Origin of the sequence: Micromonospora sp. NPDC047527, from assembly GCF_040643015.1 — a bacterium.
In the GTDB taxonomy this organism is placed as follows: domain Bacteria; phylum Actinomycetota; class Actinomycetes; order Mycobacteriales; family Micromonosporaceae; genus Micromonospora.
The window spans coordinates 1-56656 of the sequence record NZ_JBEYTK010000012.1; the positions used below are offsets into that span (position 1 = coordinate 1).

Sequence of the window (56656 nt, forward strand, 5' to 3'; positions counted from 1 at the left end):
CCGGTTACATTCCGAACCCGGAAGCTAAGCCCTCCAGCGCCGATGGTACTGCACTCGTGAGGGTGTGGGAGAGTAGGACACCGCCGGACAATCTTTCCGTCAGGGCCACCCCTAGCAATGGGGGTGGCCCTGACGCGTATCCACATATAGAAGCGGGCCACCCCTCACCGGGTGGCCCGTTTCTGCGTTACCTCACCCCCACCCGGGGGTTGATCGACTCGATATCGCCGATGTGGGGGTGTCAGGTAGGCGGGTAACCGCCAGATCAGCGACACGGGGATCCACCGCATCAGGACCGCCGGCGCGCAGCTGGTCAGTCGCGGGTCTGCATATCGGCGCGGAGATCCCGCAGCAGGGCGCCAGCGTCGTTGACCGACCGCCCGGGGAACATGGCCATCACGACGCTGCCGTGGTCGGCCCAACCGCACACCGCGAAGTCGCCCCCCTCGCCGGTGGTGCTGCCGCACTTCATCACACCGCCGAGGTCGCCCGCGGGCACCTCGCGCAGGCCGGTCACCGCACCGGTCTCGTCGGACATTAGGCCGAAGAGGCTGTCCAGGTCGCGCTCCGGCTGCCACAGCAGGGTGGTGCCGCCGAAGATCAGCACGGACCGCTTGTCGTCGGCCGGATCGCGGTAGACCGTGCCGAAGCTGCGGTCCAGCTCGATGTCGGCGGCCAGGCCGCTGCGCAGGTAGTCAGCTGTGCTTTTCGCCCGCTCGCTGTCGTCCCGCGTCAACCCCGCCACCTGGTCGGGTGAGGTCAGCCGGGTGTCCTTCTGCTGCGCCACCCGCCACCCACCAACGGCCAGCGTGCCCGCACCCGCGAGGCCGACTGCCAGCGCGATCGCCCAACCGATCCGGCGACGCCGGGACCAGCCGCCCGAACGCTCGTCGGGCCCACCCCCGGTGTCCCGGGTGCTCAGCTGGATCGGCTCCTCGGTCAGCTCGACCGGCTCGCGACCGTCGTCGAGCGGGCGCTCAGTGAGATGTGCGTCGGACATAGCCGACACCGTACGCGAATGGCAGGTGGCGCACGTCGGGTCTGCGGAAGCCCTCCGTAGACTTGTCAGGTGACCGAGAGACTGGATGCCCGACGCCCCGACGCCCCGACCCTTGCCGGCCAGTACCTGCCCGGCGAGGTAGAGCAGCGACGGTACGAGCAGTGGGTAGCCGCCGGGCACTTCCGGGCCTCGGCGGACAGCGACAAGCCGCCCTTCACGATCGTCATCCCGCCGCCGAACGTCACCGGCTCGCTGCACATGGGTCACGCGTTCGAGCACACGCTCATGGACGCGTTGACCCGGCGTAAGCGGATGCAGGGCTTCGAGGCGCTGTGGCTGCCCGGTATGGACCACGCCGGCATCGCCACCCAGAACCTGGTCGAGCGTCAGCTCGCCGCCGAGGGTCTGTCTCGGCACGACCTGGGCCGGGAGAAGTTCGTCGAGCGGGTCTGGCAGTGGAAGGCCGAGTCCGGTGGGGCCATCCTGGGCCAGATGCGTCGCCTCGGCGACTCCGTCGACTGGGACCGCGAGCGCTTCACCATGGACGCGGGGCTGACCCGCGCCGTTCAGACGATCTTCAAGAAGCTCTTCGACGACGGTCTCATCTACCGGGCCAACCGGATCATCAACTGGTGTCCGCGCTGCCTCACCGCGCTCTCCGACATCGAGGTCGAGCACACCGACGACGACGGTGAGCTGATCTCCATCCGCTACAGCGACGAGGTCGTGGTGGCCACCACCCGGGCCGAGACGATGCTGGGCGACACCGCGGTGGCGGTGCACCCGGACGACGAGCGCTACCAGCACCTGATCGGCACCGAGGTCGAGTTGCCGCTCACCGGCCGCCGGATCCCGATCGTGGCCGACGCGCACGTCGACCCCTCCTTCGGCACCGGCATGGTCAAGGTGACGCCCGCCCACGACCCGAACGACTTCGAGATCGGCCAGCGCCACGACCTGCCCGCACTGACCGTGATGGACGAGCGCGGTGTGATCACTGTGCCCGGCCCGTTCGAGGGGCTGGACCGGTTCGAGGCGCGGCCCGCGATCGTGGCGGCGTTGCGCGAGCAGGGCCGGATCGTCGCCGAGAAGCGCCCGTACGTGCACGCGGTCGGGCACTGCTCGCGGTGCAAGACGACCGTCGAGCCGCGGCTGTCGTTGCAGTGGTTCGTCAACACTGCGCCGCTGGCCCAGGCGGCCGGTGACGCGGTCCGCGACGGCCGGGTTCGCATCGAGCCCGCCGAACTGGCTAAGCGCTACTTCGCCTGGGTCGACAACATGCACGACTGGTGCATCTCCCGCCAGCTCTGGTGGGGGCATCGCATCCCGGTCTGGTACGGCCCGCAGGGTGAGATCGTCTGCGTCGGCCCGGACGAGCAGCCGCCGACCGACGAGGGCTGGCACCAGGACGAGGATGTCCTCGACACCTGGTTCTCCAGCGGCCTGTGGCCGTTCTCCACCCTCGGCTGGCCGGAGCAGACTCCGGACCTGGCGAAGTTCTACCCGACCAGCGTGCTGGTCACCGGGTACGACATCCTGTTCTTCTGGGTCGCCCGGATGATGATGTTCGGCCTCTACGCGATGGACGGCCGGCCGCCCTTCGACGTGGTCGCGTTGCACGGCATGGTGCGTGACCAGTTCGGCAAGAAGATGTCGAAGTCGTTCGGCAACGTGGTCGACCCGCTGGACTGGATCGACCGGTACGGTGCCGACGCCACCCGGTTCACCCTGGCTCGGGGCGCGAACCCCGGTCAGGACGTTCCGGTCAGCGAGGAGTGGTGCCAGGGCTCGCGTAACTTCTGCAACAAGCTCTGGAACGCCACGCGGTTCGCGCTGATGAACGGCGCGCACACCACCGGTGACCTGCCCGCCGCCGAGCAGCTCTCCACCGTCGATCGGTGGATCCTGTCCCGGCTGGCGCACGTGACCGCCGAGGTCGACGAGCAGTTCGAGGCGTACGAGTTCGCGAAGGTGTGCGACCTGCTCTACCACTTCGCCTGGGACGACGTCTGCGACTGGTACGTCGAGTTGAGCAAGCCGGTGCTCGCCGAGGGCGGCGAGCGGGCCGAAGCCAGCCGACGGGTGCTCGGGCACGTGCTGGACCAGCTGCTGCGGCTGCTGCATCCGGTCATCCCGTTCGTCACCGAGGAGCTGTGGCTCGCGCTGACCGGCGGCGAGACGGTGCAGACCGCCGCCTGGCCGGTGGCCGACAGGTCGCTGGTCGACGACGCCGCCGAGGCCGAGCTGGTGAGTGTGCAGCGGGTGGTCACCGAGATCCGCCGGTTCCGTTCCGACCAGGGGTTGCGCCCGACGCAGCGGGTGGCCGCCCGCCTCGACGGGCTGACCGGTGCTGGCATCGCGGCTCACGAGCCGCTGATCCGGTCGCTGGTCCGGCTCGACCCGGCCGGCGACGACTTCCAGGCCAGCGCCACGCTGGCCATGCCCGGCGCGGTCGGTGTCGCGTTGGACACCCGGGGGTCGATCGATGTGGCCGCCGAGCGGGCTCGGCTGACCAAGGACCGCGCCGCAGCCGAGAAGGAGGTCGCGCAGGCTCGGGCGAAGCTCGACAACCCGGCCTTCATCGGCAAGGCCCCCGAGCCGGTGGTTGCCAAGATCCGCGACCGGCTCGCCACCGCCGAGGCCGATCTGGTCCGGATCGATGCTGCTCTGGAGACGCTTTCCTCGTGACCGACCGTACCGAATTCGCCGCCGCCGAGGCCGAGCTGGCCGCCCGCGGTTTCACCCGCATGGTCTTCGAGCTGGACCGCATCGAGTCACTGCTCGACCTGCTCGGCAGCCCGCAGCGGGCGTACCCGGCGATCCACCTGACCGGCACCAACGGCAAGACTTCCACCGCGCGCATGATCGACTCGCTGCTCCGGGCGTTCGGGCTGCACACCGGCAGGTACACCAGCCCGCACCTGGAGACCGTCCGGGAGCGGATCAGCCTGGACGGCGAGCCGGTCAGCGAGGAGCGGTTCGCCGCCGTGTACGGGGAGGTCAAGCCGCTGGCCGAGCTGGTCGACGCGCGCTCGGACGAACCGCTGACGTACTTCGACATGACCACGGCGCTGGCGTTCGCGACGTTCGCCGACGCGCCGGTCGACATCGCGGTGGTCGAGGTGGGGCTCGGCGGTGCCGAGGACGCCACCAACGTCATCCAGGCCGGGGTCTGCGTGATCACCCCGATCGGCCTGGACCACACCGAGTGGCTCGGCGACACGCTTCAGGACATCGCGCTCGCCAAGGCCGGCATCATCCACCCCGGCGCCACCGTGATCGCGGCGGCGCAGGAGGACGAGGCCGCGCGTCCCCTCCTCGAACGCTGCTCCGAGGTGGGCGCCACCATCGCCCGGGAGGGTGCCGAGTTCGGCGTGCTGAGCCGCGCGGTCGCGGTCGGCGGGCAGGTGCTCACCCTGCAGGGTCTCGGCGGCGTCTACGACGATGTGTTCATCCCGCTGCACGGCGCGCACCAGGCGCAGAACGCGGCGGTGGCGCTCGCCGCCGTGGAGGCGTTCCTGGGTGCCGGAACCCGACGGCAGCTCGACATCGAGGTGGTCCGGGAGGGCTTCGCGTCGACCAGCTCCCCGGGCCGGCTGGAGCGGGTGCGCAACGCCCCGACCATTCTGTTGGACGGCGCGCACAACCCGCACGGCATGAAGGCCACCGTCACCGCGCTGCAGGAGGAGTTCGCGTTCAGCAAGTTGGTGGCGGTTGTCGGCGTACTCGCCGACAAGGACGCCGAAGGTCTGCTGGAGCTGCTGGAACCGGTGGTCGACCAGGTCGTGGTCACCCGCAACAGTTCGCCACGGGCGATGCCGACGGCGGAACTCGCCGCGCTGGCCGCCGAGATCTTCGGCGAGGAACGGGTCGACGTCGCCGAGGAGATGCCGGACGCGATCGAGCTGGCGGTGGCGATGGCCGAGGAGGACGTCCCGGGTGAGCTCAGCGGGGTCGGAGTGCTGATCACGGGTTCGGTGGTCACGGTGGCGGACGCCCGACGGCTGCTGAAGCGATGACCGGCCCGGAGCGGGACCCCCGGACCGCGGAGCACCCATCGGCGGACCAGCACACCACCGCGCAGCCTGGGGCCGCGCAGCCCTCGGTGGAGCAGCCTGGGGCCGAGCAGCCTGGGGCCGAGCAGCTCGCGGCCGGACCGTCCGGGGAGCAGCCGACGGCCGGGCAGCCGCGCCGTTCCGGGTTGCGCAACCCGGAACGTGCGGTCCGTGGCCTGGGTGCCGGGACGCTCAGCCTGGAAGCGCTCGTGCTGCTGCTGGCCATCCAGCCGATCCGGGTGGTCGGCAGTGACTTCGGCGGTGCGGCGATCGGCGCGGTGGTGGCCCTTGCGGTGGCCGCCGTGCTGCTCGCCGGCATGATGCGCCGCCCCTGGGCCTGGCACGCCGGCACCGTGCTCCAGGGCCTGCTGCTGCTGGCCGGTCTGCTGCACTGGTCGCTGCTCGGGCTGGGCGTCATCTTCGCCCTGGTCTGGGCGTACGCGTTGCACGTCCGCCGGGTCATCCTCGGCTGACGCCCCACCCACCCCGCTCACGGAGACCCGCTGAGGGGGAGTGGGCCGGGTCAGGCGTCGGCGCGTTCCCGCCACTGGGTGAGGGCGATGCCGTGGCCGTCCGGGTCCCGGAAGGCCGCCGCCCACACCTCCAGCTTGCTGCCCCGGCTGATCACCCGGGGCGCGTACGTGAAGCGGACGCCGGAGTCGCGCATCCGCTCGTACGCCCCCTCGATGTTGTCCACCTCGAGGTTGACGTGCACCAGCCGGCGGCTGATCGGCGCCGCCTCGGTCAGCTCGCGCAGCACCAGCCGGGTCGTGCCGGAGGCGAGCACGGCGTTGCCGGTGCCCTGGTCGACCTCGGTGAAGCCGAGCCGGTCGCGGTAGAAGGTGAGCGACCGGGCCAGGTCGGTGACCAGCAGGGTGAGGCCGACCCCGCTGATCGGGCCGGCCGGGTCGGCGACGGCCGCGCCGTCGTACCCGAAGATCGCCTCGTCCAGTTCCTCGGCGGTGACGGTATCGCGGGCCGTTCCGCCGGTGGCCGGATCGTCCAGCGGCAGGTCCAGCGGGTCCAGTGGGTCTGTGGCGACCGGGCTGGTGCGCTGCGTGGGCGGCGGGTCGAAGCGCTGCGCGGTGGGCGGGTCGAGGTGTTCCTCCGCCGGTGCGGGCCGGTCGTCCTCCGGTGGGCGCGGCGCGGGGGTGGTGGCCCGTCGGGGCAGCCCGCCTCCGGCCTGCTGCTCGACCACGACGCCCTCCAGCACCACCCGACCGCTCGGGCTGTGGCTCATCACCACCGGCTCGTGCTCCTCCGCCGCGACGATGGCGTCGTCACGCAGCGGATCGGGGCCGTGCGGGTCCCGGAACGGGTCGCCGTGCGGGTCCCGGAACGGATCGCCACCGCGTGGGTCGCGGAACGGGTCGCCGTGGGGGTCGCGGTAGTCGTCGTCCCCGGGGTGGTCGGCCCATGGCGGGGCGTCCTGCTGGATCAGCACCTCGTCCACGGCGTCGACGTCGCCGAACTCCGGTGGGAGGTCGGCGACGGCCGCCGCCGTCTCGGCGTGGGTCAGCACCTCGTCCCACAGGACCTTGACGTGCCGCTGGTCGTCCAGCGCGACCCGGATCGGCAGGGTCTGACCCAACGACGGCCACTTGGAGACCGGCACCCGTGGCTCGATGATCTTCTTGGACCGGGGCGGCAGGCCCGGCGCGTCCAGCACCAGTTGCAGCTCGCAGCGGCCGAACGCGTACTGGGTGGGTGGTTCGGAGGCGCTGTGCACGTGGCCGACACCGACCACCCAGGTGCGCCCACCGCCGCGCACGGTGGCCAGCGCGATCGCCAGCACCAGCAGGGCGACCCCGAGCGCCACGATGGCCCAACTGGTCATGCCCAGCCCGAAGAGGACGACGAACGTGGCCACGGTGCCGAGCACCGTGCCAATCAACTTGCGTACCGGCGCGATGGGTCGGTTCCCGCCATTCGCCACAGTGGACCTCCCGGGGGTCAGGGCCAGGCTAGGCCGGATCGGCCGCCGGGGGAAAGACCGGCCGCCGCGCCGGCGCCGGGACCGGGTCGCTAGGCTGACCGTACCGAGCCCGAGCGTTCTGCGCGTACAGGAGGAACCCAGCGTGTCCAGCAACAGCCCGGAAGAGCGCAGCCTCGTTCTGATCAAGCCGGACGCGGTTCGCCGCGGTCTGGTCGGCGAGGTCCTCTCCCGCTTCGAGCGCAAGGGGCTGCGGATCGACGCGATGACGCACCGGACGATGGACGCGGCGCTCGCCGACGAGCACTACGCCGAGCACGTCGACAGGCCGTTCTACCCGCCGCTGAAGGACTTCATGACCAGCGGCCCGCTGATCGCCCTGGTGCTCTCCGGCGACCAGGTCATCGACGTGGTCCGTGGGCTGGTCGGCGCGACCGACGGCCGTAAGGCAGCCGCCGGCACCATCCGGGGCGACCTGTCGCTGTCCAACCGGGAGAACCTGGTGCACGCCTCCGACTCACCGGACAGCGCCAAGCGCGAGATCGCGCTCTGGTTCCCCGAGCTGGGCTGACCCGAGCTGTCGACCCCGAGCCCGTCGACCACGAGCCCGTCGACGCGGGCTCGCGGCGGCGGGCTCAGTCGACCGGCGGCAGCTTCGCCGGGTTGCCCACCACGTAGATCCCGGTGATCCGGCCGTCCGCCGCAGCGACGGTCATCGTGTAGCGGTCGCCGTTCGGGCGGGTGAGCAGGGCGGCGGGTTCGCCGTTCAACTCCAGCCGCCGCACCGCCCATTCGCGGTCCGGGCCGTAGATCCCGGCGAAGAACCGGGCGACCCGGTCGGCGCCGCTGACCGGGTTGCGGGCGGCCTGCACCCGACCGCCGCCGTCGTTCCACGCCGTGGCGTCTGCGGCGACCAGGCCGGTCAGCGTCGCCAGGTCCCCGTTCCGAGCGGCGGCCAGGAACGCCTCCAACAGTCGTTCCCGCTCCGGCCTGCTGGCGGTGAACCGACGCCGCTCCTGGCGTACCCGGGTGACCGCCCGGTGGTGCAGTTGCCGACAGTCCTCGGGCGTCCGGTCCAGGATCTCGGCGATCTCCGCGTACGGCAGTTCGAACGCGGTGTGCAGGACGTACACCGCGCGTTCCGGCGGGGTGAGCCGCTCCAACACGTGCAGCAGGGCGGTGGACAGCGAGTCGCGCAGCTCCGCGCGCTCCAGCGGCCCGAACGGCGAGGGCTCGGTCGGCACGGGCTCGGGCAGCCACGGCCCGACGTACGTCTCGCGGGTCGCCTGCCGCGCCCGCAGCCGGTCCAGGGCCAGCCGGGTCACGACCCGGGACAGGTAGCGGCGCGGCTCGGCCACCGTCGAGCGGTCCACGCCCAACCAACGCAGGTACGCCTCCTGGAGCACGTCCTCGGCGTCGTACCGGCTGCCGAGCAGGCGGTACGCCAGCCCGAGCAGCATCGGCCGGTGCGCCTGAAGCGCACCGGCCGCCTGCGTCGCCTCGGTCGTCACACCTGCGCCGGGAGCTCCGTGCGCGTGGTGATCGCCACTCGGTTCCATACGTTGATTGTGGCAATCGCGAGGACCAGGTCCGCCAGCTCCTTCTCCGACCACACCTTCGCGGCGGCGTCCCAGACATCGTCCGGTACCCCGTGGTCGCCGAGGCGGGTCACCGCGTCGGTGAGCGCCAGCGCAGCGCGCTCCCGCTCGTCGAAGAAGGGCGCCTCGCGCCAGGCGGCCACCGCGAACAGCCGCCGGCTCGACTCGCCGGCAGCGAGCGCGTCCCGGCTGTGCATGTCCACGCAGAAGGCGCAGCCGTTCAAGATCGACGCCCGCATCTTGACCAGCTCGAGGACGGTGTGGTCGACGTTCGTCTGGACGTACTTCTCCAGGCCCAGCACGGCCCGGTATCCCTGCGGCGCTACCTCGGCCGCGTTCATCCGCTGCATGACTACCTCCTGGTCGGTTTTGACACCGACACGACGGACCGACCGGGGTACGCCGTGACAGTTCCGGCTGTGATCCCGGTCATGTGGGTCGGGTGGGCTCAGCCGCGATCCGCTGACCGTCCACTCGAAACTGTCGGGGGCGTGCCGTCCGGACAACCGGCGTTCCGACCCACGTCACCCGTGCCGCCGGTCGCGGCCACCTCCCCCCACCCCTCCCCGGGTGATCATGAAGTTGTTGCCACGACTCGCCGTCACGGCGGGCAATAACTTCATGATCAACGGGGCGAGGTGGGGTGGGGTGGGGATAGTCGGGGGCGGGGAGGGCGGGAGGTCTTGTATCGTTGACGGTCGTAAGGCGATGACCCGGCTATCACCGGTGAGCCTCCGGAAGAACAGCCGGGTCACCGGCCCAGTAGAACCGGACGGGTCCGGCCCGTCACAGCCGGCCAATGAGCGGGCGGTCGCACGTTGACCGCCAAGCGGGGTGGTACCGCGGACCACCGGGAGCGCTGTTTCAGGCGTACCCCGGAAGGTTCGTCCTCGCAGACCCACGTTGAGTGAGCTGCGCGAGGAGAGCGACCCCCGATGGCCTATCCGTTGCACGACCCGACCGCCGCCGGTGTCCCGGCGAGCCCGGACCTGCCCGCGGTCGAGCGCCGGGTGCTGGAGCACTGGACGGCCGACAAGACCTTCGAGGCGTCCGTCGAGGCTCGCCCGGCCGGTGACGACGGCAAGAACGAGTACGTCTTCTACGACGGTCCGCCGTTCGCCAACGGCCTGCCGCACTACGGCCACCTCTTCACCGGGTACGTCAAGGACGTGGTGCCGCGCTACCAGACCATGCGCGGTCGGCACGTCGAGCGGCGCTTCGGCTGGGACTGTCACGGCCTGCCCGCCGAGGTGGTGGCCGAGAAGCAGCTCGGCATCACCAGCAAGGCGGAGATCATCGACCTGGGCGTGGCCCGGTTCAACGACGCCTGTCGCGCCTCGGTGCTGGAGTTCACCCAGGACTGGGAGCGGTACATCAACCGGCAGGCCCGGTGGGTCGACTTCGCCAACGACTACAAGACCCTCGACCTGGACTACATGGAAAGCGTCATGTGGGCCTTCAAGACCCTGCACGACAAGGGTCTGATCTACGAGGGCTTCCGGGTGCTGGCGTACTGCTGGCGCTGCGAGACGCCGCTGTCGAACACCGAGACGCGGATGGACGACGTCTACCGGGACCGGCACGACCCGACGCTTACCGTGTGGTTCGAGCTGACCGCCGACGAGTCCGCCCCGGAGCTGGTCCGCGGGCCGGTCAAGCTCGGCGTCTGGACGACCACGCCGTGGACCCTGCCGTCGAACCTGGCGCTCGCCGTCGGCCCCGACATCGAGTACGCGGTGCTGGAGCGCGACGGCGAACGTTACGTCGTGGGCGCGGCGCGGGTGGCCGCGTACGCCAAGGAGCTGGAGGGCTACGAGCAGGTCGGCACTGTGTACGGCCGGGACCTGGTCGGACGCCGCTACACGCCGCTGTTCGACTTCCTCGTCGAGCAGGCGGGCGAGAACGCCTACCAGGTGCTCGGCGCGGAGTTCGTCACCACCGAGGACGGCACCGGGATCGTGCACCTCGCGCCGGCCTTCGGCGAGGACGACCAGAACGTCTGCAACGCCGCCGGCATCCCCACCATCGTCACTGTCGACGACCACACGCGGTTCACCGCGCTGGTCCCGCCGTACCAGGGTGAGCAGGTCTTCGACGTCAACAAGCCGGTGATCCGGGAGCTCAAGGAGCGGGGGGTGGTGCTCAAGCAGGACACCTACACCCACTCGTACCCGCACTGCTGGCGCTGCGACACCCCGCTCGTCTACAAGGCGGTGTCGTCGTGGTTCGTCGCCGTGACGCAGTTCCGGGACCGGATGGTCGAGCTGAACCAGGAGATCAACTGGACGCCCGGCCACATCAAGGACGGCTCGTTCGGCAAGTGGCTGGCGAACGCCCGCGACTGGTCGATCAGCCGCAACCGGTTTTGGGGCTCGCCGATCCCCGCGTGGAAGTCCGACGACCCGAACTACCCGCGCCTGGACGTCTACGGCTCGCTCGCCGACATCGAACGGGACTTCGGCGTACGCCTGACCGACCTGCACCGGCCGGCGGTGGACGACCTGGTCCGCCCCAACCCGGACGACCCGACCGGCAAGTCGATGATGCGCCGGGTGCCGGAGGTGCTGGACTGCTGGTTCGAGTCCGGGTCGATGCCGTTCGCCCAGGTGCACTACCCGTTCGAGAACGCGGACTGGTTCGAGCACCACTACCCGGGTGACTTCATCGTCGAGTACATCGGGCAGACCCGCGGCTGGTTCTACACCATGCACGTGCTGGCCACCGCGCTGTTCGACCGGCCGGCGTTCCGTAACTGCCTCAGCCACGGCATCCTGCTCGGCTCGGACGGGCGCAAGATGTCCAAGAGCCTGCGCAACTATCCGGACGTCTACCACGTCTTCGACGCGTACGGCTCGGACGCGATGCGCTGGATGCTGATGTCCTCGCCGGTGCTGCGCGGCGGGGACATGGCGGTCACCGAGGCGGGCATCCGCGACGCCGTCCGGCAGGTGCTGCTGCCGCTGTGGAACGTCTGGTACTTCTTCTCGCTCTACGCCAACGCCGACGGGCACACCGCTCGTCGCCGTTCCGACTCGACGCACCTGCTCGACCGGTACGTGCTGGCGAAGACGAACGAGTTGGTGTCGACGGTCGGCGCGCAGATGGACGCGTACGACATCTCCGGCGCGTGCGCCACCGTCCGGTCCTACCTGGACGCGCTGACCAACTGGTACGTGCGCCGGTCCAGGGACCGCTTCTGGGCCGGCGACGCCGACGCGTTCGACACGCTCTGGACCGTGCTGGAGACGCTCTGCCGGGTGGTGGCGCCGCTGGCGCCGCTGACCGCGGAGGAGATCTGGCGGGGGTTGACCGGGGAGCGCTCGGTGCACCTGACCGACTTCCCGTCGGCGGAGGAGTTTCCCGCTGACCACGAGTTGGTCGCCGCGATGGACGCCACCCGGGCGGTCGCCTCGGCGGCGCTGTCGCTGCGCAAGGCCAAGGGGCTGCGGGTGCGTCTGCCGCTGTCCAGGCTGGTCGTGGCCTCGCCGGCGGCGGAGCAGTTGCGCCCGTTCGCCGACCTGGTCACCGACGAGGTCAACGTGAAGGCCGTCGAGTTCAGCGCGGACCTGGCCGAGTACTGCCAGCAGGTGCTGACCGTGGTGCCCCGGGTGCTCGGCCCACGCGTCGGCAAGCAGGTCCAGCAGGTGATCAAGGCGGTCAAGGCGGGCGACTGGGAGCTGGTCGACGGCGCCCCGGTGGCCGCTGGCGTCACCCTGGCCGAGGGCGAGTACGAGCTGCGTCTCGTCGCCGCAGACGCCGAGCACTCGGCGCCGCTGCCCGGCGCTGAGGGCGTGGTCGTGCTGGACACCGAGGTCACCCCGGAGTTGGCCGCCGAAGGGCTGGCCCGCGACGTGGTGCGGGTGGTGCAGCAGGCCCGCCGCGACGCCGACCTGAACGTCTCGGACCGGATCGTGGTGTCGGTGTCGGCGTCGGAGGAGGTGCGCGCGGCGGTGGCCGCGTACGGCGACTTCGTGGCCGGTGAGGTGCTGGCCGACTCGGTCGACTTCGCCGAGGGCCTCGACGGCTTCGCCGGTGAGGTCGGCGAGGGCGACCGGGTGACGGTGGTCGTCCGCCGGGTGTAACGACCGTCGTCAGGGTGCGGACGCCTCACCACCTCCGTCCGGGGGGTGTGGAGGCGTCCGCTACCGTGACACCGCCTGTTCGTACCTGATCCCGCCGGAGGACCAGTGCCCCTGCTCTACACCATCGGCAAGCTCACCGTGGCGCCCACGCTGCGGTTGGCGTTCCGCCCGACCGTGGAAGGGCTGGAGCACGTGCCGGAGAGCGGCGGCGCGGTCTTCGCCGGCAACCATCTCTCGGTCGCCGACGAGCTGTTCCTCGGCACGGTGGTGCCCCGCCACCTGGCGTTCTGGGCGAAGTCGGAATATTTCAAGGGCACCGGTGTGAAGGGCGCGATCTCCAAGTTCGTCCTCACCGGCCTGGGTGCCATCCCGGTCGAGCGGGCCGGCGGGCGGGCGGCACTGTCCGCGTTCGACGCCGCGATCCCGGCGCTCAAGGGCGGTGACCTGGTGGCCGTCTACCCGGAGGGCACCCGCTCACCGGACGGCAGGCTCTACCGGGGGCGGACCGGCGCGGCCCGCCTGGCGATCTCCGCCGGTGTGCCGATCATCCCGGTCGGCATGATCGGCACGGACAAGGCGCAGCCGATCGGCGCCCGGGTGCCGCGCCCCGGCACCGCCAAGATCACGATCCGGTTCGGCAAGCCGCTGGACTTCACCGGCCGCCCGGACGACCGGGCCTCGCTGCGGCAGATGACCGACGAGCTGATGAGCGAGATCCAGAAGCTCACCGGCCAGGAGTACGTGCCGCGCTACGCCCCGCCGCGCGCCCACCCCGACCCGACCCACGACGCCTGACCCGCCACCCCCGCCCCCCCCGCCCCGCAACGGGTGATCAAGAGGTTTGCGTCATCGCGGAGGCGGGTTCTGACCGATACCTCTTGATCACCGTCGGCGCAGGGCTCACGCCTTGGGTTGGACGATCTCGTTGCGCAGGGTGGACAGCAGGTCGGCGCTGTCGGCGACGGAGAGCCGGGTGAACACGCCGGTCGCGATGCTGCCGTGGTCGACCGAGGTGCAGACCACCACGTCGGCACCGGCGGACCGGCCGACCGCGCAGCGCTCGTGCCGGCCCCGTACGCCGGTCTTCACCGTCTCGGGGGCGTCCAGCGCGTAGCGGTCACTGAGCCGGGTGATCTCCGCTTCCGCGTCCGCCTCTGGGGTCAGTCGGAAGCCGGTGCCGCCGAACACCGTCACCCGCTTGCCGTCCTTCGTGCCGTAGACGCCGGCGAACGTGTCCTCGGCCAGCCAGTACTCCTGGCGTACCTCGCCCTCCAGTTCGCGGGCGGTCTGGGCGCTGCCGTCGTCCTGACGCAGGCTCAGGTCGGCCACCCGCTCGGGTAGCGCCGCGCGGGCCGGGTACTGGGCCGAGATCGGGAACCCGTAGTAGGCGGGGCAGCCGCAGCAGCAAGCCAGGGTGAGCAGCAGCAGCCACGGCCAGCGGCGACGTCGCCGTACCGGCACCGGCACGTACCCCTTCGGGGCCTGCCAGCCCGGCGGCGGCACCGGTGGTGGTGCCATCGGCGGCGCGGCCGACCGCCGGCCCCGGCGCTGCTTGGGCGGTCGGGGCGGTGCCGGGGCCGGTGCGGGCGGCGACATGGGTCGGCTCGGCATCATGGGCCCGGCGGCCTGCGGTGGTCGGGGTGCGGCCTGCGGTGGCATCGGAGGGGCCGGCGGCGACACCGGATGCGACCCGACCGAGGGAGCGGGCGGACCGGACCACTGCCGGGTCGCCGGCGGCATCGGGTAGTCCAACGTCGGCGGCATCGGGGGCAACTCGGCGGACGGCAGGTCCCAGCCGCCGGTGTCCACACCGGCCCACGGGTCGACCGGCGTCTGGTGCTCCGGCGATGCGACGGGCACGGGCGGCGGCGGAGTCGGCTCGGCCGACTCGCCCCAGGCGCGCCGACGCGGCAACGGCGGCGGCACCGGCGCCGAGCCGCTCCACCGGGGCGCGGGGACCTCGGCGGCGGCCTCGGGCTGCTGCGACGGCTCCAGGGCTGTGGGCTGCGCCGATGGTTCCGGCTGGTCCGATGGTTCCGGCTGGTTTGGGGGTTCCGGCTGGTTCGGCGGTACGGGTGGGGAGGTCGGCTCGTCGGCGACCGCCGGACCCTGGTCCGGCTCCGCGCCCGGGGTGTTCCCGTCGGCCGGCCGTGCTCCCGGCTGGGGCTCCGGCATCGCGGCAATCTCCTCTCGCGCCGGTCCGAGGTTAGTACCGCGTCGCCACCGCCGCCGCGCGGGCGTCGAGGCACGCGCGGGCGTCGAGGCACGCGCGGGCGTCGAGGCAGCGGTGCGGTGAGGCAGGGGTGCGGCGGGCGTGCTCGGTGCATCGGTGCGTCGTGGCGGCGTCCGCGCGGTCGCCGCCGGGCGGGCGCGTACCCTTGGGCATCATGAGTGCCCCGTCCACGACGCCGCGCGCGGCCGCGACCAATTCCGTCTGGCCCCGGCTGGAGCCGCTGCTCCCTCAGGTCTCCAAGCCCATCCAGTACGTCGGCGGTGAGCTGGGCGCGGTGGTCAAGGACTGGGATGCGGCGACGGTGCGCTGGGCGCTGATGTATCCCGACGCGTACGAGGTGGGCCTGCCCAACCAGGGCGTGCAGATCCTCTACGAGGTGCTCAACGAGCTGCCCGACACCCTCGCCGAGCGGACGTACGCGGTCTGGCCGGACCTGGAGACCCTGATGCGCACGCACAGCGTGCCGCAGTTCACGGTCGACGCGCACCGGCCGGTGCGGGACTTCGACGTGTTCGGCATCTCGTTCTCCACCGAGCTGGGCTACACCAACCTGCTCACCGCGATCGACCTGGCCGGCATTCCGATGCTGGCCGCCGACCGCACCGACGCGGACCCGGTGATCGTGGCCGGTGGGCACGCGGCGTTCAACCCGGAGCCGATCGCCGACTTCATCGACGCCGCCGTGCTCGGTGACGGCGAGGAGGCCGTCCTGGAGATCACCGCGATCGTCCGGGAGTGGAAGGCCGAGGGCTCCCCGGGTGGCCGCGACGAGCTGCTGCTGCGGCTGGCCCGCACCGAGAGCGTGTACGTGCCGCGCTTCTACGACGTCGACTACCTCCCCGACGGGCGCATTCAGCGGGTCGTGCCGAACCGGGCGGATGTGCCGTTCCGGGTGCACAAGCGCACGACGATGGACCTGGACGCGTGGCCGTACCCGAAGAAGCCCCTCGTGCCGCTGGCCGAGACGGTGCACGAGCGGTACGCGGTGGAGATCTTCCGGGGTTGCACCCGGGGCTGCCGCTTCTGCCAGGCCGGCATGATCACCCGCCCGGTGCGGGAACGCTCGATCACCACCGTGGGGCAGATGGTCCAGCAGGGGCTGGAGTTCTCCGGCTTCTCCGAGGTGGGCCTGCTGTCGCTGTCGTCGGCCGACCACTCCGAGATCGGCGACATGTGCTCCGGCCTGGCCGAGCAGTACGCGGGCACCAACGTGTCGCTGTCGCTGCCGTCGACGCGGGTGGACGCCTTCAATATCGACCTCGCCCAGGAGTTGTCCCGCAACGGGCGGCGGACGGGTCTGACCTTCGCTCCGGAGGGCGGGTCGGAGCGGATCCGCAAGGTCATCAACAAGATGGTGTCGAAGGAAGACCTGATCCGCACCGTCGTCACCGCGTACAGCAACGGCTGGCGGCAGGTGAAGCTCTACTTCATGTGCGGCCTGCCCACCGAGACCGACGAGGACGTCCTCGAGATCGCCGACATGGCCCACGAGGTGATCAAGGCCGGTCGGGCCGCCACCGGCTCCAAGGACATCCGCTGCACGGTCTCCATCGGCGGGTTCGTGCCGAAGCCGCACACCCCGTTCCAGTGGGCTGCCATGGAGCGCCCGGAGGTCATCGACCACCGGCTCAAGATCCTCAAGCAGGCGATCAACTCGGACCGATCGCTGGGCCGGGCCATCGGCTACCGCTACCACGACGGCGAGCCGTCACTGATCGAGGGCCTGCTCTCCCGGGGTGACCGCCGGGTCGGCTCGGTGATCCGCAAGGTGTGGGAGAACGGCGGCCGGTTCGACGGGTGGAGCGAGCACTTCTCCTACCAGCGCTGGGTGGACGCCGCGGCCGAGACGCTGCCCGCGTTCGGGGTGGACCTCGACTGGTACACGACCCGTCAGCGTGAGGAGCTGGAGGTCCTGCCCTGGGACCACCTGGACTCGGGCCTGGACAAGGACTGGCTCTGGCAGGACTGGCAGGACTCGGTGAGCGGCTTCGAGCAGGACGACTGCCGCTGGACCCCGTGCTTCGACTGCGGCGTCTGCCCGTCGATGGACACCGAGATCCAGATCGGCCCCACCGGCAAGAAGCTCCTCCCCCTAACCCCCCTGAAGAGCCTGAAAACCCCCACCGCGTAGCCCCGGCCGGCCCGCCCGCCCCAGCCCGCGTTGATCATGAAGTTGTTGCCTGCGGCACCGCGTGTCGCCGACAATAACTTCATGATCAACGGTTTCTGAGTTCCGAGGAGCGAGACGATCAGTAAGAAACCACAGCCGGAGGGTGGGCAGGCGCCGATCGTCCAGCGCGTCCGCATCCGGTACGCCAAGCGCGGGCCGCTGCGGTTCACCTCACACCGGGACTTCGCCCGCGCCTTCGAACGCGCCCTGCGTCGGGCCGCCGTACCGATCGCCTTCTCCCAGGGCTTCACCCCGCACCCGAAGATCTCCTACGCCAGCGCGGCGCCCACCGGCGTGGCCAGCGAGGCGGAGTACCTGGAGATCGGCCTCCAGGCGCCGGTCGACCCGGAGGCGCTGCGCGCCGCGCTGGACGCCGCGCTCTCGCCCGGGTTGGACGTGCTGGAGGCGGTGATCGCCGACGGTGGCAACCTGCCGGACCGGATCGAGGCATCGCACTGGCACATCGTGCTGCCCGAGGTCGACCCCGCTGTGCTGCGCGCCGCCGTGGACGCCTTCAGCGCCGCCGACGAGGTGCTGGTCGAGCGGATGACCAAGCAGGGCCGACGGACCTTCGACGCTCGCGCGGCCGTTATATCAATCGATGTCATGGCGTCGACGGAGACGCCTTCCGGGGCGCCGGCCGTACCGTGTGCGATACTCGAACTGGTCGTGCGGCAGGTCACCCCGTCCGTACGGCCCGATGACGTCCTTTCCGGCCTCCGCGTGGTGGCCGACCTGGAGCCGCCGGTCTCGCCGAGGGTGACCCGGCTGGCTCAGGGCACGTTGACCGCGCAGGGTGCGATCGTGGATCCGTTGGATGCGGACCGCGGCGGGGCAGCCATCGTTGGGCATTGACCGACGGTCAGTGCTCTGGCAGGCAGACTTCGGCGGTCGCGCACCACGCGCGCCCGGCGGAAACACTTTTGCGGCAACCCTGCGTGGCAGCGCTCACCCGCGCCCGGGGCAGCCAGAACTGGAGAACGTCCATGCTCGAGAACGAGCCCGAGGGCGGCGAACGGACCGGCTCACAGCCGGCCGGTGACACCGCTGACCAGAGCACCACCGACGGCCTTTCCGCCACGGCCGCCGGCTCGGCACCGCTGGAGCCGACGGGTGCGCAGAGCACTGAGCCAGCCGGTGCGCAGAGCACTGAGCCAGCCGGTGCGCAGAGCACTGAGCCAGCCGGTGCGCAGAGCACTGAGCCAGCCGGTGCGCAGAGCGCCGAGCCCGCAGCCCCGGTGCGGCGTGCCCGGACGACCCGTCGTCGGGCCGCGCCGCTCAGCCAGCCGGAGCAGACCGACGCGCCGGTCGAGGCGTCCACCGGCGGGACGGGCAGCGCCGAGTCGCCGCAGGCGGAGGTCCTCGCCCCGATCTCCGGCGACCAGGACGTAGCCCCGAAGACCCCCCGGCGCCGCCGCAAGGCCACCGCGGTCGAGACGACCGCCGCGGAACCGCTGGTCGCGGCCACCGCCGAGGAGGCGTCCGCCGAGGTGGTGCCCCCGGTCAAGGTGACGCGTACGCGGCGGAAGAAGGCCACGCCGGCAGCCGTCGAGGAACCCGCAGCCGTCGAGGAGCCGCCCGCCGTCGAGGAGCCGCCCGCCGAGGCGGAGCCTGTCGAGGAGCCGGCCGTCGAGACGCTGGCGGAGTCGGACCTGCGCGAGGCGGAAGCCGAGCTGAACGAGGCGGAGATCGACGCCACCGCCGAGCCGACCCGGACCAGTGGTGCCCAGGCGGGTTCCGGCGACGTACCGCCCGGGGTTTCTGTTGCCAACGTGGCGGAAGAGCCGATCGAGCCGGCCGAGGTCATCGAGCCGGAGCAGCCGCGGACCCGGCGTCGGCGTGCGGCGCTCTCCGCGCCCACCGTGCTGTTCATGGCGCCGCAGCCGGACGCCGTGCCGGTGACCCGGCCGGTGGAGCCCGCCCCGGTCGCCGAGGAACTGGCCGTCGAGGCCGAGCCGTCCCGTCGTCGGCGGCGCGGTCGCCGCGACGTCGAGCCGGTGGAGCCGGTCGAGGCCGTCGAGGCCGAGGAGGAGCCCGTCGAGGAGGCCGACGAGGTCGCCGAGGCGGATGAGGACGACGAGGACAGCGCCGCCGCGCGTCGCCGCCGCCGGCGTGGTCGCCGTGGCCGTGGCCGGGGCAAGGGCGGGGCCGACGACGCCGAGGACGAGGACTCCGAGGAGGCGCAGGCCGAGGAGGAGGAGACCGCCGAGGCCGAGGGTGACGAGGACGAGGAGTCCGAGGGCGGGGACGGGCTGACCCGCCGCCGTCGGCGTCGTCGTCGCCGGGGCGCCGGTGACACCGAGGGTGCCGCCGACGACGGCGTGCCCACCGTGGTCAAGATCCGTGAGCCGCGCCGTACTGTCGACGAGGTCCAGGGTGTGTCCGGCTCGACCCGGCTGGAGGCCAAGCGCCAACGTCGCCGGGACGGCCGGGAGCAGCGGCGTACCCGGCCGCCGATCCTCAGTGAGTCGGAGTTCCTGGCTCGCCGGGAGGCGGTCGACCGGGTGATGGCGGTCCGGCAGCGCGGTGACCGCACCCAGATCGCCGTCCTGGAGGACGGGGTGCTGGTCGAGCACTACGTCACCCGCAACTCCTCCGGCACGATGGCCGGCAGCGTCTACCTGGGCAAGGTGCAGAACGTGCTGCCCAGCATGGAGGCGGCGTTCGTCGACGTCGGCCGGGGCCGCAACGCGGTGCTGTACGCCGGCGAGGTCAACTGGGACACCTCCGGGCTGGAGGGCCGCGCCCGCTCGATCGAGCAGGCGCTGCGCTCCGGCGACTCGGTGCTGGTGCAGGTCACCAAGGACCCGATCGGCCACAAGGGCGCCCGGCTGACCAGCCACATCGCGCTCTCCGGCCGGCACCTGGTCTACGTGCCCAACGGCAACGCCTCCGGGATCAGCCGGAAGCTGCCGGACAACGAGCGCAAGCGGCTGCGCGACGTACTCAAGAAGTTGGTCCCGGACGGCGCCGGCGTGATCGTCCGTACGGCGGCCGAGGGCGCCAGCGAGGACGAGCTGGCGCGCGACGTCAAGCGGCTCCAGGCGCAGTGGGAGGACATCCAGGCCAAGGCCGCCGAGGGTGGCGCCCCGGTGCTGCTCTACGAGGAGCCCGACCTGGTCATCCGGGTGGTCAGGGACCTGTTCAACGAGGACTTCCGCGAGCTGGTGATCGAGGGCGAGCAGTCGTACGGCATGGTCGAGTCGTACCTGTCGCACGTCTCTCCGGACCTGGTCGACCGGGTACGCCGGCACGTCGGCACGAGTGACATCTTCGCCGAGTACCGGATCGACGAGCAGATCATCAAGGGCCTGGACCGCAAGGTGTTCCTGCCGTCGGGCGGCTCGCTGGTGATCGACAAGACCGAGGCCATGACGGTCGTCGACGTCAACACCGGCAAGTACACCGGCTCCGGGGGCAACCTGGAGGAGACGGTCACCCGGAACAACCTGGAGGCGGCGGAGGAGATCGTCCGCCAGCTCCGGCTGCGTGACATCGGCGGCATCGTGGTGATCGACTTCATCGACATGGTGCTGGAGTCGAACCGTGAGCTGGTGCTGCGCCGGCTCACCGAGTGCCTGGGCCGGGACCGCACCAAGCACCAGGTCACCGAGATCACCTCGCTCGGCCTGGTGCAGATGACCCGTAAGCGGATCGGCGCGGGCCTGCTGGAGGCGTTCAGCGAGACCTGTGAGTGCTGCAAGGGTCGGGGCGTCATCATCCACACCGAGCCGGTGCCGGAGAAGCCCCGCACCGGTGGGGCGGGTGAGAAGGTCAAGGCCGTCGCCTCGTCGGCCCCGGTGGCCGCCGCCCCCGCCGCCGAGCAGGGCACCGCGTCCTCCCGCCGCCGGGCGCGCAAGAGCGCCCCGGCCGAGCGGGCGGTGGTCGAGGTCGTCGACACCGACACCGACACCAGCGCCGAGCCGGACGCCGACTACCAGGACACCATGGGCTACGACCTGTCCCGCTACGAGTCGGACGCCGCCGCCGGGCCGGCGGTCACCGACAGCCAGCAGGGCGAGTCGGCCCGGCTGGCCGCGGCGGACGACCCGGACGCGCTCGCCGACGGCGACGCCGACGAGGAGAGCAGCGAGGGTGGCTCAGGGCGTCGCCGCTCCCGGCGCGGTGGCACCCGCCGGCGGACCCGCCCCTGACCCGCATCATGTTTGACGAGGTCCCTTCTCCGGCAATCTGGCGGGGGAGGGACCTCGCCGTTCCGGCCCACCAGGCCGCTCCCGGTCAGGAGGAGAGGATGCGTCGCCTGCTCGCCGTAACCGTGCTGGTCAGCGCGCTCGCCGCTGGGGCGGGTTGCGCCGCCGACCGGCCGGTCGGCGAGGGCACGGCCGGTGCGACCACCGGGGGGTCCGGCCCGACGGCGGCCGGGCCCGGGGGAGCTTCCGCCGGGTCGAGCGGTACGCCCGGGGTGGGCGACGCGCAGGTGTGCGCCGAGGCGCGGCGGGCCGGCGAGACCGCCCTACGGGTGTACGTGGAGGAGTTGGGCCGGATGGTGGCGGCGGTGGGTGCCGGCGACAGCGCCACGGCCGAGGCGGCCCGCGCGAGAGCCGAGGCGGCGCTGGCGCTCTGGCGTACCGCGCTGCGGGAGCAGTCGGCCCGAGCCGTCGATCCGCAGCTCAAGGCACTGCTCACCGACATCGGCACCGAGGCCGCCGCGCTCGGCGCCGACGTCGAGTCGATCGACGAAACCGAACTCGACCGGCTCCAGCAGCGCCTCGACCAGCTCTGCGCACGCTGAACAGGGCGGGCCGGTTTGGGGTCCGGGCCGGCCATGGCGTACTCTTGCCTGCGGCGCACCTTTGGTGTGCTGAGTTCCCGTGTGCCCGCGCCGCCGTGCACTGCTACCCGGCGAGCCGCCGCGGGGACGACCGCCAGCAGCCTCAACGACAGGGAGTCCGCCTCCGATGTACGCGATCGTCAAGACCGGCGGCAAGCAGTACAAGGTCGCCGAGGGCGACGTGATCGAGGTCGAGAAGCTCACCGGTGCTCCCGGTGACGCGGTGAAGCTCACCGCGGTGCTCCTCGTCGACGGTGACGACCTGGTGACCGACGCGGCGAAGCTTGCCGAGGTCGCGGTGTCCGGCGAGATCGCCGCGCACACCAAGGGCCCGAAGATCCGGATCCACAAGTTCAAGAACAAGACCGGCTACCACAAGCGCCAGGGTCACCGCCAGCCGTTGACCCAGGTCAAGGTGACCGGCATCTCCAGCGGGAAGTAGGTCGTCCTCCAATGGCTCACAAAAAGGGTGCGTCCAGCTCGCGTAACGGTCGTGACTCCGCGGCCCAGCGACTCGGCGTGAAGCGCTTCGGTGGTCAGGTTGTCAGCGCCGGTGAGATCCTCATCCGGCAGCGTGGCACCAAGTTCCACCCCGGTGACCTGGTCGGCCGTGGCGGCGACGACACGCTGTTCGCGCTGTCCGCCGGTGCGGTCCTGTTCGGCACCAAGCGCGGTCGTAAGACCGTCAGCATCGTTCCTCAGCAGTAGTTTTCAGGCTTTGCGGGCCGCGGACCTCCGGGTCCCGGCCCGCTTCGCTTTTTCGAAGTGCGGGGTCGACCCTCGCTGGAAGGATTGACGCCGTGGCGACGTTCGTTGACCGGGTCGTGCTGCATTTGCAGGCCGGCGATGGCGGGCACGGGTGTGTCTCGATCCACCGCGAGAAGTTCAAGCCGTTCGGCGGACCGGACGGCGGCAACGGCGGGCACGGCGGCAGCGTGTCGCTGGTGGTCGACCCGCAGGTGACCACGCTGCTGGACTTCCACTTCCACCCGCACGTCAAGGCCGACAACGGCAAGGGCGGCGCCGGGTCGAACCGGGACGGGGCCAACGGCCGCAACCTGGTGCTCAAGGTGCCCAACGGCACCGTGGTGCAGACCACCGACGGCACCGTGCTGGCCGACATGGTCGGCGCCGGCACCACCTTCGAGGTGGCCCGCGGTGGGCGCGGTGGGCGGGGCAACGCCTCGCTGGCCAACGCCAAGCGCAAGGCTCCTGGCTTCGCCGAGTTGGGGGAGCCCGGCGACCAGTTGGACATCGTGCTGGAGCTCAAGAGCGTCGCCGACGTGGGTCTGGTGGGCTTCCCGTCGGCCGGCAAGTCGTCGCTGATCTCGGTGATCTCCGCCGCGAAGCCGAAGATCGCCGACTATCCGTTCACCACCCTCGTGCCCAACCTCGGTGTGGTCCGGATGGACAACCACACCTTCACCGTCGCCGACGTGCCGGGTCTGATCCCCGGCGCGGCCACCGGCAAGGGGCTGGGCCTGGAGTTCCTGCGACACATCGAGCGCTGCGCGGTGCTGGTGCACGTCATCGACTCGGCGACCCTGGAGCCCGGCCGTGACCCGGTCGCCGACATCGACGCCATCGAGGCCGAGCTGAGCCAGTACGGCGGGCTGACCGACCGGCCGAGGCTGGTGGCGGTCAACAAGGTCGACGTGCCGGACGGCCGGGACCTGGCCGAGATCGTGCGGCCGGACCTGGAGGAGCGCGGCTACCGGGTGTTCGAGGTCTCCGCGGCCACCCGCGAAGGGCTCAAGGAGCTGACGTACGCGATGGCCGAGCTGGTCGACGCGGAGCGTAAGGCCGCGCCGCCGGCAGAGCCGACCCGGATCGTGATCCGGCCGATGGCCGTGGACGACGACGGCTTCACCATCACGGCCGAGACGGACGGCTCGTTCACCGTCCGGGGCGTTCGGCCGGAGCGGTGGGTCAAGCAGACCAACTTCGACAACGACGAGGCGGTCGGCTACCTGGCCGACCGGCTTGCCCGGCTCGGTGTCGAGGACAAGCTCGCCAAGGCCGGCGCCCAGCCCGGTGACCTGGTTCGGATCGGTGTGCGGGAGTTCGACTGGCAGCCGACGCTCCACGCCGGCGTGGAGTTCGTGCCCGGCAACCGGGGCACCGACATCCGGCTGGAGGAGAAGTCGAACCGGGCCTCGGCGGCGGACCGGCTCGCCGCGCGCAAGGCCCGCCGGGTGCGTTCGGCGGACGAGGTGGGCGCGGACGCCTCCGACGATGACGTCGACGACGACATCGAGGACGACGCCGAGTAGCCCGTTGCGCTCCGTGATCGGGTTGACTGCTGGAAACCTCCGCGAAATCCATCCGGCCTAACGTCGGGTGATGCTGATCGAGTCCCGGCCCGCCACCGATCCCGAGATCGCCACCCTGGTCATCGCCCAGCAGCGTGAGCTGCGTGCGGCCGATGGCGGGCTGGACGGGCAGGTCACCATCACCCACGACGACATCCGCTACCTGGCGGTGGTGGCGAACGGTCAGGCGGTCGCCTGCGGCGGCCTCCAGTCGCTCGACGCCGCCACCGGCGAGATCAAGCGGATGTACGTCCGACCGGCGCACCGGGGGCGGGGGATCGCCCGCCAGTTGCTCGCCGCGCTGGAGGAGTTGGCGTTCCGGCAGGGCCACTCGGTGGTCTGCCTGGAGACCGGCACGTACCTGCCCGCGGCCCTCGGGTTGTACGCCTCGTGCGGGTACGACCGGATCCCGGTGTACGGCGAGTACGTGGGTAACCCGTACAGCGTCTGCTTCGCCAAGCGGTTGCCGGTCGCGGCCTGACGGCTACGGCGGTCGCCAGGATCTCCACCTCCTGCACGGGTTCAGCGACGCGCTGATACCCGTGCCGGTGTGGCCGTGAAACCCAGAACGGGCAGCTCAGGGCCGGTCGAAGGGGGTGTCCAGTCGCCCGCCGGTGCCCACCTGGTTGGACAGCAGCAGCCCGAGCGCGACCATGCCGAAGCCGAGCGCGAGGTGCAACCAGTTGTCGGCGTTGTTGACCGGCAGGATGTTCGCGCCGCCCGCCTCGTCGAGCCCCTCGACCACCAGCCCGTACAGCCAGAGGGCCAGGTAGATCGCGCCGCCACCGGCCAGGAACAGCCGAGCGCCGGCGATGCTGCGGGCCATCGCCAGGCCGACCAGCCCGAACAGCAGGTGCACCGCGTTGTGCAGGATCGACACCTGGAACAGCCCGAGCAGCTTGGCCTCCGAGTGATGCCCGGCGAAGCGCAACTGGCCGTAGTCGGTGGTGATGCCGGGAATGAAACCGAGGACACCGATCAGCAGGAAGGCCCCGGCCACGGCCAGCGCGGCCACCTGCACCCGGGGCCGCTGCGCGGCAGGTCCGCTACCTCGCGCGTCTCGTGCCATCCCCTGCCCCCTCCGTGGATCTGCCAGCCCCGCGAATCTCGCTGTCCGTAGCGGCGACGTGACGCAGCCCGACGATCCTCCATTTTGAAGTCGATCCGGCCGGCCGCGCAGAGAAATGGGCGAAGAGGTATGGAAGCGAAAACGCAGGGTAGGTGAATTGTCGGCGGCCACGGTGACGCGGTCGCATCCCCCAGCACAACCGCGACGACTTTCCGAGCGGAAGGGAAATCATGACTTACGATCTTTCACCCACGTCTTCCACGTACGGGCAGGAGTCGGCCAACGGCGGAGGCGTTCGCGAGCAGGCCCGCCAGGTCGGGTCCGAGGCGGCGCACGCCGGTGGGGCGGTCGCCCACACCGCCAAGGAGCAGGGCACCGAGGTCGGCCGCGAGGCGGCCCGGCAGGCCCGCGACCTCTACGGCGAGGCGCGTACCCAGCTCGCCAGCCAGACCGGTGAGCAGCAGCGGCGCGCCGCCGGCGGGCTGCGCTCGATCGCCGACGAGATGCGCTCGATGGCCGAGCAGGGTGGCCAGGCCGGCCCGGTGAGCGAGCTGACCCGTCAGGCCGCCGACCGGGTGCACGGCGTGGCCGGCTGGCTTGAGGAGCGCGAGCCCGGCGACCTGATCAACGAGGTACGCGGCTACGCGCGGCGCAACCCGGGCACCTTCCTGGTTGGCGCGGCGGTCCTCGGCGTGCTGGCCGGCCGTCTGACCCGCGGCATCACCGCCACCGGCGACGACTCCGGCAACGCATCGGCCGGCTACCGAGGCGCCGGGGCGTACGACCCGGAGCAGACCGCCGTGATCCCGACGCCGCCGCCGGCACCCCGCGCCGCGCCGGACGCCGTCCCGCCGGGTGGCTACCTCGACCCGACCCCCGGCACCTACACCGAGCCGACCTCCGGCGGCTACACCGACCCGGTGCCCGGCGAGTACGCCGACCCGCGGCAGGCCAACCACCCGGAGCAGACCGGCACCACCCAGCCGCTGCCGCCGGTGACCCAGACCGACCCGCTGCCGGGCGTGCCGTCCACCGGTAGCCCTCGCCCGTGAGCCACCGAGTCATCCGAAGGGAGGCGACGGCATGACCATGCCGACGCAGGGGTCCGGACTGGACTCCGGATACCACCCCGACGCGGGTGCCCCGCACACCGCGGCGGAGGTGAAGGGCAGCTCGCTCGGTGACCTGATGCGTCAGGTCACCACCGACCTGTCGACGCTCATGCGCCAGGAGGTCGAGCTGGCCAAGGCCGAGATCCGCCAGGAGGGCAAGAAGGCGGGCAAGGCCGCCGGGCTCTTCGGTGGCGCCGGCTTCGGCGGGTACATGGTGGCGCTCTTCGTGTCCATCGCCGTGTGGCAGTTCCTGGACAACGTCATGGACTCCGGTTTGGCCGCGCTGATCGTGGCCGTGATCTGGGCCGTGGTCGCCGCGGTCCTCTACTCCAAGGCCAAGCAGAACGCCCAGCACGTACGCGGGCTCAAGCAGACCAACGACAGCGTGCAGCGGATCCCCGACGCGCTCAAACCCCACCCGGAGGGAGTCACCCGATGAGCACCGACCCCGACCAGATCCGCCGGGAGATCGAAGCCACCCGCAACAGCCTCAGCTCCGATGTGGACGCGCTGGCGTACAAGGTCAGCCCCAGCCGCATCGTCGACGACCGTAAGCAGCGGGCCCGCTCCGCGCTGCAGAATGTGAGGGACAAGGTCATGGGAACCGCATCCGACCTCGGCCACGGCACCGGCCACGCCGCGCACTCGGTGGGCGACCGCGCCTCGTCGGCGGCTTCCAGCGTCAGCGACGCCGCGCACTCGGCGGCCTCGACCGTCAGTGACGCCGCGCACGACGCGCCCCGGGTGATCCGGCAGAAGTCCCAGGGCAACCCGCTGGCGGCCGGGCTCATCGCGTTCGGGGTCGGCTGGCTGGCCTCCTCGCTGATCCCGGCCTCCCGTCGGGAGCAGCAGGCCGCGGCGCAGGTCAAGGAGAAGGTCAGCGAGCACAGCGGGGTGGTCAAGGAGAAGCTGGGCGAGGTGGCGAGCGAGCTCAAGGACGAGCTGCGCGAGCCGGCCCAGCGCGCCGCCGATTCGGTGAAGACCACGGCCCAGGACGCGGTGCACGCGGTCAAGGACGACAGCAGGTCGGCCGCGCACGACGTCAAGGGCCATGCCCAGCAGGTCAGCCCCTGACCCCACCAAGAACCGCAATCGCGACAGCTCGCGGCCACCCCGGTGCCCGCGAGCTGTCGCGTCCCAGCTCCTCTCCTCCCGCGATCTTGCAGTTTCGGTCTAGCTTTTGCCGCCTTGGGGCTGGTTTGTCCCGACAGAAAGTGCAAGATCGCGGGAGGGGTGGGGGTGTTTTTGCAGGGTTCGGGTCTGGTGGGCGGCTCGGCGGATCAGGGCGTCGCCGTAGCGGACGCCGCCGAGCAGGAGTCGCTGGCCGACCGCCAGCCAGCCGCACACACCGCGTTCCAGCAGCCAGACCGGAGCCGCCAGCGCCGTGCGGGGCGGAAAGACCGCGGTGCCACCGGCACGACGGCGACCAACCTCGGCCAGGGCGACGACACTGGCCGCCGCGCCGACCAGCAGCACGGGCCGACGGGCCGCGACCGCCGTGGCCAGCGCCGGCACGACCGCGAGCGCGGTCAGCAGGCGGGCCGGCTGGGCCAGATCGTCGTACGCCTGGCGGACCCGCTGCCCCCGGAAGTGCGCGGTGTCCGGCGGCAGCCGGCGGACGTACAGCCAGGCCGGCGCGGCCTCCGTGCCGCCGTGGGCGCGCACCGTGCGGATCAGCTCCAGGTTCTCGAAGAGCACGTCCGGGTCGTACCCGCCCATGCCGAGGAAGGTGCTTCGGCGCACCGCGAGGGTGCCCGGGTAGTCCGCCCCGAGCGCCCGGTTGAGCAGCGTCCGGCCGGTGTCCCACCAGGCGTGCCAGGGCAGCGGGTCGAAGTAGTTCTGCGGGCGTACCAGGTCCGCCCGGTCGAGCAGCCGGTGCGTCGCGAGCAGCCCGGCCTCGTCGTACCGGATGTCGTCGTCGGCGATCACTACGTGCTCGTGGCCGGCCGCCGCCACGCCGGTGAGGACCCCGAGCACCTTGCCGTTCGCCCCGCGCAGGGCGGGGTCGGGTGTGAGGTGCCGGACCAGCCCGTGCCACGCCGTGGCGTGTCGGGCGAAGAGGTCCGGCGCCGAGCCGTCGACCACGAGCACCTCGACCCGGTCGGCCAGCCAGCGCAGATAGCCGGTCAGCTCGGTCAGGCCAACGTCGGAGTGCCAGCGCAGCGGCAGCACGTACGCCATCGGTAGTCGGACCGGCGACGTGCCGGCGCACTGGGGTCTGACGTCGCGGCGGCTTCCGGCTCGCCCGGAGCCGGTGGGGCCGCTGGTCGGGGCGCTCACGTCGCATCCGAGCGTCGGCCGACCGGCCGTGGAGCGCTGGCCGGGAATGGCAGTGTCCGGGCCAGGCGTACGGCGGTAGCCGCCGGTCGTGGGCTGGACACCGGCGTCAGTCGGCGCGACGGATGTTGGTGAGGGTCATACCGCTGGGCGGGAGGGCGGGCATTCGGCGCAGATCCAGGGTCAGGTCCTGTGGCGGCACGTCGTAGGTCATGGCGCTGGTCAGGTTGGTGACCGCCCGCTTCATCAGGTCGATGGTGATCCACTCGCCGGCGCAGCGGTGCCCGGTGGCGTAGTCCCCGCCGCCCTGCGGGACCAGCTCGAACGGGTCCACCCGGCGGCCGGCGAACCGCTCCGGACGGAACAGCTCCGGCTCGAGCCAGAGCGCCGGGTGGTGGTTGGTGCCGTAGAGGTCGAGGAGCACCCGGCGGCCCCGGGGGAAGTGGTGGCCCGCCCAGTCGAAGGAGCGCCGGACCCGGGCGGCGGCGGACGGGAAGAACGGGTAGTAGCGGCGTACCTCCTGGACGAACTGTTCGGTGGCCTCGTCGTCGCGGATTCGCTGCCGCCAGGCGGGATGGTCGTGCAGGGCGAGCGCGGCGAAGGCGATGTACCGGTCCACGGCGACCACCGGTCGCAGCACGTTGAGCAGTTCGACCGCCGCGATCCGGTGGGGGAGCAGCACGCCCCGCGCGTCGCGGTGCTCGGCGATCACGTCCAGCGCACTGCCGGCCGGTGCCGGTTCCGTGCCGACCCGGGCCCGCTCGATGCGGTCGGCGAGCCACCGCTCGGCTCGGCGGCGGGCGAGCAGCCCTCGCCAGTGCCGGAGGCCGACCACGGCCGGGCCTTCGATCATGGCGTGCAGCTCGACGGCACGCCGATCGACCTGCGACGTGGCCAGCGGCACCCCGGCCCAGGCGCAGACCACCCGGGTCAGGAGGCGGCCCACCTCGTCGTAGAGCGTCACCAGGCCGGCGGCCTCCCAGGCGGGGATCCTGGCCCGCCACTCGTCGTCGAAGAGCTGCCCGAGCTGCCCGATGCTGTCCGGCGTCATGATCGACATGAACATCGCCTTGCGGTCGGAGTGCTCCGGGCCGTCCAGGCCCTGCACGCCGCCCCGCCCGGTGAGCGTGCGCTGCACCCGCAGCGGCATCGCGTTCTGCCGCTGGAAGCGCTCGGTGTCGTAGAACAGCGTCGCCGCCGGCCTGCCGCGCAGGCAGATGGTCGGTGCCAGCAGGATTCGGGTCTGGAAGACGTCGCTGCCGTACCGGTCGCAGCGCTCACCGATGAACCGGTAACCGGAGCGCAGGAGCGCGAGGGTGCTGTCCGGGCTGCGGTCGACCGGCATGGTCGCCATCGGTGTCTCCCCACGCACTCGTGGCAGCCGTCGACCACCTGCCGCCCTGCTGCCGTGACTACCCCGGTCGCCGCCGCTGAATCCCGCCGATCGGCGCGCCGGCTGGCCCCTCCCAGGGACGGCGGAACCTGGTTGGCTGCTGGTGGGGCCGCCGCCTGCCGGCGCCGGGCCTGGAGGCCACGACTACGGGGAGGGCGCGATGCGGGAGAACAGGTCGCCGCACTGGCGGCAGCGACGGTCGGCTGGGGCACCGAGCGGGGGCCGCGACGGTCGGCCGCTGATCGGGCCGCCCGGTCGGCCCACCCGACCGCACCGGTTCTTCACCGTGCACCTGGGCTTCACCGCGCCCGGTCCGGCCGACGCCCGCGAGGTGGCGGTGGCGTACGCGGAGGCGTTGAGCCTGCTCCGCCCGGAGTTGGCACTCGGCGCGGCGGCCCTGTCACCGGCCGACGCCTGGCACCGGGCCGAACGACTGTTCTGCGGGGCGGTCGGCCCGGACGGTGAGCGCTGCGTCGACGTCGCCGACCATCCCGGCTTCCACCACGCCCCCGGCCCCGGCGGCCTTGGCTGGGGCGAGGGCGACACCGACGGCGACACCGATGGCTGACGGCGACGCCGGTCGCGGTCAGTCCAGGTCGAACTCGCCGTCCTGCGCGCCGGCCACGAACGCGTCCCACTCGGCCTGCGTGAAGACGAGCACCGGCCCCTCCGGCTCGGCGGAGTTGCGCATCCCGATCAGGTCGTCGACGAAGGCCACCTCGACCGCGCTGGCGGAGGTGTCACCCTCAGCCCGTTGCCAGACTGCCCGGGAGAGGTCGAAATCGCCCTTGGGGTGCTGCGCCATGGTTCTTTCCTCCAGTGCCGAGGGTCGTGTGGTGACCGATTGCCGATCCCCATCGGGCAGGATAAGCGGATGCCGAGCCTGACCCGTGTAGAGGCGACCGCGCGTGGCGCGGCGATTACTGTCGAGTCCTACCAGGTGGATCTCGACCTGACCGGCAGCGGCGACCTGTTCCGCTCCCGCGTCGAGATCCGGTTCCGGGCGACCCCCGGCACCGCGACCTTCGCCGAGATCAAACCCACCACCCTGCTGGGTGTACGCCTCAACGACCGCGACCTCGACCCGGGCGTGCTGGCCGACAACCGGCTCCCGCTCAGCGACCTGGACGCGGAGAACACGCTTGTCGTCGAGGCGGAGATGGCCTACTCCAACACCGGGGAGGGGATGCACCGCTTCGTCGACCCGGCCGACGGCGAAACCTACCTCTACGCCGTGACGTTCCTCGACAACGTGCAGCGCATCTTCGCCGCGTTCGACCAGCCCGACCTGAAGGCGTCGTTCGTGCTCACGGTGACCGCCCCGCCGCAGTGGACGGTCGTCGGCAACGCCGAGGTGGCCGCCAACCCGGCTCCGGGGCGCTGGGAGTTCGCCCCGACCGCGCCCCTGGCCACGTACTTCTTCTCGCTGATCGCCGGGCCCTACCACGTCCGGCGGGCCGAGCACGACGGTGTGCCGCTGGGCATCTACTGTCGTCGGTCGCTCGCCGAGCACCTGGACGCCGACGCGGAAGAGATCTTCACCATCACCCGGCAGTGCCTGGACCGGTTCCACGAGCTTTTCACCGAGCGCTACCCGTTCGGCAAGTACGACCAGGCGTTCGTGCCGGAGTTCAACGCCGGCGCGATGGAGAACCCCGGCATCGTCACCTTCCGCGACGACTACGTGTTCCGTTCGGCGGTCACCGACACCGAGCGTGAGCAGCGGGCGACGACCATCGCCCACGAGATGGCCCACATGTGGTTCGGTGACCTGGTCACCATGCGCTGGTGGGACGACCTGTGGCTCAACGAGTCCTTCGCCGAATATCTGGGCACCCGGGTCACCGCCGAGGCGACCCGCTTCGACCAGGCGTGGACGACGTTCGCCATGCGCCGTAAGGCCTGGGGGTACGCCGCCGACCAGCGTCCGTCCACCCACCCGGTCGCCCCGGTGGAGGTGGCCGACGCCGACGAGGGCCTGCTCAACTTCGACGGCATCTCGTACGCCAAGGGCGCCAGCGTGCTGCGGCAGTTGGTCGCGTGGCTCGGTGACGAGGCGTTCCTCGCCGGCCTGAACGCGCACTTCGCCGCGCATCGCTTCGGCAACGCCACCCTGGCCGACCTGCTGGCCAGCCTCTCCGCCGCCAGCGGTCGCGATCTGTCCGACTGGGCCGAGCGGTGGCTGCGCAGCCCGCAGGTCAACACGCTGCGCGCCGAGGTCGCCGTCGACGCCCACGGCCGCTACACCGAGGTGGCCGTGGTGCAGACCGCGCCCGAGTCGTACCCGGTGCTGCGTCCGCACCGGATCGGGGTGGGCCGCTACTCGATGGACGGCACGGCGGAGCGCGCCGAGGTCGACCTCGACCCGGCCACCGTCGGCGGCCGGACGGTGCTCGGCGAGCTGACCGGCGCTCCGGCGGCCCGGCTGCTGCTGCTCAACGACGGCGACCTCACCTTCGCCAAGGTGCGCCTCGACCCGGCGTCGGCCGACGCCGTGCCGCTGGTGCTGCCCAGACTGGCCGACCCCCTCACCAGGGCGGTGCTCTGGGGCGAGGCGTTGGACGCGGCGACCGACGGGGAGCGGCCGGTCGCCGGCCTGGTCGACCTGATGGTCGCCGCGCTGCCCGCCGAGACCGAGGTGATCATCGCGGAGGACGTGCTGACGCTCAGCCGGTCGCTGATCGACCGTTACCTCGACCCGCTGACCCGGTCGGCGGCGCTGGCCCGGGTGGCCGGGGCGTGCCGTCAACTGCTCGACGGTGCCCCGGCGGGGGAGTCCCTCCAGCTCGCCGCAGCCCGGGCCTGGGTCGCCGCGACCACCGACGCGGATCTGCTCACCGGCTGGCTCGCCGGCCGCGACGTGCCGGCCGGGCTGAAGGTCGACGCCGAGCTGCGCTGGTCGGTGCTGCGTCGACTCGTGGTGCTGGGCGCGGCCGGCGAGGCGGAGGTCGCCGCCGAGGCCGCCGCCGACCCCAGCTCTGCGGGTGCCGAGCGGGCCGCCCGTTGCCGGGCCGCCCTGCCGGATCCGGCCGCGAAGCAGGCGGCCTGGGAGGTCATCGTGGGGGGCGCCGAGCTGTCCAATCGGCTGCTGGAGGCGACGGCCGAGGGGTTCTGGCAGCCCGAGCAGGCCGAGTTGACCGCCGCGTACGTCGAGCGGTACTTCGCGGAGATGCCGGCCGCCGCCCGTCGGCGTACCCCGTGGACGGCCGACCGGGTGGCGAAGCTGGCGTTCCCCCACTACGCCGTGGCGCAGCCGACCCGGGAGGCGACCGCGGCGCTGCTGGCCCGCGACGACCTGACCCCGGGTCTGCGTCGGGTGGTCACCGACGCCGACGACGACCTGCGTCGCGCGCTGGTCGCCCGGACGGCGGTGGCCGCCGGGGCGGCCTGAGACGCGTCGGGCGCGGGGTGGCCGGTGGGTCACCCCGCGCCCGGAGGCTCAGCGCAGCGCCGGGTCCGCCGTGACCGGGGCGTCCCAGTCGATGACGTAGCGCTGCTCGTCGGCGACGGTTTTCTCCGGGTCCATGGCGGTGCGTGTCAGCAGCGGCATCAGCAGCGGCATCAGCGTCCGGGCGACCGGCCCCGGCGCTTTGGCCTGGTTGATGCGGGCGGCGCGGGCGGCGACCTTTTCGACCCGGGCACGGCGCAGCCGCACGAACGCGGCCAGGGCCGACTCCACGTCCGGCAGGTCGCGCAGGCAGCGGGCGAGCTGCACCCCGCTCTCGATGGCCAGCGACGCTCCCTGCCCGGAGCTGTTCGACGGCGCATGCGCCGCGTCGCCGACCAGCACCATCCGCCCTCGGTGCCAGTGCGGCACCGGCGGCATGATCTGCAACGCGCCGACCACCTGGAGTTCGTCGGCGTCGCTTGTCGCCGTCAACTGTCGACCCGGGTCGTCATCGCCGTAGCTTTCGCGCAGTGTGTCCAGCCACTGTGCCGCCGGCACCGCGCGGGCCTCGACGAGGCTCAGCGGTCGTTGGTACGGCAGGTTGGCGCCCCACCGGGTGCCGCCGCCGGGCTCCGGCCAGTACAGGTAGTAGCCGCGTCGGCCGAACGCGAACGTCATCGTGCCGGGTTGGACGTCCACCTCGTGCCGGGCGACCGCCTCGAAGCCGAGCAGGCCGGTGAACCGGGGGCCGGGCGCGGCCGGGTCGATGAGGCCCCGGACCGTGGACCGGATGCCGTCGGCGCCGACGAGGATGTCGGCGGTGGCGGTGCTGCCGTCCTCGAATCGGGCGGTCACACCGCTGTCGGTCTGGTCGGCGTGGACCAGCCGCTTGCCGTACGCGAACGGGACGCCCTCGGTGACCGCCCGGTCGTGCAGGACGCGGTACAGCTCGGCCCGGTGCACCACGCGCAGCGGCGGCACCCCGGCCAGTGTGGGCAGGTCGATGCGTCGACGGCCGACGGCCATAGCGGTGCGCTCGATCGGGGTGGCGATCGCCGTCACCGCCTCGTCCGCGCCGACCGTGCGCAGCGCCGCCACGCCGTTGGGCGCGAGCGCGAGGGTGCCGCCGATGCCGCCGGCCGCACTGGCGGTGGCGGGGTACGCCTCGTAGACGGTGGCGGTGATGCCGGCGCGGCGTAGCGCGAGTGCCGTCACCGGCCCGGCGATGCCGCCGCCGATGACGATCGCGGTTCGTAGGGTGGTCATGCTCTCTCCCTGGGGTTCGTCGGTCGTGCGCGTGCGAACCGACCTGGGAGGGAACCCGGTTATCCTCGTGTTTGCCGCTTCGGGCCGGGTGCCTCAACAGGTGTCGGTTCGAGGTAGGGCTCCGGCGGGGTGTTGGCGCACCCCGCCGGAGCCGTCTTTCAGTCGGTGGTGTCGGGGTCGCGGCTGGTCCTTTCTGCCAACTCGGTCAGCTCGGCCGGCATCTCGCCGGTCTCGTGGAAGGCCCGCCAGGTGTCCAGGCCCGGGTAGGTGCCCGAGGTCAGCTCGCCCAGCAGAGCCCGCAGCCAGGCTGCCTCCGCGGCCCGCATGGCCAGGTCGTACTCCGACTCGACGAGGAACAGCCGTGGGATGTCCCGCAGGTGTGCGTCGAGCGTGTCGCGGTCCTGGCGGATCGCGCCCTCCAGCAGATCGAGTCGCTGGCGCAGCAGGTCGGTGGCCTCGTCGGGGTGCAGGGCGGCGAGCACGGAGAGGCCGGCGCGGAAACGGGGATGCTCCGGCACCGGGGTGGAGACCAGCTCACGGGCCCAGTCGACAAGCTCCGCCCGCCCCGCCTCGGTGATCCGGTAGACGGTGCGTTCCGGACGCCGGCTGTCGCGGACGCTCTCCACAGCCTCGATCAACTGGTGTTTGTCCAGGTTGCGGACGACCGTGTAGAAGGACCCCCACTTGAACTCCATGTCCTGGTCCTTGCCCCAGGCGCGCAGTGTGGTGGCGATCTCGTACGGGTGCATCGGCCGCTGGACCAGGGCGGACAGCACGGCCAGCGCCAGCAGGTTGCCGACCTTGCGCCGCTTCGGCACGACGCGCCTCCTGTCCTCGTTTCCGATTGCTCGCAGACGAGTATATGCCGGCGAGTGGTCGTGGCGCGACCCCTCGCGTCGGCCAGCACTCCCTCTGTCGCGCTGCTTCGAAACCGGGGCAACGCGGGTGCTGCCGGGCCGAATCGGCCGGCCAGGGCGCTCCGCCTACGATCACGGGGTGGAGGAAGATATCCGGCGGATTGGGATCATGGGTGGCACCTTCGACCCGATCCACCACGGGCACCTCGTCGCGGCCAGTGAGGTGGCCGACCGGTTCGGCCTGGACGAGGTGGTCTTCGTCCCCACCGGGCAGCCGTGGCAGAAGGCCGACGAGCCGGTCAGCCCGGCCGAGGACCGGTACCTGATGACCGTCATCGCCACCGCCTCCAACCCTCGCTTCCAGGTCAGTCGGGTCGACATCGACCGCAGTGGGCCGACCTACACGGTCGACACCTTGCGCGACATCCAGGCCGAGTACGGCCCCAAGGTGCAACTGTTCTTCATCACCGGCGCGGACGCCCTGCAACGCATCCTGTCCTGGAAGGACCTGGACGAGATCTTCGAGCTGGCCCACTTCGTGGGGGTGACCCGGCCCGGCTTCCCGCTGACCGACAAACACCTGCCGGCGGACACGGTCAGCCTGATCCAGGTGCCCGCGATGTCCATCTCGTCGACCGACTGCCGCGCCAGGGTGGCCCGAGGCGAACCGGTCTGGTATCTGGTGCCCGACGGTGTGGTGCAGTACATCGCCAAACGCCGCCTCTATCAGCGCTGATCGTGCCCGGTATGGCCGCGTTCGTGCGCCTAACCGACCAGAACTGACGAGTCGGGGCGTCCCCGGGTATGAGACGCTTGGAGGATCGCACGGTTGATCGAAGGAGAACGGTGACAGTTTCCGAACGCGCTCACGAGCTGGCAATCGCAGCCGCCCAGGCCGCCGCCGACAAGAAGGCGCAGGACATCGCGATCATCGACGTCGGCGACCAGCTCGCCATCACCGACGCGTTCGTGCTCGCCGCCGCACCCAACGAGCGTCAGGTGCTGGCCATCGTCGACGCCATCGAGGAGAGCCTGCTGGAGCTGCCGGAGAAGGCCAAGCCGGTGCGGCGCGAGGGCGAGCGTGGTGGCCGGTGGGTGCTGCTCGACTACGTCGACATCGTGGTGCACGTCCAGCACACCGAGGAGCGCGAGTTCTACGGGCTCGACCGCCTCTGGAAGGACTGCCCCACGATCCCGTTCGTCGACCGCGACCTGGTCGAGGCCGACGCCGGGTCCGCCGCAGCCGAATGACCCGGCTGATCGTCTGGCGGCACGGCAACACCGACTGGAACGCGGCCAACCGCGTCCAGGGGCAGACCGACGTACCCCTCAACGAGCTGGGCCGTGACCAGGCTCGCGCCGCCGCGCCGCTGCTGGCGTCGCTGCGTCCCGACGCCATCGTGTCCAGCGACCTGAGCCGCGCCGCGGAGACCGCCGACGCGTTGGCCGCGCTGACCGGCCTGCCGGTCCGCGCCGACGCCCGACTGCGTGAGCGGCACTTCGGCCAGTGGCAGGGCCTGCACCTCACCGAGGTCGCCGAGCGCTTCCCCGACGAGTACGCCCGCTGGCGGGCCGGCGACCCTGCCCCGGGCGCTGACCTGGAACCGCTGCACGATCTCGGCGAGCGGGTGGCCGCCGCGCTACTGGAGGCGGCCGACGCGGCCCCCGGCGGCACGGTGGTGATCGCCACCCATGGCGGTGCCTCCCGGCAGGGCGTTGGTCACCTTCTCGGCTGGGACTCCGGTGTGCTGCGCGGCCTCGGCTCCCTGGCCAACTGTCACTGGACCGAGTTGCGGCACGCACCTCGCGCGACGGCGGTCGGCCGGGCCCACGAGGTCCAGGGCTGGCAGCTGCGCGGGCACAACGTCGGCCTGATCACCGCCGCGGCCGTCGTCGACGCGTTCTGAGCGTCGTCCCGGCGAGGCTGGGCGTGCCCGCGCCTCGGCGTTCGACGCCTCGATCGGCTAGCGTGCCGGGCATGCCCGTCGCGGTCGTCACCGACTCCACCGCCTACCTTCCGCCTGAGCTGGTGCAGCGGCACCGGCTGACCGTCGTTCCGCTGACCGTCGTGCTCAACGGCGCGGAAGGGCTGGAGGGGGTGGAGACCCAGCCGTCCGACGCCACCCGGGCGTTGAGCGGCCGGCGGGTCACGGCGACCACCTCCCGGCCGGCGCCCGAGCAGTTCGCCCGCACGTACCGCCAGCTGCTCGACGCCGGCGCCGACGGGATCGTGTCGGTGCACATCTCCGCCGGTCTGTCCGGCACCGTCGACGCGGCCCAGCTGGCCGCCGCCGACTTCGACGGCCGGGTCGAGGTCGTCGACAGCCGCTCCACCGGCATGGGGCTCGGTTTCCCGGCCATCGCGGCCGCCACCGCCGCCGAGGGCGGCGCCGACCTCGCCGGTGTACGTGACGCCGCGCTCACCGCCGTCGCACGGACCACCATCTGGTTCTACGTCGACACGCTGGAGTTCCTCCGCCGGGGCGGCCGGATCAACGCGGCCGAAGCGCTGTTCGGCACCGCCCTGTCGGTCAAGCCGATCATGCACATGCCGGACGGGGCCATCGTGCTGCGAGAGAAGGTCCGCACCGGCAGTCGGGGAGTGGCCCGACTCGTCGACCTGGCCGTCGAGGCGGCCGGAGACGACGACGTGGACCTCGGGGTGCACCACCTGGCCGCGCCGCAGCGGGCCGAGGCGCTGCTTGCCGCGCTCACCGAGCGGCTCGGCGACCGGGTGCACGACACGTACGTCTCCGAGGCGGGGGCGGTGGTCGCCGCGCACGCCGGCCCGGGGCTGGCCTGCGTGGTCGTGCACCGCCGCGCCGACGGCTGAGCCGGTGCCCGCCTCCTATGTGGTCACCGGAGGTGGCCGCGGCGTCGGTCGGGCCGTGGTGCGACGGCTGGTGGCGACGGGTGCCGCCGTCGTCGTCGTGGAGCGCGACGGCGACGCCCTCGACTGGCTGGCCGGGGACCCAGCCGCCGACCGCCTTGTCGCGGTGGTCGGCGACGCCGGTGCCGAGCCGGTGGCCGAGCGCGCCGCTGAACTTGCCGAACGCGCCGCTCCGCTGACCGGCTGGGTCAACAACGCGGCCGTGTTCCGCGACGCCGCGCTGCACACCGTTTCGGCCGACGCGATCCTGGACCTGATCGGGCTGAACCTGCGACCCGCCGTGGTGGGCGCCGCCGTCGCCGTCCGCCGGTTTCTCGCCGCGGGCAACGGCGGCGCGATCGTCAACGTCTCGTCGCACCAGGCCCGCCGGCCCGTGTCCGGTGCTCTGCCCTACGCCACGGCCAAGGCCGCCGTGGAAGGGCTGACCCGGGCGCTGGCCGTCGAGTACGGGCGGCACGGCATCCGCGCCAACGCCGTCGCGCTCGGCTCGATCGCCACCGAACGGCACGCCGAGTTCCTCGCCGCCCAGGAACCCTCCCAGGCCGAGTGGATCGACGCCGAGCTGAACCGGTTGCACCCGGTGGGCCGTATCGGGCGGGCCGACGAGGTGGCCGAGGCCGTCGCGTACCTGCTGTCGCCGGCGGCGAGCTTCGTCAACGGGGTCGTCCTGCCGGTGGACGGGGGACGGGCCGTTCTCGGCCTCGACCCGGAGGCCCGCTGACCTGCTTCCGCCTCGGATTGGGCCCGTCCGGAGGTTGCTGACGCCCATAGCAGATCGGGGCATGATCAGGGCGTTGTCCACAGTGGTCCCGGTTGTCCACAGGGGGAGCTCGGCGCGTCCCGCCACGCCGCCCGCCGCCATAGCGTCGGGCCGTGTCGCACGACGAGGAGACAGAGGTACGCCAGCGCCTGCGCCGACTGACGCACCCGCCGGCCGGCGCGCTGCCAGCCCGGGCTGAGACACCGCTCGCGGGTGTGGTGCCGCCCTGGGTTGAGACCCCGCTCGCGGGTGTGGTGCCGCCTCGGGCTGAGGTGCCGCACGCGGGTGTGGTGCCGCCTCGGGCTGGGGTGCCGCTCGCGGAGCAGCCGGCTCCGGACGGCCCTGCGGCCCAGCCCTCGTCGCTGCTGCCCGGGCCGGGAGCGTTCGATCCGGGGCGGCGCGGGGTACGGGCGCTGGCGGTCGTCGCCGTGCTGGTGGTGCTTGCCGCCGCCGGTTGGGCCTGGCGGTCCCGACCCCGGTCGGAGCCGGTCGCACCGCTGGCCACTGAGGCCGCTACGGCCGTCACGGCGGGTGTCCCCGGCGCATCCGGCTCGGGCGAGCTGGTGGTGGCTGTCGCGGGCAAGGTCCGCAAGCCCGGGCTGGTGCGGCTGCCGGCTGGCGCCCGGCTCGCCGACGCGGTGCAGGCGGCCGGTGGCCCGCTGCCCGGCGTCGACGTGGCGCTGCTCAACCCCGCCCGCAAGGTCACCGACGGCGAGCTGATCGTGGTCGGGGTGACACCACCGCCGGTGCCGGCCGGCGCGATCGGCCCGGCGGCCGGTGGGGCACCGCCCGCCGGTCCGCTGAACCTGAACACCGCCACGCTGGCCCAGCTCGACGCGCTGCCCGGGGTGGGGCCGGTGCTCGCCCAGCGGATCCTCGCCTACCGGGATCAGCATGGCGGCTTCAAGGGCGTTGGTGATCTGCGCCAGGTCGACGGGATCGGTGACGCGCGATACGAGCAGCTCAAGGACCTGGTGACGGTGTGAGCGTCCACCCCGTCGTCGGTGACCCGACCCCGCCGGACCTCCGGCTGGCCGGGTTGGCCGTTGCCGCCTGGCTGACCGCGCTCGCCGGCCTGCACGTCGACGCCCGTCTCCTCCTGCTGGTGGCCGGGACGGCGACGGTGTTGACCGCGCTGACGAGCCTGCACCTGCTCGGCCGCCTCGGGCGGCCCCGGGGCGTGACGCGCCGGTACGGCTGGATCGTCGTCGCGATCGGCCTCGGCGTGGTCTGCGGCGCGGCGGCAACCGCCGCTCGGCTGGCCGTCCGGGACTCACCGCCGGTCCGCGTCCTGGCCGAGGCGCGCACTCCGGTCACCGCCGACCTGGTCGTCCGGGACGACCCGCGCCAGATCCGGTCCGCTGGCGGTCCCGGCATGCTGTTGGTGTCGGCGGACCTGGTCCGGCTCACCGGTCCGGACGGCGAGCGGGTCCACGCGTCGGTGCGGCTGCTGATCCTGGCCACCGACCCGGCCTGGCGAGGGCTGCTGCCCGGCCAACGCGTGACCGCCGAGGGCCGGCTCGGCGTTCCGCGCGGCGGCGACCTCACCGCGGCGGTGCTCAGCACCACCGGCCCGCCCGAGCGGCGGGGCGCGTCGTCCTGGGCGCAGCGTGCCGCCGGCACGCTGCGCGCCGGCCTGCAACGAGCCTGCGCACCCCTGCCCGACGACCCGGGTGGCCTGCTGCCGGGCCTGGTGGTGGGGGACACCAGCCGCTTGCCGCCCGCCGTCGAGGAGGACTTCCGGGCCACCGGCATGACGCATCTCAATGCCGTTTCTGGGAGCAACGTCGCAATCGTGGTGGGTGCGGTGCTGCTGTTGGCCCGCTGGGCACGCGCTGGCCCGTGGCTCGCCGCCGGGCTCTGCGGGATGGCGCTGGTCGGTTTCGTCATCCTGGTGCGTCCGTCGCCGAGCGTCGTACGGGCCGCCACGATGGGCGCGATCGGGCTCGCCGCGCTGGCCGCTGGCCGGCCCCGGGCCGCGCTGCCCGCGCTGGCCGCCGCGATCGCGGTGCTGGTGCTGCTCGACCCCGAGCTGGCCGGCGACGCCGGGTTCGCGCTCTCCGTGCTGGCCACCGGCGGTCTGCTGCTACTCGCCCCGCGCTGGCGGGACGGGCTGCGCCGGAGGGGTGTCCCCGGCGGGCTGGCCGAGGCGTTGGCGGTGCCGGCGGCGGCCCAGGTGGCCTGCGGGCCGGTCGTCGCAGGCATCTCCAGCACGGTCAGCCTGGTGGCGGTTCCGGCCAACCTGCTGGCGGTGCTGGCCATCGCACCGGCGACGGTGCTGGGCGTGACGGCGGCCGTGCTGTCGCCGGTCTGGCCGGCCGGCGCCGAGTTCGTCGCGTGGCTGGCGAGCTGGCCGGCCTGGTGGCTGGTCCTCATCGCCCATCACGGTGCCCGACTGCCGGCCGGCACCCTGCCCTGGCCGGGTGGAGCGGCCGGCGCCCTGCTGCTGGCCGGGCTGACCGTGGCGCTGCTGGTCGCCGTGCGCCGGCCGCTGGTGCGCCGCCTGGTCGCGGTCGTCGCCGTCGCCGCGCTGGTCGGCGCGCTCCCGGTCCGGCTGATGGCCTCGGGCTGGCCGCCGCCCGGCTGGGTGGTGGTGGCCTGCGCGGTGGGGCAGGGCGACGCCCTGGTACTGCCGGTCGCCGCCGGCCGCGCGGTGGTGGTCGACGCGGGACCGGAGCCGGGGGCGGTGGACGCCTGTCTGCGGCGGCTCGGTGTGCGGGAGGTGCCGCTGCTCGTGGTGAGCCACTTTCACGCCGACCACGTGGGCGGGGTGGCCGGGGTGTTCCGGGGCCGGCGGGTGGCAGCGGTGCTGACCCCAGCGTCGACGGATCCGCCGGCCGGCCGGGACGCGGTCCGCGCGGCGGCGACCGGCGGGCGGGCCGCGCTGCTCAGCACCACCGCCGGGGCGCGGCATCCGGTCGGCGGTGTCGACCTGCTCGTGCTCGGCCCGCCGTATCCGCTGGCCGGCACGCGATCCGACCCGAACAACAACTCGCTGATGCTGCGCGCCACGGTCGCCGGAGTGCGGATCCTGCTGCCCGGCGACGCGGAGACCGAGGAGCAGCACGCGGTGCTGACGCGGGCGGTGCCGGGGCAGTTGCGGGCGGAGGTGTTGAAAGTTGCTCACCACGGCTCGGCATATCAGGACGGGAGCTTCCTGGACGCGGTGCGGCCGGCCGTCGCGCTGGTGCCGGTCGGTGTCGGCAACACCTACGGGCACCCGAACCCGGGGCTGCTGGCCCGGTTGGGCAGGGGCGGGGCACGGGTGCTGCGGACCGACACCGACGGCGACCTGGCGGTGGTTCGTGCCGGCGACGGCCTGGCGGTGGTCCGCCGAGGCGTGCCAGCGGGGCGACCGCCGTGAGAGCCGGCGGGCGGGCGCTCGCCGTGAGCCGGCGGGCGGGCGCTCGCCGTGGAAATTGCGGCATCGCCGGAGCAAATGTTGGGCGTATTGCGGATTAGATGGTAAATCGAGATAGATGTCTGGTTTTGCGCTAAGTGCGGGCTGCACCGACCGGGCGGCGAATGAGCAGGCCCGATCCCGCCGTGGGCCGTGCGAATATGGGCGACGTGACCCCCGCCAGCCTCGCCCCCATTCTGCTCGTCCTCGGTGACGAGGAACTGCTCGCCACGCGCGCGGTCACCGAAGCTGTCGCGAAGGTCCGCAGCGTCGACCCCGAGGTGGACGTCCGCGAGTACCAGGCCGGTGCGCTCACCGTCGGCGAGATCGCCGAGATGCTCAGCCCATCGCTGTTCGGTGGGCGACGGTTGCTCGTCCTGCGCTCCGGCCAGGACGCCCGTAAGGACCTGGTCGCCGCACTGCTGGCGTACGCGAAGAACCCCGACCCGGAGGTCCAGCTGCTGGTGCTGCACCTGGGCGGCGCCAAGGGCAAGGCGTTCGCCGACGGGCTGCGGTCGGCGGGTGCCACGGTGGTCCCGGCGGCCAAACTCAAGGGGCACCGCGAGCGGGTGGCCTTCGTCCGTGACGAGATTCGCCGGGCCGGCGGCAAGTGCACCGACGACGCCGCCGAGGCGCTGATCGCCGCGGTCGGCAACGACCTGCGCGAGCTGGCCGCCGCCTGCTCCCAGCTCATCGCCGACACCGACGGGCGGATCAGTGCCGAGACGGTCTCCCGCTACTACCGGGGCCGGGTCGAGGTGACCGGCTTCACGGTGGCGGACGCCACCATGGTCGGCGACGTGCCCGGGGCGCTGGAAGCGCTGCGCTGGGCCCTGCACGTCGGGGTCGACCCGGTGCCCATCGCCGACGCCCTCGCCGACGGGGTACGTACGGTGGCCCGGGTGGCGTCGGCCGGGCGGGGTAGCCCGTACCAGCTCGCCAGCAGCCTCGGGATGCCCGCGTGGAAGATCGAGCGGGCGCAGCGGCAGGGGCGTGGCTGGACGCCGGAGGGGTTGGTCCGGGCCATGCAGGTCGCCGCCGAGTGCAACGCGGCCGTCAAGGGCGGCTCCGACGACCGGGCGTACGCCCTGGAGCGCGCGGTCTTCTCGGTCGCGGCGGCCCGGCAGGGCAGCAGCCGGTGACGGGGCCGAACCGCACGGCGTGGGCCACCATCCCGGCCGACGAGGAGCGTTACCGGCCGCTCTACGCCCGGCTCCTCGGCCTGCGGTTCGTCAACCCCGGCGGGGTGCTCTGCTTCCTCTTCTTCGAGGGCACCATCGCCCTGGCCGTGCTGCTCGCCCTCGCGGAGTTGGTCACCTGGTGGGCGGTGCTGGTGCTGCCCCTGGTGGTGGCGGCGATGGTCAAGCTCAACGACATGGTGGCCGCGACCGTGGTCCGGTCCGCCGCGCTCGTGCCCGAGCAGGAGCGGGACCGCTTCCGCCGGCAGATGGAGCCGGTCGTGGGCCGCGCCCGGGTCGAGTGGATCTCGCACAGCGTCACCGGAGTGGTGATCACCGCCGACCCGGTCCGGCCGACCCACCGCGCCGACCCGTCCGACTGAGCGTGCGGCCCGGCCGCACGCACCCCGCCGGACACAGCCGGGAGTCACGGCTCCGGAGACGCAGCCCGACGGTGACTGGCCGCAGACACGCGGAAGCCCCGGACCGGAGTCCGGGGCTTTCCGAATCAGTCTGACAGCGAGCGTCAGGCGGAGAGGGACACCACGCGCTTGGCGATCGCGGACTTGCGGTTCGCGGCCTGGTTGGAGTGGATCACGCCCTTGCTGACGGCCTTGTCCAGCTTGCGCGAGGCCTCCTGCATCAGAGCGGTGGCCTTCTCGACGTCACCGGCCTCTGCAGCCTCGTTGAACTTCCGGACGGCGGTCTTCAGCGACGACTTGACCGACTTGTTGCGCAGCCGGGCCTTCTCGTTCTGCCGGTTGCGCTTGATCTGGGACTTGATGTTCGCCACGCGACAGCCTCGTCTTGATAGCTCGGGTTGGTCAGCTTAGGTGCGCGGGGATGACGAACATGCGTCAACGCTGCGCGAAGAGCCAGGTTACCAGGTCGCCCGGGACGAGCCAAAACGGCTCGACCACCGGGCTGCCGATCCCGGCTCGCCGGGGACCACGATACGCCCTCGGGCCTGCCGGCCGTGTCACCGCCAGCCCTGGCGGCGGGCGAGCCAGTCGAGGGCCTGCCCGCCACTGCGTCGCCGGTGTGCCGTCAGGTGCGGGGAGACCGTCACGGGTGCCGTGTCCGCTCCGGTGAGGTAATAGCCGGCCAGCGCGGCCAGGGTGGCGTCCAGCGCGTCCGGAGGCGCGCCCGCGGACGCCGGGTGCGCGGCGAAGAGCCGGTCGGTGTCCAGCCCGTCGGCGTACGCGGTGAGCAGCAGACCGGCCACGTCGAACCAGGCGGGGCCGGAACACACCCAGGTCCAGTCGCAGAACCAGGCCCGGCCGTCCCCGTCGACGAGCACGTTGTCCACCCGCAGGTCGCCGTGGATCATGCCGGTCGCCTCGGCGGCGTACCGGGGGAGGCGGGACTCCAGCGCCACCAGCTCGGGCATCCGCCCCCGCACGGCCTCGGGCAGCGCCGGGGTGGGCTCCCGGCCGGCGACGACCTCCTCCCACCAGAGGATGTCCGAGCGGGCCAGGTCGGCGAGGTGCGGCAGGCCGAGCGCCCTCAACCCGGCCGGCGGGTCGGCCAGCGCGGCGGCGACCTCGGCGTACCCGGCGAGCGTGGCGTCCAGCTCGGCCGGCACCCAGGGCAGGCGCGGGGTGTGACCGTCGACGGCGTCGGTGCAGAGCACGAACCAGCCGGCCTCGTGCAGCGTCCACCGGAGGCGGGGCGCGGGCAGGCCGACCGGCAGCCGTTCCAGGATCGCGGCCTCCCGGGCGTACGAGTCGACCAGGTGTGGTTGCCCGGCGACGGCTGCCGCCTTGACGAAGACCCTGCCCCCGGCGGCGGTGTCGAGCACGGCGGCGAAGCCCCCGGTGAAGCCGGCGGGGGCGACCCGGGCGGTGACGACCGCCGCGCCGAGCCGGCCGGCGATCGCGGCCCGCAGCGCCGCCGGCAGCGCCGACCACGACGGGCGCGGCACGCCCACGTGGTGCGGAGGCGGCGGGGAAGACACCCCACCATGCTGCCCCGGGGTACGTGCGCGGTGCGCGGCGACACTGCCAGACTGCCAAGCCATGAGGACCGAGGACTTCTGGCAGCTGATCGACGAGGCTCGGGCCGGTGGCGGGGGAGAGCCCGGCCCGGTCGCCGCGCGGGCCGCCGCGTTGCTCGCCGAACGCGATCCGGAGGACATCGTCGGGTACGCGCGGCACCAGACGCGGGTGTTGGCCGCCTCGCACAAGGCGGACCTGTGGGGCGCGGCGTACCTGATCAACGGCGGCGCCTCCGCGGACGGCTTCGAACACTTCCGAGGCTGGCTGATGACCCAGGGGCGGGCGGTCTTCGCCCGCGCGGTCACCGACCCGGACTCGTTGGCCGAGTTGCCGCAGGTGCGGGCCGCCTCGCTCAGCGGCGAGGAGTTCTCCGCCGAGCAGATGCTGGCGGTGCCGTGGGACGCGTACCGCAAGGCGACCGCGACGGAACTGCCGGCGGACCGGGACCCGGTGCGTGCGCCGGACCTCAACGACTTCTGGGATTTCGACGACGAGGAGGAGGCCCGCCGGCGGCTGCCCCGGCTGGCCGCGCTCTTCGTGGAGCCGCCCATGGAGTGAGGTCTCCGGGTCGATCCGTCGCCCGCACAGCGGACCTACCCCGGCGGCGTGGGAACATAGAGGGGGTCGGCGGCGCGCCGGCCTGTTCACGTCAGTCGACCAGAACGGACCGCTGTGCCACCGAAGCTCGATCCCGGCGCGAACGCCCCTGGTTCCACCGACCCTGGTCGCATCCGGAACTTCGGCATCATCGCCCACATCGACCACGGGAAGTCGACCCTGGCCGACCGGATGTTGCAGCTCACCGGTGTGGTCGACCCCCGGCAGATGCGCGCCCAGTACCTGGACCGGATGGACATCGAGCGCGAGCGCGGCATCACCATCAAGAGCCAGGCCGTCCGGATGCCGTGGACCATCCGCGATGGCGAGCGGGCTGGTGAGCACGCGGTGCTCAACATGATCGACACCCCGGGGCACGTCGACTTCACCTACGAGGTGTCCCGGTCGCTGGCCGCCTGCGAGGGCGCGGTGCTGCTGGTCGACGCCGCGCAGGGCATCGAGGCGCAGACCCTGGCCAACCTCTACCTGGCGCTTGAGAACGACCTGCGCATCATCCCGGTGCTCAACAAGATCGACCTGCCGGCCGCCCAGCCGGAGAAGTACGCCGAGGAGTTGGCCCACCTGATCGGCGGCGACCCCGCCGACTGCATCCGGGTCTCCGGCAAGACCGGCGAGGGCGTTCCGTACCTGCTCGATGAGATCGTCCGGCAGTTCATCCCGCCGGTCGGGGACGCCGTGGCGCCCGCCCGCGCGATGATCTTCGACTCGGTGTACGACGTCTACCGTGGCGTGGTCACCTACGTCCGTGTCATCGACGGCCGGATCAGCGCCCGGGACCGGATCAAGATGATGTCCACCGGCGCGGTGCACGAGCTGCTGGAGATCGGCGTCATCTCACCGGAGATGGTCAAGGCCGAGGCGCTCGGCGTCGGCGAGGTCGGCTATCTGATCACCGGTGTGAAGGACGTCCGGCAGTCCCGGGTCGGTGACACGGTCACCATCAACAGCCGGCCGGCGGCCGAGGCGCTCGGTGGCTACAAGGACCCGAAGCCGATGGTCTACTCCGGCCTCTATCCGATCGACGGCTCGGACTACCCCAACCTGCGTGAGGCACTGGACAAGCTCAAGCTCAACGACGCCGCGCTGGACTACGAGCCGGAGACCTCCGGTGCGCTCGGCTTCGGTTTCCGCTGCGGCTTCCTGGGCCTGCTCCACCTGGAGATCATCCGGGAGCGGCTGGAGCGTGAGTACAACCTCGACCTGATCTCCACCGCGCCGAACGTCGTCTACCGGGCGATCACGGACGACGGCGAGGAGATCGTCGTGACCAACCCGAGCGAGTACCCCACCGGCAAGATCGCCGAGGTGTACGAGCCGGTGGTCCGGGCCACCGTGCTGACGCCGAACGACTACGTGGGCGCGGTGATGGAGCTCTGCCAGGGCCGGCGCGGCAGCCTGCTCGGCATGGACTACCTCTCCGCCGACCGGGTCGAGTTGCGCTACACGCTGCCCCTCGCCGAGATCATCTACGACTTCTTCGACCAGTTGAAGAGCCGCACCAAGGGCTACGCCTCGCTGGACTACGAGCCCTCCACCGAGCAGGCATCCGACCTGGTGAAGGTGGACATCCTGCTGCACGGCGAGCCGGTAGACGCGTTCAGCGCCATCGTGCACAAGGACAAGGCGTACAACTACGGCGTCACCATCGCCGCCAAGCTGCGTACGTTGATTCCGCGTCAGCAGTTCGAGGTGCCGATCCAGGCGGCCATCGGCAGTCGGGTCATCGCCCGCGAGACCATCCGCGCGATCCGCAAGGACGTCCTCGCCAAGTGCTACGGCGGTGACATCAGCCGTAAGCGCAAGCTGCTGGAGAAGCAGAAGGAAGGCAAGAAGCGGATGAAGATGGTGGGCCGGGTCGAGGTGCCGCAGGAGGCCTTCATCGCCGCGCTCTCCTCTGACTCCGGCGACGGCAAGGCCGCCGGCAAGAAGTAGCCCTCGCCACCAGCACCCCACCGCCCGGCCCGGGTGATCAAGAGGCTTCGATAAGCTCTTGATCAACAGCGTCGGGGTGGTGGGGTGCTGGTGGAGATTTTTTTCGGTCCCGGCCGGTGGTCCGGGCACCCGGTCGCAGGGCACGTGACCTGTGTGGACGCGCTCCCACCCCAATCGACGCAGCCATCCGGCATTGACGTCTGCCGCTCGTTTCACGGCGAGTCGGTTTGGTTTTTCCATGGGTCGGGCACTTAGCGGTCACGACAGGAAGCACACACATTGTGTGTCAGACGTTCTTAGAAGGAGGGCGACCGTGGAGCTCACCGTGTGGGGCATCATCACCGCCATCGTTATTGGTCTCATCGTCGGCGCGCTGGGCCGCCTGGTCGTTCCGGGCCGGCAGAACATGCCGATCTGGCTGCACCTGCTGATTGGTGTCGGCGCGGCCCTGTTGGGCACGGTGCTGGCGCGGGCGGTCGGCATCGCGACCGAGACCGCCGGTGTGGACTGGGGCGAGCTGCTGGTGCAGGTCGTCGTTGCGGCGATCGCGGTCGCGCTGGTGGCCGGCGTGGGTGGCCGTCGCCGCGTGACCCGGTAACACCAGCACCACTCCGCACCACCGCAACCTTCGATGGGCGCCCGACCGACAGGTCGGGCGCCCATCGGCGTTCGTCGTCCTGGGTGAAGTCGCCGCACAACGCCGCGGTGCGGCCTCGCCAGACGACCGGGTGGACCTGATCGACTCCATGTCGGCGACGTGGCGGTGTCCCGCAGTGGTGATACCCCGATATCGGCGACATGGCGTCGATCATCAGCCGGGCGGCCCGGCGTGACCCGCACTCGCGCAGTCTTCCTAAGGGCCGCCGCCCTGCGGCGGCCCGACCCCGATCGACCCCGGGCCGGGTCGACGACTTGTATGCCTGATCGTGATCGTCTGGGGCGCCGAGTCGGTTTGGATTTTCGGGCGGTCGGGCATTTAGCGGTCACGACAGGAAGCACACGCACTGTGTGTCAGACGTTCTTAGAAGGAGGGCGACCGTGGAGCTCACCGTGTGGGGCATCATCACCGCCATCGTCGTTGGTCTCATCGTCGGCGCGCTGGGCCGCCTGGTCGTTCCGGGCCGGCAGAACATGCCGATCTGGCTGCACCTGCTGATCGGTGTCGGCGCGGCCCTGCTGGGCACGGTGCTGGCGCGGGCGATCGGCATCGCGACCGAGACCGCCGGTGTGGACTGGGGCGAGCTGCTGGTGCAGGTCGTCGTTGCGGCCATCGCGGTCGCGCTGGTGGCCGGCGTGGGTCGCCGCCGCAGCGTCACCCGGTAACAACCTGGTATCACCCGCACCTCGAACGAACGCCCGGCCGATGGTCGGGCGTTCTTTCGTGGTGGAGTGCCCGACTTCGACCCGATGCCACAAACCCTCGTGTCGATGTCCTTGCGGTACCGTCGCCACGCTTCGGGCGGTCCGACCACTGTCGTAAAGGATTTCTTCGTACTAAGGTGCGGCGCAGAAGGTTAGTTCCAGGCGGCGCGAGGGGAGAAGTGGCGTGAACAGGTGGAAGCGGCTGGCCCCGGTCACCGCCGTGGTGGCCTCGGCCGCGATGGTGCTGACCGGCTGCGGAGGCTCCGGCGAGGATGCGGCCGACGACAGCAAACTCACCGTATGGATGATGGGCGAGGGCGGCGACGCGCAGAACGCCTTCCTCGACTCGGTCGAGACGGAGTTCCGGCAGAAGCACCCCGACACCGACGTGGTGGTGCAGTACATCCCCTGGCTAGAGGCGCCCAAGAAGTTCCAGGCCGCGCTCGCCGGCGGTGAGGGACCGGACATCACCGAGCTGGGCAACACCGAGACCCAGGGCTGGGCTGCCCAGGAGGCGCTCGCCGACGTGAGTGGCCGGATGGGCGGCTGGGCCGACGGCAAGGACCTGCTGCCCGACCTGGTGCGCAACGCGCAGCTCGACGGCAAGCAGTACGGCGTGCCGTGGTACGCCGGCGTTCGGGCGATCTACTACCGCACCGACTGGTTCGCCGAGGCGGGCGTCCAGCCGCCGAAGACCTGGGACGACCTGGTCACCGTGGCCAAGGCCGTGCAGGAGAAGAAGAAGGGCACCTACGGCATCGCCCTTCCCGGCAACTCCGAGCTGCCCTTCTACTCGTTCCTCTGGGGTGCCGGCGGCGAGATCGCCAGCAACCAGGGCGGCGCCTGGAAGTCCGGCTACACCACCCCCGAGGCGCAGCGGGCGGTCAAGTTCTGGACCGACCTGGTGACCGTGCACAAGGTGGCCCCGCCGGCAGCGGCCGGCTGGAACGAGATCGACGCGCGTACCCAGTTCGCCACCGGCAAGGCCGCGATGGCCTTCGCCGGCAGCTGGCAGCAGGCCGCCATCAAGAAGGACAACCCCGACATCGAGAAGGTCTGGGGTACGTTCCCGATTCCCGGCCCGGACGGCAAGGCGGCTCCCGCCTTCGCCGGTGGCTCGGACGTGGCGATCTGGAAGGACAGTGAGCGGCAGGACCTGGCCTGGGACTACCTGACCGTGCTGCTGAACAAGAAGAACGCGCAGAGCTTCGCGAGCAGCCTCGGCTTCTTCCCGGTCTACCAGGATCTGGTCGCCGGTGACACGTACGCCAACGACAAGGTGATGGCCGCGTTCGCCACCACCATGCAGAACACCAAGCTCACGCCGCTCACCCCGAAGTGGGTGGAGGTCAGCCGCACCAAGACGGTGACCCAGGCGATGAACAGCTCGGTCATGAAGGGTCAGAAGACGGTCGAGAAGGCTACCGCCGACGCGGCCGCCGAGATGGAAGGCATCCTCAACAGCAAGTGAGCGTCCTGACGAAGACCTCGCAGACGGCCGCCGCGCGGGAGACCCCCGCGCGGCGGCGTCGCCGGGTGGACCGCCTGCCCTACCTGCTGCTCCTGCCCGCCCTGGTGATCATCGGGGTGTTGCTGCTCTGGCCGCTCGGCCAGGTGGTGACGATGTCGTTCTACCGGCTCAACAGCGTGCGGCAACTACGCGGCGACCGGGAGTGGCCGTGGGTGGGCCTCGGCAACTACATCGAGATCCTCACCGATCCGTTCTTCCTGACGGTGCTGCGCAACACCGTCCTGTTCGCGGCGGCCAACGTGTTTCTCACGATGGTCCTCGGCACCCTGGTCGGGCTGCTGCTCAACCGGCTCGGCCGCAAGATGGCCACGTTCGTGGCCAGTTGCGTGATGCTCGCCTGGGCCACCCCGGCGCTGACCGGCACGATCGTCTGGAAGTGGATCTTCGACGACACGAGCGGCCTGGTCACCTGGCTGTTCAACGCGCTACCGGACGGCCTCTCCAACGGGCTGTTCGGCCGCAGCGACTGGACCGGCTACGGCTGGTTCAACTCGCCGCTGCTGTTCTTCGCCATCCTCACCCTGGTGGTGGTCTGGCACTCGTTCCCGTTCATCGCGGTGAGCGTGCTCGCCGGCCTCAAGAGCGTGCCGAGTGAGCTGCACGAGGCGGCCCGGGTCGACGGGGCCAGCCCGTGGCGGGTCTTCTGGAAGATCACGTTCCCGCTGCTGCGCCCGGTCTTCGGGATCCTGATCGTGCTCTCCACCATCTGGGACTTCAAGGTCTTCACCCAGCAGTTCGTGTTGGCCGGCGGCACCCAGGACCGGCCGACGTTCATGCTCTCCATCTACTCGTACGCGGAGGCGTTCTCGCCGCCGCCGAAGTACGGCCTCGGCGCGGCCATCGCGGTGATTCTCACGCTGATCCTGCTCGTGGTCACCGGCTTCTACGTACGGATGGTGCTCAGGCAGGAGGACGAGTAGTGAAGAAGGTCGCCCTCAACGGCGCCGGGCTGCTTGTCGCGCTCTTCGCGGCCTTCCCGGTCTACTGGATGATCTCCACCTCGCTGAAGCCGAGCAGCGAGATCTTCTCGTCCACGCCGCAGCCGGTGCCGGCCCACCCGACGCTGGCGCACTACCGGGAGATCCTGACCGGCAACCTCATCCCCGGCGTGAGCTTCCTCGACTTCTTCCTCAACAGCGCGCTGGTCGCGGTCGCGACGGTGGTGCTCAGCGGCCTGGTCGCCCTGCTCGCCGCGACGGCGGTGGCCCGCTTCCGTTTCAAGCTGCGGACCAGCTTCCTGATCATGCTGCTGGTGGTGCAGATGATCCCGCTGGAGGCGCTGGTCATCCCGCTGTTCCTGATGATCCAGCGCCTCGGGCTCTACAACACGCTGCCCAGCCTGATCCTCACGTACCTGGGCTTCTCGCTGCCGTTCGCGGTCTGGATGCTGCGCGGCTTCGTCGCGGCGGTGCCCAAGGAGTTGGAGGAGGCCGCGGCCATCGACGGCGCGAGCCGCGCCCAGATCTTCCGCAAGGTGCTCTTCCCGCTGGTCGCGCCCGGCCTGGTCGCCACCAGCATCTTCTCGTTCATCACCGCCTGGAACGAGCTGATCTTCGCGTTGACGTTCATCAACGACCAGAGCCGCTACACCCTGCCGGTGGCGATGACGTTCTTCTTCGGCCGGGACGACACCAACTGGGGGCCGGTCATGGCCGCCTCCACCCTGTTCACCCTGCCGGTCATCATCTTCTTCCTGCTGGTGCAGCGCCGGATGGTCTCCGGCCTGGTGGCCGGCGCCGTCAAGGGCTGACAGCCGGCGAAAGGATCTTGACGGCACCGCGACCCGCCGGCCCGGCTAGGCTGACCGCCATGACGGGCAGGGTGGCAGCGGTGAACCTCGGCATCGTGACCGAGGCGAAGTGGGCCGGCGACGCGAGCGGTCGCAGCGGCATCGACAAGCGCCCGGTCGACGGGCCGGTGCTGCTGCGCGTCGACGGAGTCGTCGGCGACTTCATCGGCGAGCGAGCCCACCACGGCGGCGAGGACCAGGCGGTCTACGCCTACGCGGAGGAGGACGCCGCCTGGTGGGCGGCCGAGTTGGGGCGCGACATCCGGCCCGGCGGCTTCGGCGAGAACCTCACCACCTACGCGGTCGACCTGACCGGCGCGGTGATCGGTGAGCAGTGGCAGATCGGGTCGGCCCTGCTCCAGGTGACCAAGCCGCGTACGCCGTGCACCACCTTCGCCGGCTTCTGGGGCGTACCGGATCTGATCAAGCGGTTCACCGTCCGGGCGCTGCCCGGCGCCTACCTGCGGGTGCTCCGCGAGGGGGAGGTGGGTCCGGGCGACCCGATCGAGGTGGTGGACCGGCCCGCGCACGGGGTGACCATCGGCGAGGTGTTCCGGGCCACCAGCCTGGAGCCGGAGCTGCTGCCCCGCCTGCTCGACGCGGACGACCTGCCGGAGTCGATCCGGGAGAAGGCCCGCCGTCGCCTCGCCAGCAGCGCCTGACCGACGGTGGACGCGCGAGAGCCCCGGACATCTCCAGATGCCCGGGGCTCTCGGCTAACGGCTCAGCGGAGCCAGGGGACGCTGCGGTCCAGCAGACCGCGCTCCTTGAGCTCCTTGCGCAGCGGGATCTCGTCGTCGACGTACCCGTCCCAGTTGATGCCCCAGTAGTTGGCGGTGTGGGTGCCCTCACCGATCAGCTGGCGCTGCACGGGGGTGCGGTTCTGGTACCACTCGCCGTTCACGTCGGGGTGCAGCTCGTCCAGCGGGCGGATCCACCGGTAGGTGTAGCCGACGAAGAGCATCTTGCGGGTGATGGTCGACAGGTTCGTCGACCGGGAGTGCCACTGCCGCCGGTCGAAGATGAAGGCGTCGCCCGGGTTGGCGGTGATCTCCACCGTGCCCTCCGGGTCCGGGTTGTGCACGCTGAGGTCCTTGGGCCGGTCCAGCGAGTTCCACAGGTGGCTGCCCGGGATGACCTTGGTGGCGCCGCGGCCGGTCTCGGAGAGGTCGGAGAGCACGTACGCGACCTTGAGCGAGAACATCGGCCGAGGCAGGTTCGGGTCCATCGTCTCCGGGTCGGAGTTCTGGCGGTACCCGTCCTGGTGCCAACCCCAGTACGGCTTCTCCGGCTCGGCGGCCGGCGGAGTGACGTCCAGGTGGTTGTGGTGGGTGTAGATGTTCCAGCCGGCCAGCCCCCACATGTACGGGAAGGCGATCGGGTGGGTGAGCAGCTCACCGAAGAGTTCGTCGCGCTCCAGGAAGCCCAGCAGGTGCAGCGTGCCGTCCTTCTTGGTGGTGCCCTTGGCCTGCTCCTCCGCGTAGACGCGGTCGACCGCCGCCTCCAGCGCCGCCCGGTGGTCCTCCGTCAGGACGTTGCGGAGCAGGAGGAAGCCCTGCTCGTGGAACTCCTTGCGGTCAGTGTCGCTGATCGGTTCGTAGCCGGTCCGGTCGCCGTAATCGAACACCGCGTCGTACCCCTCCCCATGAGGTGAATATGTTTCTGGCACAGGCCGCCGATCGTAACGCGATGGCCCAGGCATCGGGGAGAGTGCGTCGCGCGAATGGGATTCGGCGGGACACCATGCAGCGGGAGGACTGCGAAGAGTGAGTTTTCCGTGATCAATAAGGGTGTTCGTGGATCAATGTCCGATTGTGCGGTGACTGCCGGTTAAGAGATCCGGATCGGTCAGCCCTCGTTGAACACCTCGGCCACCACCTGGCCCGAGGAGTTCTGCTCGCCGGCCACCCGACCCCAGGTGCCGTTGCGGGCGGTCCACTCCCGGTCGCCGAAACGGACCCGCTTCACGCCGTGGTCCTGGGCGTGCGAGACCAGCCAGTGCGCGTACCGCCAGCCGTCGCGCTGGTCGCCCGGAGTCACCGCCAGCCCGGTCGGGTCGGTCGGGTCGGTCCCCTTCAACCCCCAGTCCAGCACCAGGTTGCGGGTCAGCTGCGTGGCCGCCGTCGCGCCGTACATCACCGGGGTGCGCCCCACCGTGCACGCCACCGCGCCGGTGACGTCGCCGAGCAGGGCCCGGCTGAGGACCTCGGACTCGTCGGCCCACTTCTGGTACGCCTCGGGGAACGCCGAGCGCTGCACCCGCTGGGCGGCGTCGGTGACCCGCATCTTCTCCCAGCCGCGCACCTTCTTCAGTGCAGCGTAGAAGCGGTTCGCCGCGTAGCGCTGGTCGCGGATCTGCGCCGGGGTGCCCCAGCCCTGGCTCGGGCGCTGCTGGAACAGGCCGACCGAATCCCGGTCACCGTCGGCGAGGTTACGCAGCCCCGACTCCTGGTACGCGGTGGCCAGCGCGACCACCACGGCCCGCTCGGGCATCCCACGCTGGGCGCCGATCGCCGCGATCGTCGCCGCGTTGGCCATCTGGTCGGCGTCCAGCACGACCCGGCCGTCGGCCTGGACCGTGCACGTCCGGCCCATCAGCGGCAGCCGCAGTCGATCCCCGGCCTGCCGGACGACGAGCCAGATCGCGATCACGGCGACGAGGATGAGAACCACTCCACCCGCCACGGCTGCCCGAGTTCGCACTCACACCCCCAGATCGACAGTCCGCCAAGCGTACGTCCCCGCCCGCCCTCTCCGGACCGCCCGAGCGGTTCCGGGTCGACTCGGCCGGTTCCGACCCGGTTCGGGGTCGGCTCCGCCGCCGTGTACCGGTTGGCGACGTTCCCGCTCCGGTGGCGATCTCACCTGCCTGTCGCCCTGTCGTGCGCGTCACCCGCCCACGACGACGGGAAGCGATTGACCAGGCAAGGACTTGAGGGGTGCTGACATGTCAACCGACTGAACCTCGCACCGGGGTGCAGGTCATGAGCAAGGAGAATCCGATGGGAACTCTGAACGGCAAGGTCGTGCTCGTCACCGGCACCGGCGGCGGCCTGGGGCGCGTCGCGGCACTGACCTTCGCTCGCGAAGGCGCGAAGGTCGTCGGGGCCGACATCCAGGTCGACGGCAACAACGAGACGGTCGAACTCGTCCGGCGGGCCGGCGGTGCGATGACAGGCATCGCGCCGATCGATCTCACCGATCCGGAACAGGTGCGCAGGCTCGTCGAGGAAGCGGCCGCGGCCTATGGCGGCCTCGATGTGGTCTACAACAACGCGGCGGCGCTCCGCTTCGGCCCGATGCCCGACTTCTCCGTCGAGGACTGGCGGTACACCATCAGCGGAGAACTCGACATTCCGTACTTCGTGTCGAAGTTCGCCTGGCCGCACCTGGTCCGGCGCGGCGGTGGCGTCATCATCAACGCCGCCTCCATGGCCGGAATGATCGGTGGTCACGTCCCCCCCGATGGTCGGCCACACCGCGGCGAACGCAGGCATCATCGGCATGACCCGACAGCTCGCGCTCGAAGGCGCGCCGCACGGGATTCGCGCGGTGGCGGTCAGCCCCGGGCCCATTCTCACCCCGGCCAGCGAACGCGACCTCGGCGACAACCAGGCTGCCCGGGACGCGATCACCAGCAAGACGCTCCTCAAGCGCTTCGC

General features: G+C 71.7%; 52 protein-coding genes, 1 rRNA gene and 1 pseudogene (1 of these 54 cut by a window edge). 39 read left to right on the forward strand and 15 right to left on the reverse strand.

The features are described from left to right. Window positions 1-89: ribosomal RNA gene (gene rrf, locus ABZ808_RS29350) — 5S ribosomal RNA — on the forward strand; the annotation flags it as partial. Window positions 90-313: 224 nt separating this feature from the next. On the opposite strand, the gene ABZ808_RS29355 is transcribed toward rrf, so the two are convergent. After that, window positions 314-1000, reverse strand: a complete 687-nt coding sequence (locus tag ABZ808_RS29355) for a hypothetical protein (protein ID WP_357012603.1) — start codon at window positions 998-1000, stop codon at window positions 314-316. A 69-nt stretch (window positions 1001-1069) separates the two neighbouring features. Between ABZ808_RS29355 and ABZ808_RS29360 the strand changes: the two genes are divergently transcribed. The 3 genes from ABZ808_RS29360 to ABZ808_RS29370 are packed head-to-tail and all read left to right on the forward strand — an operon-like array spanning window position 1070 to window position 5528. Continuing rightward, window positions 1070-3688, forward strand: a complete 2619-nt coding sequence (locus tag ABZ808_RS29360) for a valine--tRNA ligase (RefSeq protein WP_357012604.1) — start codon at window positions 1070-1072, stop codon at window positions 3686-3688. Then, window positions 3685-5019 carry a folylpolyglutamate synthase/dihydrofolate synthase family protein gene (locus ABZ808_RS29365; RefSeq protein WP_357012606.1) on the forward strand — a complete coding sequence of 445 codons (1335 nt, stop codon included), beginning with the start codon at window positions 3685-3687 and terminating at the stop codon, window positions 5017-5019. Before ABZ808_RS29360 ends, ABZ808_RS29365 begins: the two co-directional genes overlap by 4 nt. Further along, window positions 5016-5528 carry a DUF4233 domain-containing protein gene (locus tag ABZ808_RS29370; RefSeq protein ID WP_357012607.1) on the forward strand — a complete coding sequence of 171 codons (513 nt, stop codon included), beginning with the start codon at window positions 5016-5018 and terminating at the stop codon, window positions 5526-5528. Before ABZ808_RS29365 ends, ABZ808_RS29370 begins: the two co-directional genes overlap by 4 nt. A 50-nt stretch (window positions 5529-5578) precedes the next feature. On the opposite strand, the gene ABZ808_RS29375 is transcribed toward ABZ808_RS29370, so the two are convergent. Further along, window positions 5579-6991 (reverse strand): VOC family protein, encoded by a 1413-nt coding sequence (locus ABZ808_RS29375; protein ID WP_357012609.1) that lies wholly within the window; start codon window positions 6989-6991, stop codon window positions 5579-5581. Window positions 6992-7133: 142 nt separating this feature from the next. On the opposite strand from ABZ808_RS29375, the gene ndk reads away from it, so the two are divergent. Continuing rightward, window positions 7134-7559, forward strand: a complete 426-nt coding sequence (gene ndk / locus ABZ808_RS29380; RefSeq protein ID WP_357012610.1) for a nucleoside-diphosphate kinase — start codon at window positions 7134-7136, stop codon at window positions 7557-7559. Between the two features lie 64 nt (window positions 7560-7623). On the opposite strand, the gene sigJ is transcribed toward ndk, so the two are convergent. Together sigJ and ABZ808_RS29390 are read right to left on the reverse strand one after the other, a co-directional pair. Continuing rightward, window positions 7624-8499: an RNA polymerase sigma factor SigJ gene (gene sigJ / locus ABZ808_RS29385; RefSeq protein WP_357012612.1), complete on the reverse strand. Its 876-nt coding sequence runs from the start codon at window positions 8497-8499 to the stop codon at window positions 7624-7626. Then, entirely contained in the window at window positions 8496-8936 is a 441-nt protein-coding gene (locus ABZ808_RS29390) for a carboxymuconolactone decarboxylase family protein (protein WP_357012614.1), read from the reverse strand. Before ABZ808_RS29390 ends, sigJ begins: the two co-directional genes overlap by 4 nt. A 585-nt stretch (window positions 8937-9521) precedes the next feature. Here ABZ808_RS29390 and ileS point away from each other — a divergent pair. Beyond that, entirely contained in the window at window positions 9522-12668 is a 3147-nt protein-coding gene (gene ileS / locus ABZ808_RS29395) for an isoleucine--tRNA ligase (RefSeq protein WP_357012615.1), read from the forward strand. Between the two features lie 105 nt (window positions 12669-12773). Continuing rightward, window positions 12774-13463, forward strand: coding sequence for a lysophospholipid acyltransferase family protein (locus ABZ808_RS29400; protein ID WP_357012616.1), 690 nt, complete (start codon window positions 12774-12776; stop codon window positions 13461-13463). A gap of 105 nt (window positions 13464-13568) precedes the next feature. Here the strand turns inward: ABZ808_RS29400 and ABZ808_RS29405 are convergent, their stop codons facing one another. Continuing rightward, the gene (locus tag ABZ808_RS29405) at window positions 13569-14843 is read right to left on the reverse strand and encodes a hypothetical protein (protein ID WP_357012617.1); all 1275 of its coding nucleotides are present in this window, start codon (window positions 14841-14843) and stop codon (window positions 13569-13571) included. A gap of 212 nt (window positions 14844-15055) precedes the next feature. Between ABZ808_RS29405 and ABZ808_RS29410 the strand changes: the two genes are divergently transcribed. The 8 genes from ABZ808_RS29410 (at window position 15056) to ABZ808_RS29445 (ending at window position 24656) form a co-directional block, all read left to right on the forward strand. Beyond that, on the forward strand, window positions 15056-17032 hold the full coding sequence (locus tag ABZ808_RS29410; protein ID WP_357012618.1) for a TIGR03960 family B12-binding radical SAM protein: 1977 nt from the start codon (window positions 15056-15058) through the stop codon (window positions 17030-17032). Window positions 17033-17206: 174 nt separating this feature from the next. Next, window positions 17207-17926 carry a TIGR03936 family radical SAM-associated protein gene (locus tag ABZ808_RS29415; protein ID WP_357012713.1) on the forward strand — a complete coding sequence of 240 codons (720 nt, stop codon included), beginning with the start codon at window positions 17207-17209 and terminating at the stop codon, window positions 17924-17926. A gap of 131 nt (window positions 17927-18057) precedes the next feature. After that, window positions 18058-21225: an Rne/Rng family ribonuclease gene (locus ABZ808_RS29420; RefSeq protein WP_357012620.1), complete on the forward strand. Its 3168-nt coding sequence runs from the start codon at window positions 18058-18060 to the stop codon at window positions 21223-21225. A 98-nt stretch (window positions 21226-21323) separates the two neighbouring features. Further along, window positions 21324-21824 carry a hypothetical protein gene (locus tag ABZ808_RS29425; protein ID WP_357012621.1) on the forward strand — a complete coding sequence of 167 codons (501 nt, stop codon included), beginning with the start codon at window positions 21324-21326 and terminating at the stop codon, window positions 21822-21824. Window positions 21825-21990: 166 nt separating this feature from the next. Then, on the forward strand, window positions 21991-22305 hold the full coding sequence (gene rplU / locus ABZ808_RS29430; protein ID WP_007464063.1) for a 50S ribosomal protein L21: 315 nt from the start codon (window positions 21991-21993) through the stop codon (window positions 22303-22305). Window positions 22306-22316: 11 nt separating this feature from the next. Further along, window positions 22317-22571, forward strand: a complete 255-nt coding sequence (gene rpmA, locus ABZ808_RS29435; protein WP_074313740.1) for a 50S ribosomal protein L27 — start codon at window positions 22317-22319, stop codon at window positions 22569-22571. Window positions 22572-22663: 92 nt separating this feature from the next. Continuing rightward, on the forward strand, window positions 22664-24136 hold the full coding sequence (gene obgE, locus ABZ808_RS29440) for a GTPase ObgE (protein ID WP_357012622.1): 1473 nt from the start codon (window positions 22664-22666) through the stop codon (window positions 24134-24136). 70 nt (window positions 24137-24206) lie between these two features. Beyond that, window positions 24207-24656, forward strand: a complete 450-nt coding sequence (locus tag ABZ808_RS29445) for a GNAT family N-acetyltransferase (RefSeq protein WP_357012623.1) — start codon at window positions 24207-24209, stop codon at window positions 24654-24656. A gap of 96 nt (window positions 24657-24752) precedes the next feature. On the opposite strand, the gene ABZ808_RS29450 is transcribed toward ABZ808_RS29445, so the two are convergent. Further along, window positions 24753-25244: a DUF4383 domain-containing protein gene (locus ABZ808_RS29450; protein ID WP_357012625.1), complete on the reverse strand. Its 492-nt coding sequence runs from the start codon at window positions 25242-25244 to the stop codon at window positions 24753-24755. 230 nt (window positions 25245-25474) lie between these two features. On the opposite strand from ABZ808_RS29450, the gene ABZ808_RS29455 reads away from it, so the two are divergent. From ABZ808_RS29455 to ABZ808_RS29465, 3 genes are read left to right on the forward strand one after another with little or no spacing between them, the layout of a single operon-like run. Then, window positions 25475-26296, forward strand: coding sequence for a hypothetical protein (locus ABZ808_RS29455; RefSeq protein WP_357012626.1), 822 nt, complete (start codon window positions 25475-25477; stop codon window positions 26294-26296). Between the two features lie 31 nt (window positions 26297-26327). Continuing rightward, on the forward strand, window positions 26328-26795 hold the full coding sequence (locus tag ABZ808_RS29460) for a phage holin family protein (RefSeq protein WP_355598036.1): 468 nt from the start codon (window positions 26328-26330) through the stop codon (window positions 26793-26795). After that, window positions 26792-27430: a DUF3618 domain-containing protein gene (locus tag ABZ808_RS29465; protein ID WP_357012627.1), complete on the forward strand. Its 639-nt coding sequence runs from the start codon at window positions 26792-26794 to the stop codon at window positions 27428-27430. The genes ABZ808_RS29460 and ABZ808_RS29465 overlap by 4 nt, the downstream gene beginning before the upstream one ends. A 99-nt stretch (window positions 27431-27529) precedes the next feature. On the opposite strand, the gene ABZ808_RS29470 is transcribed toward ABZ808_RS29465, so the two are convergent. Continuing rightward, the gene (locus ABZ808_RS29470; RefSeq protein WP_357012628.1) at window positions 27530-28636 is read right to left on the reverse strand and encodes a glycosyltransferase family 2 protein; all 1107 of its coding nucleotides are present in this window, start codon (window positions 28634-28636) and stop codon (window positions 27530-27532) included. 106 nt (window positions 28637-28742) lie between these two features. Continuing rightward, window positions 28743-29987: a cytochrome P450 gene (locus ABZ808_RS29475; RefSeq protein WP_357012629.1), complete on the reverse strand. Its 1245-nt coding sequence runs from the start codon at window positions 29985-29987 to the stop codon at window positions 28743-28745. A 199-nt stretch (window positions 29988-30186) separates the two neighbouring features. Between ABZ808_RS29475 and ABZ808_RS29480 the strand changes: the two genes are divergently transcribed. Then, window positions 30187-30594, forward strand: coding sequence for a hypothetical protein (locus ABZ808_RS29480; RefSeq protein ID WP_357012630.1), 408 nt, complete (start codon window positions 30187-30189; stop codon window positions 30592-30594). An 18-nt stretch (window positions 30595-30612) separates the two neighbouring features. Here ABZ808_RS29480 and ABZ808_RS29485 read toward each other — a convergent pair whose 3' ends face one another. Next, a complete protein-coding gene (locus ABZ808_RS29485; protein ID WP_357012632.1) occupies window positions 30613-30831 on the reverse strand; it encodes a DUF397 domain-containing protein in 219 nt (72 codons plus the stop codon). A 69-nt stretch (window positions 30832-30900) separates the two neighbouring features. On the opposite strand from ABZ808_RS29485, the gene pepN reads away from it, so the two are divergent. Further along, the gene (gene pepN / locus ABZ808_RS29490) at window positions 30901-33417 is read left to right on the forward strand and encodes an aminopeptidase N (RefSeq protein WP_357012633.1); all 2517 of its coding nucleotides are present in this window, start codon (window positions 30901-30903) and stop codon (window positions 33415-33417) included. A 48-nt stretch (window positions 33418-33465) separates the two neighbouring features. Here the strand turns inward: pepN and ABZ808_RS29495 are convergent, their stop codons facing one another. Beyond that, entirely contained in the window at window positions 33466-34680 is a 1215-nt protein-coding gene (locus ABZ808_RS29495; RefSeq protein WP_357012634.1) for an FAD-dependent monooxygenase, read from the reverse strand. A gap of 158 nt (window positions 34681-34838) precedes the next feature. Continuing rightward, the gene (locus ABZ808_RS29500; RefSeq protein WP_357012635.1) at window positions 34839-35498 is read right to left on the reverse strand and encodes a PadR family transcriptional regulator; all 660 of its coding nucleotides are present in this window, start codon (window positions 35496-35498) and stop codon (window positions 34839-34841) included. A 178-nt stretch (window positions 35499-35676) separates the two neighbouring features. Here ABZ808_RS29500 and nadD point away from each other — a divergent pair, with 178 nt between their 5' ends. The 9 genes from nadD (at window position 35677) to ABZ808_RS29545 (ending at window position 44148) form a co-directional block, all read left to right on the forward strand. Next, window positions 35677-36273, forward strand: coding sequence for a nicotinate-nucleotide adenylyltransferase (nadD, locus tag ABZ808_RS29505; protein WP_357012636.1), 597 nt, complete (start codon window positions 35677-35679; stop codon window positions 36271-36273). A 110-nt stretch (window positions 36274-36383) separates the two neighbouring features. Beyond that, entirely contained in the window at window positions 36384-36788 is a 405-nt protein-coding gene (gene rsfS, locus ABZ808_RS29510; RefSeq protein WP_357012637.1) for a ribosome silencing factor, read from the forward strand. Then, a complete protein-coding gene (locus ABZ808_RS29515) occupies window positions 36785-37444 on the forward strand; it encodes a histidine phosphatase family protein (RefSeq protein ID WP_357012638.1) in 660 nt (219 codons plus the stop codon). The genes rsfS and ABZ808_RS29515 overlap by 4 nt, the downstream gene beginning before the upstream one ends. Before the next feature lie 71 nt (window positions 37445-37515). Further along, window positions 37516-38370: a DegV family protein gene (locus ABZ808_RS29520; RefSeq protein WP_357012639.1), complete on the forward strand. Its 855-nt coding sequence runs from the start codon at window positions 37516-37518 to the stop codon at window positions 38368-38370. Between the two features lie 4 nt (window positions 38371-38374). Further along, window positions 38375-39148 carry an SDR family oxidoreductase gene (locus tag ABZ808_RS29525; RefSeq protein WP_357012640.1) on the forward strand — a complete coding sequence of 258 codons (774 nt, stop codon included), beginning with the start codon at window positions 38375-38377 and terminating at the stop codon, window positions 39146-39148. Between the two features lie 152 nt (window positions 39149-39300). After that, the gene (locus ABZ808_RS29530; protein WP_357012642.1) at window positions 39301-40173 is read left to right on the forward strand and encodes a ComEA family DNA-binding protein; all 873 of its coding nucleotides are present in this window, start codon (window positions 39301-39303) and stop codon (window positions 40171-40173) included. Next, on the forward strand, window positions 40170-42551 hold the full coding sequence (locus ABZ808_RS29535) for a ComEC/Rec2 family competence protein (protein ID WP_357012643.1): 2382 nt from the start codon (window positions 40170-40172) through the stop codon (window positions 42549-42551). Before ABZ808_RS29530 ends, ABZ808_RS29535 begins: the two co-directional genes overlap by 4 nt. A gap of 197 nt (window positions 42552-42748) precedes the next feature. Next, window positions 42749-43729: a DNA polymerase III subunit delta gene (gene holA / locus ABZ808_RS29540; RefSeq protein WP_357012714.1), complete on the forward strand. Its 981-nt coding sequence runs from the start codon at window positions 42749-42751 to the stop codon at window positions 43727-43729. Then, complete coding sequence (locus ABZ808_RS29545) at window positions 43726-44148, forward strand: hypothetical protein (protein ID WP_357012644.1); 423 nt, start codon at window positions 43726-43728, stop codon at window positions 44146-44148. Before holA ends, ABZ808_RS29545 begins: the two co-directional genes overlap by 4 nt. A gap of 143 nt (window positions 44149-44291) precedes the next feature. On the opposite strand, the gene rpsT is transcribed toward ABZ808_RS29545, so the two are convergent. Both rpsT and ABZ808_RS29555 read right to left on the reverse strand, forming a co-directional pair. Next, a complete protein-coding gene (gene rpsT, locus ABZ808_RS29550; protein ID WP_074313654.1) occupies window positions 44292-44558 on the reverse strand; it encodes a 30S ribosomal protein S20 in 267 nt (88 codons plus the stop codon). Between the two features lie 186 nt (window positions 44559-44744). After that, window positions 44745-45695: a phosphotransferase gene (locus ABZ808_RS29555; RefSeq protein WP_357012716.1), complete on the reverse strand. Its 951-nt coding sequence runs from the start codon at window positions 45693-45695 to the stop codon at window positions 44745-44747. A gap of 88 nt (window positions 45696-45783) precedes the next feature. Between ABZ808_RS29555 and ABZ808_RS29560 the strand changes: the two genes are divergently transcribed. The 8 genes from ABZ808_RS29560 to ABZ808_RS29595 all read left to right on the forward strand — a co-directional run bounded on the left by ABZ808_RS29560 (window position 45784) and on the right by ABZ808_RS29595 (window position 53656). Continuing rightward, a complete protein-coding gene (locus ABZ808_RS29560; protein WP_357012645.1) occupies window positions 45784-46320 on the forward strand; it encodes a DUF4240 domain-containing protein in 537 nt (178 codons plus the stop codon). 114 nt (window positions 46321-46434) lie between these two features. After that, entirely contained in the window at window positions 46435-48312 is a 1878-nt protein-coding gene (lepA, locus tag ABZ808_RS29565) for a translation elongation factor 4 (protein WP_357012647.1), read from the forward strand. Window positions 48313-48625: 313 nt separating this feature from the next. Then, window positions 48626-48910 carry a GlsB/YeaQ/YmgE family stress response membrane protein gene (locus tag ABZ808_RS29570; protein WP_357012649.1) on the forward strand — a complete coding sequence of 95 codons (285 nt, stop codon included), beginning with the start codon at window positions 48626-48628 and terminating at the stop codon, window positions 48908-48910. A 440-nt stretch (window positions 48911-49350) separates the two neighbouring features. After that, complete coding sequence (locus tag ABZ808_RS29575) at window positions 49351-49635, forward strand: GlsB/YeaQ/YmgE family stress response membrane protein (protein WP_357012650.1); 285 nt, start codon at window positions 49351-49353, stop codon at window positions 49633-49635. Between the two features lie 223 nt (window positions 49636-49858). Further along, window positions 49859-51145, forward strand: a complete 1287-nt coding sequence (locus tag ABZ808_RS29580; protein WP_357012652.1) for a sugar ABC transporter substrate-binding protein — start codon at window positions 49859-49861, stop codon at window positions 51143-51145. Further along, a complete protein-coding gene (locus ABZ808_RS29585) occupies window positions 51142-52125 on the forward strand; it encodes a sugar ABC transporter permease (RefSeq protein WP_357012653.1) in 984 nt (327 codons plus the stop codon). The genes ABZ808_RS29580 and ABZ808_RS29585 overlap by 4 nt, the downstream gene beginning before the upstream one ends. Further along, window positions 52125-52955, forward strand: a complete 831-nt coding sequence (locus tag ABZ808_RS29590; protein WP_357012654.1) for a carbohydrate ABC transporter permease — start codon at window positions 52125-52127, stop codon at window positions 52953-52955. Before ABZ808_RS29585 ends, ABZ808_RS29590 begins: the two co-directional genes overlap by 1 nt. A 59-nt stretch (window positions 52956-53014) precedes the next feature. Next, window positions 53015-53656 carry an MOSC domain-containing protein gene (locus ABZ808_RS29595; RefSeq protein WP_357012655.1) on the forward strand — a complete coding sequence of 214 codons (642 nt, stop codon included), beginning with the start codon at window positions 53015-53017 and terminating at the stop codon, window positions 53654-53656. A 62-nt stretch (window positions 53657-53718) separates the two neighbouring features. Here the strand turns inward: ABZ808_RS29595 and ABZ808_RS29600 are convergent, their stop codons facing one another. Both ABZ808_RS29600 and ABZ808_RS29605 read right to left on the reverse strand, forming a co-directional pair. Next, the gene (locus tag ABZ808_RS29600; protein ID WP_053656093.1) at window positions 53719-54621 is read right to left on the reverse strand and encodes a phytanoyl-CoA dioxygenase family protein; all 903 of its coding nucleotides are present in this window, start codon (window positions 54619-54621) and stop codon (window positions 53719-53721) included. A gap of 221 nt (window positions 54622-54842) precedes the next feature. Further along, entirely contained in the window at window positions 54843-55697 is an 855-nt protein-coding gene (locus tag ABZ808_RS29605) for a hypothetical protein (protein WP_357012656.1), read from the reverse strand. A 299-nt stretch (window positions 55698-55996) separates the two neighbouring features. On the opposite strand from ABZ808_RS29605, the pseudogene ABZ808_RS29610 reads away from it, so the two are divergent. Both ABZ808_RS29610 and ABZ808_RS29615 read left to right on the forward strand, forming a co-directional pair. Then, window positions 55997-56383 (forward strand): annotated as a pseudogene (locus ABZ808_RS29610) (SDR family oxidoreductase); the annotation flags it as partial. A gap of 115 nt (window positions 56384-56498) precedes the next feature. Beyond that, window positions 56499-56656 carry the 5' portion of an SDR family oxidoreductase gene (locus ABZ808_RS29615; RefSeq protein WP_357012658.1) on the forward strand. It continues 106 nt past the right edge of the window, so only the first 158 of its 264 coding nucleotides appear in the window; its start codon is at window positions 56499-56501; the stop codon falls past the right edge of the window.

Excerpts from the sequence above, each read along its gene's own strand:
- rpmA (WP_074313740.1), top strand. The coding sequence starts at position 22,317 with ATGGCTCACAAAAAGGGTGCGTCCAGCTCGCGTAACGGTCGTGACTCC.
- ABZ808_RS29445 (WP_357012623.1), top strand. The coding sequence starts at position 24,207 with ATGCTGATCGAGTCCCGGCCCGCCACCGATCCCGAGATCGCCACCCTG.
- rplU (WP_007464063.1), top strand. The coding sequence starts at position 21,991 with ATGTACGCGATCGTCAAGACCGGCGGCAAGCAGTACAAGGTCGCCGAG.
- ABZ808_RS29405 (WP_357012617.1), bottom strand. The coding sequence starts at position 14,843 with ATGCCGGAGCCCCAGCCGGGAGCACGGCCGGCCGACGGGAACACCCCG.
- ABZ808_RS29370 (WP_357012607.1), top strand. The coding sequence starts at position 5,016 with ATGACCGGCCCGGAGCGGGACCCCCGGACCGCGGAGCACCCATCGGCG.
- ABZ808_RS29455 (WP_357012626.1), top strand. The coding sequence starts at position 25,475 with ATGACTTACGATCTTTCACCCACGTCTTCCACGTACGGGCAGGAGTCG.
- ABZ808_RS29560 (WP_357012645.1), top strand. The coding sequence starts at position 45,784 with ATGAGGACCGAGGACTTCTGGCAGCTGATCGACGAGGCTCGGGCCGGT.
- ABZ808_RS29390 (WP_357012614.1), bottom strand. The coding sequence starts at position 8,936 with ATGCAGCGGATGAACGCGGCCGAGGTAGCGCCGCAGGGATACCGGGCC.
- ABZ808_RS29495 (WP_357012634.1), bottom strand. The coding sequence starts at position 34,680 with ATGACCACCCTACGAACCGCGATCGTCATCGGCGGCGGCATCGCCGGG.
- ABZ808_RS29465 (WP_357012627.1), top strand. The coding sequence starts at position 26,792 with ATGAGCACCGACCCCGACCAGATCCGCCGGGAGATCGAAGCCACCCGC.
- ileS (WP_357012615.1), top strand. The coding sequence starts at position 9,522 with ATGGCCTATCCGTTGCACGACCCGACCGCCGCCGGTGTCCCGGCGAGC.
- ABZ808_RS29475 (WP_357012629.1), bottom strand. The coding sequence starts at position 29,987 with ATGGCGACCATGCCGGTCGACCGCAGCCCGGACAGCACCCTCGCGCTC.
- ABZ808_RS29425 (WP_357012621.1), top strand. The coding sequence starts at position 21,324 with ATGCGTCGCCTGCTCGCCGTAACCGTGCTGGTCAGCGCGCTCGCCGCT.
- pepN (WP_357012633.1), top strand. The coding sequence starts at position 30,901 with ATGCCGAGCCTGACCCGTGTAGAGGCGACCGCGCGTGGCGCGGCGATT.
- ABZ808_RS29485 (WP_357012632.1), bottom strand. The coding sequence starts at position 30,831 with ATGGCGCAGCACCCCAAGGGCGATTTCGACCTCTCCCGGGCAGTCTGG.
- ABZ808_RS29450 (WP_357012625.1), bottom strand. The coding sequence starts at position 25,244 with ATGGCACGAGACGCGCGAGGTAGCGGACCTGCCGCGCAGCGGCCCCGG.
- holA (WP_357012714.1), top strand. The coding sequence starts at position 42,749 with ATGGGCGACGTGACCCCCGCCAGCCTCGCCCCCATTCTGCTCGTCCTC.
- ABZ808_RS29595 (WP_357012655.1), top strand. The coding sequence starts at position 53,015 with ATGACGGGCAGGGTGGCAGCGGTGAACCTCGGCATCGTGACCGAGGCG.
- ABZ808_RS29515 (WP_357012638.1), top strand. The coding sequence starts at position 36,785 with ATGACCCGGCTGATCGTCTGGCGGCACGGCAACACCGACTGGAACGCG.
- ABZ808_RS29460 (WP_355598036.1), top strand. The coding sequence starts at position 26,328 with ATGACCATGCCGACGCAGGGGTCCGGACTGGACTCCGGATACCACCCC.
- ABZ808_RS29520 (WP_357012639.1), top strand. The coding sequence starts at position 37,516 with ATGCCCGTCGCGGTCGTCACCGACTCCACCGCCTACCTTCCGCCTGAG.
- ABZ808_RS29410 (WP_357012618.1), top strand. The coding sequence starts at position 15,056 with ATGAGTGCCCCGTCCACGACGCCGCGCGCGGCCGCGACCAATTCCGTC.
- ABZ808_RS29420 (WP_357012620.1), top strand. The coding sequence starts at position 18,058 with ATGCTCGAGAACGAGCCCGAGGGCGGCGAACGGACCGGCTCACAGCCG.
- ABZ808_RS29480 (WP_357012630.1), top strand. The coding sequence starts at position 30,187 with ATGCGGGAGAACAGGTCGCCGCACTGGCGGCAGCGACGGTCGGCTGGG.
- ABZ808_RS29355 (WP_357012603.1), bottom strand. The coding sequence starts at position 1,000 with ATGTCCGACGCACATCTCACTGAGCGCCCGCTCGACGACGGTCGCGAG.